At 43.3% G+C, this 57671-nt stretch carries 54 protein-coding genes and 1 pseudogene (1 of these 55 cut by a window edge); 30 read left to right on the forward strand and 25 right to left on the reverse strand.

Translation table 11 applies throughout. The features are described from left to right. A protein-coding gene (locus V7K46_RS04945) for a hypothetical protein (RefSeq protein WP_012410214.1) crosses the window boundary here: on the forward strand, positions 1-46 show its 3' end. The gene continues 674 nt to the left of window position 1, outside the view; only the last 46 of its 720 coding nucleotides appear in the window; its start codon lies off the left edge, out of view; the stop codon is at positions 44-46. Between the two features lie 147 nt (positions 47-193). Next, positions 194-1105: an alpha/beta fold hydrolase gene (locus V7K46_RS04950; RefSeq protein WP_335111508.1), complete on the forward strand. Its 912-nt coding sequence runs from the start codon at positions 194-196 to the stop codon at positions 1103-1105. Between the two features lie 252 nt (positions 1106-1357). On the opposite strand, the gene tsaD is transcribed toward V7K46_RS04950, so the two are convergent. Continuing rightward, a complete protein-coding gene (gene tsaD / locus V7K46_RS04955) occupies positions 1358-2407 on the reverse strand; it encodes a tRNA (adenosine(37)-N6)-threonylcarbamoyltransferase complex transferase subunit TsaD (protein WP_335111509.1) in 1050 nt (349 codons plus the stop codon). 282 nt (positions 2408-2689) lie between these two features. Between tsaD and V7K46_RS04960 the strand changes: the two genes are divergently transcribed. The 3 genes from V7K46_RS04960 to V7K46_RS04970 all read left to right on the forward strand — a co-directional run bounded on the left by V7K46_RS04960 (position 2690) and on the right by V7K46_RS04970 (position 4126). After that, positions 2690-3187, forward strand: a complete 498-nt coding sequence (locus V7K46_RS04960) for a Photosystem I reaction center subunit III (protein ID WP_335111510.1) — start codon at positions 2690-2692, stop codon at positions 3185-3187. A 39-nt stretch (positions 3188-3226) separates the two neighbouring features. Continuing rightward, positions 3227-3361: a Photosystem I reaction center subunit IX gene (locus V7K46_RS04965; protein ID WP_334724076.1), complete on the forward strand. Its 135-nt coding sequence runs from the start codon at positions 3227-3229 to the stop codon at positions 3359-3361. A 243-nt stretch (positions 3362-3604) separates the two neighbouring features. Further along, positions 3605-4126: a photosystem I reaction center protein subunit XI gene (locus V7K46_RS04970; protein ID WP_335111511.1), complete on the forward strand. Its 522-nt coding sequence runs from the start codon at positions 3605-3607 to the stop codon at positions 4124-4126. A gap of 59 nt (positions 4127-4185) precedes the next feature. On the opposite strand, the gene gmk is transcribed toward V7K46_RS04970, so the two are convergent. The 5 genes from gmk to tyrS form a co-directional block, all read right to left on the reverse strand. Beyond that, positions 4186-4785 carry a guanylate kinase gene (gene gmk / locus V7K46_RS04975; RefSeq protein ID WP_335111562.1) on the reverse strand — a complete coding sequence of 200 codons (600 nt, stop codon included), beginning with the start codon at positions 4783-4785 and terminating at the stop codon, positions 4186-4188. Between the two features lie 166 nt (positions 4786-4951). Continuing rightward, positions 4952-5218 (reverse strand): extracellular matrix/biofilm regulator RemA, encoded by a 267-nt coding sequence (gene remA, locus V7K46_RS04980; protein ID WP_273769630.1) that lies wholly within the window; start codon positions 5216-5218, stop codon positions 4952-4954. A gap of 430 nt (positions 5219-5648) precedes the next feature. Further along, positions 5649-6398: a hypothetical protein gene (locus tag V7K46_RS04985; RefSeq protein WP_335111512.1), complete on the reverse strand. Its 750-nt coding sequence runs from the start codon at positions 6396-6398 to the stop codon at positions 5649-5651. Next, positions 6395-7126 carry an orotidine-5'-phosphate decarboxylase gene (gene pyrF / locus V7K46_RS04990; RefSeq protein ID WP_335111513.1) on the reverse strand — a complete coding sequence of 244 codons (732 nt, stop codon included), beginning with the start codon at positions 7124-7126 and terminating at the stop codon, positions 6395-6397. The genes V7K46_RS04985 and pyrF overlap by 4 nt, the downstream gene beginning before the upstream one ends. Before the next feature lie 21 nt (positions 7127-7147). After that, a complete protein-coding gene (tyrS, locus tag V7K46_RS04995; RefSeq protein ID WP_442939802.1) occupies positions 7148-8398 on the reverse strand; it encodes a tyrosine--tRNA ligase in 1251 nt (416 codons plus the stop codon). Positions 8399-8511: 113 nt separating this feature from the next. On the opposite strand from tyrS, the gene V7K46_RS05000 reads away from it, so the two are divergent. Continuing rightward, positions 8512-10437, forward strand: coding sequence for a transglycosylase domain-containing protein (locus tag V7K46_RS05000; protein WP_335111514.1), 1926 nt, complete (start codon positions 8512-8514; stop codon positions 10435-10437). Positions 10438-10590: 153 nt separating this feature from the next. Here V7K46_RS05000 and V7K46_RS05005 read toward each other — a convergent pair whose 3' ends face one another. Together V7K46_RS05005 and V7K46_RS05010 are read right to left on the reverse strand one after the other, a co-directional pair. After that, positions 10591-10914 carry a DUF1825 family protein gene (locus V7K46_RS05005; protein ID WP_335111515.1) on the reverse strand — a complete coding sequence of 108 codons (324 nt, stop codon included), beginning with the start codon at positions 10912-10914 and terminating at the stop codon, positions 10591-10593. 126 nt (positions 10915-11040) lie between these two features. Next, positions 11041-11973 carry a J domain-containing protein gene (locus V7K46_RS05010; RefSeq protein ID WP_335111516.1) on the reverse strand — a complete coding sequence of 311 codons (933 nt, stop codon included), beginning with the start codon at positions 11971-11973 and terminating at the stop codon, positions 11041-11043. Positions 11974-12321: 348 nt separating this feature from the next. Between V7K46_RS05010 and V7K46_RS05015 the strand changes: the two genes are divergently transcribed. Next, positions 12322-12696 (forward strand): NINE protein, encoded by a 375-nt coding sequence (locus V7K46_RS05015; RefSeq protein WP_335111517.1) that lies wholly within the window; start codon positions 12322-12324, stop codon positions 12694-12696. Between the two features lie 14 nt (positions 12697-12710). Beyond that, the gene (locus V7K46_RS05020) at positions 12711-13244 is read left to right on the forward strand and encodes a ComEA family DNA-binding protein (RefSeq protein WP_335111518.1); all 534 of its coding nucleotides are present in this window, start codon (positions 12711-12713) and stop codon (positions 13242-13244) included. A 134-nt stretch (positions 13245-13378) separates the two neighbouring features. Here the strand turns inward: V7K46_RS05020 and lepB are convergent, their stop codons facing one another. Next, complete coding sequence (gene lepB, locus V7K46_RS05025; protein ID WP_335111519.1) at positions 13379-13951, reverse strand: signal peptidase I; 573 nt, start codon at positions 13949-13951, stop codon at positions 13379-13381. Between the two features lie 1727 nt (positions 13952-15678). Between lepB and V7K46_RS05030 the strand changes: the two genes are divergently transcribed. Further along, complete coding sequence (locus tag V7K46_RS05030) at positions 15679-16587, forward strand: polysaccharide deacetylase family protein (protein ID WP_335111520.1); 909 nt, start codon at positions 15679-15681, stop codon at positions 16585-16587. A 252-nt stretch (positions 16588-16839) separates the two neighbouring features. Here V7K46_RS05030 and V7K46_RS05035 read toward each other — a convergent pair whose 3' ends face one another. From V7K46_RS05035 to gltB, 3 genes are all read right to left on the reverse strand, one after another. Beyond that, positions 16840-18348: an ABC transporter permease subunit gene (locus tag V7K46_RS05035; RefSeq protein WP_335111521.1), complete on the reverse strand. Its 1509-nt coding sequence runs from the start codon at positions 18346-18348 to the stop codon at positions 16840-16842. 172 nt (positions 18349-18520) lie between these two features. Beyond that, a complete protein-coding gene (locus tag V7K46_RS05040; protein ID WP_335111522.1) occupies positions 18521-19264 on the reverse strand; it encodes a class I SAM-dependent methyltransferase in 744 nt (247 codons plus the stop codon). Between the two features lie 557 nt (positions 19265-19821). Then, positions 19822-24531 (reverse strand): glutamate synthase large subunit, encoded by a 4710-nt coding sequence (gene gltB / locus V7K46_RS05045; RefSeq protein ID WP_335111523.1) that lies wholly within the window; start codon positions 24529-24531, stop codon positions 19822-19824. A gap of 781 nt (positions 24532-25312) precedes the next feature. Between gltB and V7K46_RS05050 the strand changes: the two genes are divergently transcribed. The 9 genes from V7K46_RS05050 (at position 25313) to V7K46_RS05090 (ending at position 35113) form a co-directional block, all read left to right on the forward strand. After that, positions 25313-27376, forward strand: coding sequence for a phosphodiester glycosidase family protein (locus V7K46_RS05050; RefSeq protein WP_335111524.1), 2064 nt, complete (start codon positions 25313-25315; stop codon positions 27374-27376). Positions 27377-27627: 251 nt separating this feature from the next. Beyond that, complete coding sequence (locus V7K46_RS05055) at positions 27628-28047, forward strand: cupin domain-containing protein (RefSeq protein ID WP_273763827.1); 420 nt, start codon at positions 27628-27630, stop codon at positions 28045-28047. 244 nt (positions 28048-28291) lie between these two features. Then, complete coding sequence (locus V7K46_RS05060; protein WP_335111525.1) at positions 28292-28618, forward strand: HesB/IscA family protein; 327 nt, start codon at positions 28292-28294, stop codon at positions 28616-28618. A 300-nt stretch (positions 28619-28918) separates the two neighbouring features. Then, positions 28919-29302 (forward strand): 30S ribosomal protein S12, encoded by a 384-nt coding sequence (gene rpsL / locus V7K46_RS05065; RefSeq protein ID WP_012410236.1) that lies wholly within the window; start codon positions 28919-28921, stop codon positions 29300-29302. A gap of 554 nt (positions 29303-29856) precedes the next feature. Further along, a complete protein-coding gene (rpsG, locus tag V7K46_RS05070; RefSeq protein ID WP_334906201.1) occupies positions 29857-30327 on the forward strand; it encodes a 30S ribosomal protein S7 in 471 nt (156 codons plus the stop codon). Positions 30328-30465: 138 nt separating this feature from the next. Further along, positions 30466-32544, forward strand: a complete 2079-nt coding sequence (fusA, locus tag V7K46_RS05075; protein WP_335111526.1) for an elongation factor G — start codon at positions 30466-30468, stop codon at positions 32542-32544. Between the two features lie 23 nt (positions 32545-32567). Next, positions 32568-33797: an elongation factor Tu gene (gene tuf, locus V7K46_RS05080; protein ID WP_334970313.1), complete on the forward strand. Its 1230-nt coding sequence runs from the start codon at positions 32568-32570 to the stop codon at positions 33795-33797. A gap of 166 nt (positions 33798-33963) precedes the next feature. Continuing rightward, on the forward strand, positions 33964-34281 hold the full coding sequence (gene rpsJ, locus V7K46_RS05085) for a 30S ribosomal protein S10 (protein WP_008232935.1): 318 nt from the start codon (positions 33964-33966) through the stop codon (positions 34279-34281). A gap of 184 nt (positions 34282-34465) precedes the next feature. Beyond that, complete coding sequence (locus V7K46_RS05090; RefSeq protein WP_335111527.1) at positions 34466-35113, forward strand: LON peptidase substrate-binding domain-containing protein; 648 nt, start codon at positions 34466-34468, stop codon at positions 35111-35113. Between the two features lie 41 nt (positions 35114-35154). Here the strand turns inward: V7K46_RS05090 and pheA are convergent, their stop codons facing one another. After that, positions 35155-36027 (reverse strand): prephenate dehydratase, encoded by an 873-nt coding sequence (gene pheA / locus V7K46_RS05095; protein ID WP_335111528.1) that lies wholly within the window; start codon positions 36025-36027, stop codon positions 35155-35157. A 643-nt stretch (positions 36028-36670) separates the two neighbouring features. On the opposite strand from pheA, the gene V7K46_RS05100 reads away from it, so the two are divergent. Further along, entirely contained in the window at positions 36671-37258 is a 588-nt protein-coding gene (locus V7K46_RS05100) for a DUF1997 domain-containing protein (protein WP_335111529.1), read from the forward strand. A gap of 8 nt (positions 37259-37266) precedes the next feature. Here V7K46_RS05100 and V7K46_RS05105 read toward each other — a convergent pair whose 3' ends face one another. The 4 genes from V7K46_RS05105 to V7K46_RS05120 form a co-directional block, all read right to left on the reverse strand. Continuing rightward, on the reverse strand, positions 37267-37923 hold the full coding sequence (locus V7K46_RS05105) for a ribonuclease HII (protein WP_335111530.1): 657 nt from the start codon (positions 37921-37923) through the stop codon (positions 37267-37269). Between the two features lie 8 nt (positions 37924-37931). Further along, complete coding sequence (locus V7K46_RS05110) at positions 37932-40043, reverse strand: Rne/Rng family ribonuclease (RefSeq protein ID WP_335111531.1); 2112 nt, start codon at positions 40041-40043, stop codon at positions 37932-37934. An 850-nt stretch (positions 40044-40893) separates the two neighbouring features. After that, positions 40894-43587, reverse strand: coding sequence for a TIGR03960 family B12-binding radical SAM protein (locus V7K46_RS05115; RefSeq protein WP_335111532.1), 2694 nt, complete (start codon positions 43585-43587; stop codon positions 40894-40896). Between the two features lie 148 nt (positions 43588-43735). Next, a complete protein-coding gene (locus V7K46_RS05120) occupies positions 43736-44065 on the reverse strand; it encodes an STAS domain-containing protein (protein ID WP_298911697.1) in 330 nt (109 codons plus the stop codon). Positions 44066-44774: 709 nt separating this feature from the next. On the opposite strand from V7K46_RS05120, the gene V7K46_RS05125 reads away from it, so the two are divergent. Both V7K46_RS05125 and V7K46_RS31940 read left to right on the forward strand, forming a co-directional pair. Then, positions 44775-44978 carry a hypothetical protein gene (locus V7K46_RS05125; protein WP_335111533.1) on the forward strand — a complete coding sequence of 68 codons (204 nt, stop codon included), beginning with the start codon at positions 44775-44777 and terminating at the stop codon, positions 44976-44978. 87 nt (positions 44979-45065) lie between these two features. Next, positions 45066-45502 (forward strand): annotated as a pseudogene (locus V7K46_RS31940) (aminotransferase class I/II-fold pyridoxal phosphate-dependent enzyme); the annotation flags it as partial. A gap of 58 nt (positions 45503-45560) precedes the next feature. On the opposite strand, the gene V7K46_RS05140 reads toward V7K46_RS31940, so the two are convergent. Beyond that, the gene (locus V7K46_RS05140; RefSeq protein WP_273769628.1) at positions 45561-45905 is read right to left on the reverse strand and encodes a hypothetical protein; all 345 of its coding nucleotides are present in this window, start codon (positions 45903-45905) and stop codon (positions 45561-45563) included. 299 nt (positions 45906-46204) lie between these two features. On the opposite strand from V7K46_RS05140, the gene clpS reads away from it, so the two are divergent. From clpS to V7K46_RS05160, 4 genes are all read left to right on the forward strand, one after another. Then, complete coding sequence (clpS, locus tag V7K46_RS05145) at positions 46205-46486, forward strand: ATP-dependent Clp protease adapter ClpS (protein WP_335111536.1); 282 nt, start codon at positions 46205-46207, stop codon at positions 46484-46486. Positions 46487-46550: 64 nt separating this feature from the next. Continuing rightward, a complete protein-coding gene (locus V7K46_RS05150; protein ID WP_335111537.1) occupies positions 46551-47381 on the forward strand; it encodes a CPBP family intramembrane glutamic endopeptidase in 831 nt (276 codons plus the stop codon). 37 nt (positions 47382-47418) lie between these two features. After that, positions 47419-47595, forward strand: coding sequence for a hypothetical protein (locus V7K46_RS05155; RefSeq protein WP_335028006.1), 177 nt, complete (start codon positions 47419-47421; stop codon positions 47593-47595). A gap of 5 nt (positions 47596-47600) precedes the next feature. Continuing rightward, entirely contained in the window at positions 47601-47846 is a 246-nt protein-coding gene (locus tag V7K46_RS05160; protein WP_335111538.1) for a hypothetical protein, read from the forward strand. A 5-nt stretch (positions 47847-47851) separates the two neighbouring features. Here the strand turns inward: V7K46_RS05160 and V7K46_RS05165 are convergent, their stop codons facing one another. The 4 genes from V7K46_RS05165 to V7K46_RS05180 all read right to left on the reverse strand — a co-directional run bounded on the left by V7K46_RS05165 (position 47852) and on the right by V7K46_RS05180 (position 51837). Further along, on the reverse strand, positions 47852-48490 hold the full coding sequence (locus V7K46_RS05165; RefSeq protein WP_335111539.1) for a pentapeptide repeat-containing protein: 639 nt from the start codon (positions 48488-48490) through the stop codon (positions 47852-47854). Further along, positions 48487-49884 (reverse strand): DICT sensory domain-containing protein, encoded by a 1398-nt coding sequence (locus V7K46_RS05170; RefSeq protein WP_335111564.1) that lies wholly within the window; start codon positions 49882-49884, stop codon positions 48487-48489. Before V7K46_RS05170 ends, V7K46_RS05165 begins: the two co-directional genes overlap by 4 nt. Positions 49885-50006: 122 nt before the next feature. Then, positions 50007-51599 carry a photosystem II high light acclimation radical SAM protein gene (locus tag V7K46_RS05175; protein ID WP_335111540.1) on the reverse strand — a complete coding sequence of 531 codons (1593 nt, stop codon included), beginning with the start codon at positions 51597-51599 and terminating at the stop codon, positions 50007-50009. Next, complete coding sequence (locus tag V7K46_RS05180) at positions 51541-51837, reverse strand: hypothetical protein (protein WP_335111567.1); 297 nt, start codon at positions 51835-51837, stop codon at positions 51541-51543. The genes V7K46_RS05175 and V7K46_RS05180 overlap by 59 nt, the downstream gene beginning before the upstream one ends. Before the next feature lie 349 nt (positions 51838-52186). Here V7K46_RS05180 and V7K46_RS05185 point away from each other — a divergent pair, with 349 nt between their 5' ends. The 4 genes from V7K46_RS05185 to V7K46_RS05200 all read left to right on the forward strand — a co-directional run bounded on the left by V7K46_RS05185 (position 52187) and on the right by V7K46_RS05200 (position 54881). After that, positions 52187-52582 (forward strand): DUF1830 domain-containing protein, encoded by a 396-nt coding sequence (locus V7K46_RS05185; RefSeq protein ID WP_335111541.1) that lies wholly within the window; start codon positions 52187-52189, stop codon positions 52580-52582. A gap of 137 nt (positions 52583-52719) precedes the next feature. Further along, positions 52720-53181 carry a DUF4079 domain-containing protein gene (locus V7K46_RS05190; RefSeq protein WP_335111542.1) on the forward strand — a complete coding sequence of 154 codons (462 nt, stop codon included), beginning with the start codon at positions 52720-52722 and terminating at the stop codon, positions 53179-53181. 201 nt (positions 53182-53382) lie between these two features. Beyond that, positions 53383-53949, forward strand: coding sequence for a hypothetical protein (locus V7K46_RS05195; protein ID WP_335111543.1), 567 nt, complete (start codon positions 53383-53385; stop codon positions 53947-53949). Between the two features lie 158 nt (positions 53950-54107). Beyond that, a complete protein-coding gene (locus V7K46_RS05200) occupies positions 54108-54881 on the forward strand; it encodes an ABC transporter ATP-binding protein (protein ID WP_335111544.1) in 774 nt (257 codons plus the stop codon). 86 nt (positions 54882-54967) lie between these two features. Here the strand turns inward: V7K46_RS05200 and V7K46_RS05205 are convergent, their stop codons facing one another. Then, positions 54968-55741 (reverse strand): response regulator transcription factor, encoded by a 774-nt coding sequence (locus V7K46_RS05205; RefSeq protein WP_335111545.1) that lies wholly within the window; start codon positions 55739-55741, stop codon positions 54968-54970. Positions 55742-56325: 584 nt separating this feature from the next. Here V7K46_RS05205 and V7K46_RS05210 point away from each other — a divergent pair. Further along, positions 56326-56574 (forward strand): DUF6761 family protein, encoded by a 249-nt coding sequence (locus V7K46_RS05210; RefSeq protein ID WP_335111546.1) that lies wholly within the window; start codon positions 56326-56328, stop codon positions 56572-56574. A 351-nt stretch (positions 56575-56925) separates the two neighbouring features. Here the strand turns inward: V7K46_RS05210 and grxD are convergent, their stop codons facing one another. Both grxD and V7K46_RS05220 read right to left on the reverse strand, forming a co-directional pair. Beyond that, complete coding sequence (gene grxD / locus V7K46_RS05215) at positions 56926-57249, reverse strand: Grx4 family monothiol glutaredoxin (protein ID WP_298918833.1); 324 nt, start codon at positions 57247-57249, stop codon at positions 56926-56928. Positions 57250-57338: 89 nt separating this feature from the next. Continuing rightward, positions 57339-57596: a BolA family protein gene (locus V7K46_RS05220; RefSeq protein ID WP_335111547.1), complete on the reverse strand. Its 258-nt coding sequence runs from the start codon at positions 57594-57596 to the stop codon at positions 57339-57341. Positions 57597-57671: the final 75 nt, after the last annotated feature.

A 57671-nucleotide genomic window follows, 5' to 3' on the forward strand; every position in this document is an offset into this window, starting at 1 on the left:
TCACAAAATTGCTGAAGGGGTGCGACAGAGGTTGCTGGGTAAATGAAAAAAGTTATGAATTATGAGTTATGAGTTAAAAATTAACAACTCCTCACTCTTAACCGGAGGCGGAGCGTCTCCGGCTCCGCTCTTAACTCCTAACTCTTCGCATTCCGTATTTAGTCGCACCCGCCCTTAGGGGTACGATATAAGTATGGCAACTATCGAAATCTTGGGCGTTCCACACGCATACGAGCTAACGGCTCCCACTTCCTGCCCCCATGCTTTAGTATTTATCCACGGTTGGCTCAATAGCCGTGGGTATTGGCAACCTGTGATTTCCCGCCTATCAGATGATTTGCAGTGCCTGTCCTATGATTTGCGGGGTTTCGGTGAATCCCAGTCCCAGGTAAAAACCGATTTTAGTCGGGCACAAACGTCTCTGAGCCTGATGCCCATCTCCAGTAGTGCGGTTGGCTCACCAATCGATTCTCTTTACACTCCTGTTGCCTATGCTCAGGATTTAGCAATTCTCTTGAAACAGCTGAATATTACCAGTGCTTGGCTAATTGGTCACTCCTTGGGAGGCACGATCGCTCTCTGGGGAGCAGATCAAATACCTGAATGTGTTAAGGGAGTCATCTGTATCAACGCTGGTGGTGGTATTTACCTCAAAGAATCCTTTGAGCAGTTTCGGTCGGCTGGTCAGAAATTTTTGCAAGTCCGCCCGCGCTGGCTGTCCCAAGTGCCTTTGATTGATTTGCTCTTTACCAGAGCCAGTGTGGCTCGTCCTTTGGAGCGCTATTGGGCACGTCAGCGGCTGATTGATTTCGTCGTGGCTGACCCCGAAGCATCTCTGGGAAGTCTGTTAGACTCCACAACTGAGGAAGAAATCAATCGTTTACCTGAGCTAGTATCCCAATTGAAGCAGCCAGTTTATTTTTTGGCTGGTGCCGAAGACAAGGTTATGGAACCCAAGTATGTGCGCCATTTAGCTAGCTTTCACAGACTGTTCCAATATTGTGGTGACAATGTTTTGGAAATTCCTGATTGCGGACACCTGGCTATGTTGGAACAGCCGGATGCAGTGGCTGATCACATCCGGTCGATTGTCAGTAGTCAATAGGTATTGGGTATTGGGCAATTCAATTTTGGATAATGGAATTGATGATAGCGCAGCTCTCTTCTCTACGAGAGGCTGCGCCAACGAGTCCGCGTACCCCTTATCCTTCTCCTGACGGAGAGGCTAGCGCGAACGGGGATCTTGCTAGCAAGAGCGTCTCGTAGAGAGCGTCTTTTGGATTAAATTTCAATTCTTTAATCCAAAATCTAAAATCTAAAATCTAAAATTCTTGCTCCCCCTCTGCCCCTCTGCCCCTTATGACTTCGGATGATACAACTTCATCACTTGGGTAAGCGCTAACCTAGACTCAACGCTTAGTGTGAAGGGAGATGTATGACCACAGGATAGATGATCAGCGGCGGCACAGCCGATCATGGCGGCGTTATCGGTACAGAATTTCAAAGGTGGAAATAGGACGCGTAGGTTATGTTCAACGGCGGCGGCTTGGAGATTTTTTCTCAACCCGCTATTAGCTGCTACACCGCCACCAACAGCAATTGTGTCTAGACCATAGTCCAGGGCACAGGCGATCGCTCTTTTAGTTAGCGATCGCGCTACGGTTTCCTGAAAACTAGCCGCTACATCTGCCACTGGTACTTGTCCACCATCTTTCTCTAACTGCTGCACTAAACGCAATACAGCCGTTTTTAACCCACTAAAACTCGTATCGTAACGATGAAATCCCCCACCAGGTAAAGAAACTTTTCCTTCTGGTAGGCTAAAGCCTTGGGAATTCCCCTGTTGTGCCAACTTGTCAATCACTGGACCACCCGGATAACCCAGCTTTAACAATCGTGCCACCTTATCAAAGGCTTCACCCGCAGCATCATCACGGGTTTGTCCCAGTGTCTCGTATATACCACAACCTTTGACATAAATCAAGCTTGTATGTCCACCAGAAACTAATAAACTCAAGAAAGGGGGATTTAAACTTGATTCGCTCAAATAAGTTGCGTAAATGTGACCTTCGAGGTGATGAACTCCCAAAAATGGTTTGTTGTGTACCATCGCCAGGGTTTTGGCAGCAGTTAACCCCACCAACAGCGCTCCTACCAGTCCTGGGGCACAAGTGGCGGCAATTGCGTCAATTTTCTCCCAGTCTAGTTGGGCTTGCTCTAGGGCTTGTGCGATCGCAACATTTATCGTTTCCAAGTGCTGGCGAGATGCTACTTCCGGTACTACCCCGCCATACTGCTGATGGACTAGAATTTGCGAGGCTACAATACTACTGCAAACTATACGATTGTTAACAATTGCGACGGCAGTTTCATCACAGCTGGTTTCTATTGCTAAAACGGTTGCCATTGAGAGTGTTGAGTCTTGAGTGCTAAGTGCTGAGTCTTGAGTAGTAGAGACAAAATCTTGCTTCTTTACTACCCTACAACAACAATTCTTATCCTTGGCACTCGTGACTCAGCACTCAGCACTCCATTTTGGTTGAGAAGCTTTAACTTTTATTTACTTAAACTTTACTCGGTTACCACCCAAGAGTATGATGACTTCCTAGTTATGCAAATAAACTAACTGTACAAGCCGCTTCGTTTTGTACAAATAACTTCTTGTTTTGTAATAAAAGGAAACAACTCCATGCGACGATTGTTTGCTTTGATTTTAGCGATTTGTCTTTGGTTCAATTTTGCCTCCCCAGCAAAAGCTTTAGGGGCTAATTTGACACCGTGCAGGGACAATCCCGCTTTTCAACAGCTAGCAGCTAATGCCCGTAATACCACAGGTGACCCGGAATCAGGGATAAAGCGATTTGAGCGTTATTCTCAAGAACTGTGTGGTCCTGAGGGTTACCCCCACTTGATTGTTGATGGTAGTCTAAATCATGCTGGTGACTTCCTGATCCCCAGCATTCTCTTTCTATATATTGCTGGTTGGATTGGTTGGGTAGGTCGTGCCTACCTACAAGCGATCAAGAAAGAAGGCAACAACGTGGAATTGAAAGAAGTAATCATTGAAGTGCCTTTGGCACTGCCAATTATGCTCTCAGGCTTTACTTGGCCTATAGCAGCCGTAAAAGAATTTCTGTCTGGCGAATTAGTAGCTAAAGATACAGAAATTCCCATTTCGCCACGCTAACCCTTCCTGCAACTTTTGATTTATTTGGGAGAATGATTCATGCAACAGAATTATTTCGTGAAATATCTATCCTTGGGGCCAGTCTTGCTTTTTGTGAATTTGATTTTTACAGCTGTTTTGTTGATTTTATTTAACAACTGGTTTCCTGACCTACTTTTCCACCCATTACCATAAGTTGAAGACAGAATTAAAAAATTTTGTTAGCTGTTAGTTGAAATTAACTAATAACTAGTAACTACTAACTACTAACAAAATAGTTCTATGAAACTCGTAAGCTGATCCCAGCATCACGAGTTTCATACTTTTGAAAGTAGCTAAATTAATTTTTCTAAACTTCCCTATCAAAAAGCATCTTTAGCCTCAATTATTATTAATATAAAAATGCCACCATTTTAATTTAGAGGCGAACATAAAAATATGGCACAAGCAATAGATGCATCAAAGAATCTTCCCAGCGATCCCAGAAATCGGGAAGTTGTTTTTCCCGCATTGGGCGATCCACAGCTAGGCAACCTAGAAACCCCGGTTAATGCTTCTCCCTTGAGCAAGTGGTTCATTAATAACTTACCTGCCTATCGTCAAGGTATTAGCCCTGGTAGACGTGCAGTAGAAGTTGGCATGGCTCATGGTTACTGGATATTTGGCCCCTTTGCCAAATTGGGCCCACTGCGGGACACAGCTGATGCTAACTTAGCTGGATTATTAGCAGCCATAGGCTTAGTTGTTGTCCTCACCGGCTCTCTATCCCTATATGCCAATAGCAATCCGCCCAAAGCACTTCCTAGTGTTACCGTACCCAAACCTCCGGCAGATGCTTTTAACTCCAAAGAAAGCTGGAACGACTTCGCCTTTTCTTTCTTGATTGGTGGTATTGGTGGTGCAGTAGTTGCTTACTTTTTGACTAGCAATATAGCATCAATTCAAGGTTTGTTTGGTTAATTCCTGGGAGTTAAGAGTTAGGAGTTAGGAGTTTAAATTCCTAACTCTTAACTCTTATCTTATTTAAACAAAACCGCTTCAATATCATTTAAAGCAGTTTCAAAATCGTCATTAACGATTTGAATATCAAATTCGTCTACGGCTTGAATTTCTACTTGGGCGCGGAGTAGACGACGGGCGATCGCTTCTTCAGAATCTTGGGCGCGATCGCGTATTCGTTTCTCCAATTCATCAAAGGAAGGCGGTAAAATAAAAATGCTGAAGGCACTGGGGAAGGAAGCACGAATTTGTCTTGCCCCTTCTAACTCAATTTCCAGCACCACTAACTTGCCGGAATGAATTTGGTTAAGCACAGCTTCGCGCAAAGTACCGTAATAGTTACCAGCAAATTCTGCCCATTCCAAAAATTCCCCTTCCGCCACCAATTGTTCAAACTGACTACGGCTGATAAAGTAATAATTTTTGCCATCGATTTCCCCTGGACGGGGAGAACGAGTCGTCACCGATACAGAATAATACAGTTCTGGATGACGTTGCAGGAGCGATCGCATTAAAGTACCTTTACCGACCCCACTGGGGCCAGTTAAAACAATCAACCTGCCTAAATGTAAGCATTCTTCGGTAGTAGCATTACTGTGGATGGGTAAAACTGGCATCATCCCTTCAACCTGTGAATCAATCAATAGATATTATTCATTAGTCTTGTGTTCCTGGCCAAGTCCACTATTGACTAAAGAATTTCTAGCATGAGTGAGAGAAAACTTATATAATTCACATGGTACTGCCGATATGATGCAAAGAAAAGTGGGAATAACCCACTGCTAATTAATTATCTACAGTCTGATGATCGCGGGAAATCACAAAGCGATTCGCTACCGTTTCCGGCTGAATCGCTGACAGAATTATGTGGCTGGAATCGGTGATAATTACAGCTCTAGTCCGACGACCGTAAGTTGCATCAATCAGTTGACCTCTGTCCCGTGCATCGGTAATAATCCGCTTAATTGGAGCAGACTCTGGACTGACAATGGCAACTACTCGGTTGGCAGACACGATGTTACCAAAGCCGATGTTAATTAACTGAATCTCCATAAAAAAACTGACGCTAAACGCGGTGTGAGAAGCATGAAATAAACTTATTTCCATGTTATCGCCAAAAAACGGGAGTCACAACGCTTAAATTCAAGCCAGTCTTCGTTTTTAAATAATGTCTGCTTTTTTTCGCTGTTTATCAGCTATATTTCCTGAAAATCTTCCCAAAGATATAGGCGTAATTCCACTGATATAAGCTAGTTGGGTGATGTAAATTTATTTTGTTTTAAATAAGTATCTGACTCAGAAATTGATGCAGGGTAAAATCGATTGGAATCGCCTTGCTCTAACCGTGCTGGCTCAGTACAATTTTGCTTTTTTGGCGTCGCAGCCAAATGAACACGATTACTTGTTAGAAACTCTACCCTACGTTACTGAGAGGTTATATAGCAAATATCTTCAAAGCGAAGCATTTTCCTTCGAGTCATAGCTATTTTGATTTGATATTAACGTGAGTTCGACGAGGTTCAATTTTGTCTCCCATATTCACAGTATGCATCCGTCGTACACTTCCAGCTTGACAATCGCGTAACCAAGTATTAACCGCTTGGGCAACAGTGCCGTTACTACTATCGCGTGGCGGAGACAGTGGCTGCTGTGCTGAATGGGAACCAATTTGAGAAAACATCATCACTAGACGCCAACCAGTTTTAGTTTTAGTCAACAACAGCCAGTGGAATTCCTGCAATTCTACCGCTTTCTTTCCTATGTACTGTCGCTCTAAGGTAGTAAAAAAAACTTGCTCAACTCCTGATGCAGCAGTTTTTGCATTTGCACTATATTCTTCAAGGTTAAGGGGCAGAGGAGTAAACTCAGGTCTTCCTGCCACTAACATATAACTGTAAACATCACTGCTTCTACTGAGGCGGCGGGCACGTTGACTAACGCGATTGGTATAACTAGGTAAATCTTCCAGTAGCTGTATAGTAAATGTTTCTAAATTTTGCTCAGAACACAAAGACCTTGCCCCACCGTTGACATTTTCCCTTTCTGCTAGCACAGAGGGTTTAGGGGTGAGGTTTATCGATAACGCTGGGTAAGCAAGGCTATTTGATCCTAAAACCCAGAAGCCACAAGCTAAAAGCCAATTATAATTTTTCTTCCTGAGCGAAGAGGTAAGATTGTTCTCCCCTACACCCTGCACCCTATCCCCCGGTTTTTCACTGACTTTTAGCTTCATGCCACCGTGGTTAACTCCTCAGAAATCCTCTTCCAGGCTAACTCCGGCTCAGTAGCAGTAGTAATAGGACGCCCAATCACTAGATAATCTGCACCGGCAATGATTGCTTGTGCTGGGGTGAGCGATCGCTTTTGATCATCTTTATCTGCCCACGTTGGTCTAACCCCCGGACAAACTAGCAAAAAGTCATCTCCACAAGTTTGCCGTAGTTGTGCCACTTCTTGGGGCGAACAAACTGCCCCATCCAATCCTGCCTCTTGAGCCAGCAATGCCATTTCTAGGGCGTATTCTGGTAATTCTAAAGGAATCTTTAAATCAAACGCCAGCTGTCTTGCAGAAATGCTCGTTAACAAAGTAATAGCGATTAATTTAGGCGGTTTTACCCCTGCTTGGGCTGCCCCTTCTTGTGCCGCTTCTCTTGCAGCTTTAAGAGCCTGAATACCACATGTAGCATGAATTGTCAACAAATCCACGCCATAACTAGCTGCACTACGACTTGCACCAGCGACTGTGTTAGGGATATCGTGAAACTTTAAATCCAGGAAGATGCGTTTTTGCCGAGACTTTAGCACTTTTAGAATTTTCGGGCCAGTACTGGTAAACAACTCTAAGCCTACCTTCCACCAAACCACTTGCGGGAGTTGATCCACAAGAGCGATCGCACTTTCTTCATCTGGCACATCCAAGGGCACAATAATTCTTCGTTCTGCCTGTTCACCATTCTCCATTCCCTACTCCCCACTCCCCATTTAAGGCACTAAACGCACAAACTTATTTTTCCCAACTTGTAAAACCTTACCTTGTAACTCAGCAGGATCAGCAAAAGTAGTATCAACATCAGTAATGCGATCGCCATCTAAGCGCACGCCACCTTCTTGAATTTTTCGCTTTCCTTCACCTGTACTTTTGCATAAGCCAGTGACATTGAGAATATACGCTAACTTAGTAGGAAACTGCTGCACGTCAACTAGAGAAAATTCTGGAACGACACCTTCCTTTCCGCCGCTTTGGGCTGCTTCTTTTGCCTCTTGGGCTGCTGTTTCGCCGTGGTACTGTTTGACAACTTCCCATGCTAGAAGTGTTTGGCGATCGCGGGGATTTTCTGGCAGATTATCCAAAGGTAAATCCGTCAACAGTTCAAAATACTGCTCCAGCAGATGATCTGGGACTCCTTGTAACTTCTGATACTTTTGTGCCGGATGTTCCGACAACCCAATATAATTACCTAAAGACTTGGACATTTTTTGCACCCCATCCGTGCCAATCAAAATTGGCAGCAGCATCCCAAACTGGGGCTTTTGACCAAAATGGCGCTGCAAATCTCTGCCCACAGCAATGTTAAATTTCTGATCAGTCCCTCCCAATTCCACATCTGCCTCAACGGCAACGGAATCAAAACCTTGCATTAACGGGTATAGGAACTCATGGATAAAAATCGGATTCTCTTTTTTATAGCGATCGGCAAATCCTTCCTTAGCCAACATCTGCCCCACCGTCATCGTCGAGAGTAACTCCAAAATTTTCTCTAAGTTTAGCCCAGAGAGCCATTCGGAGTTATAACGCACCTCTAACCTTCCTGGTGTGTCAAAATCCAAGATAGGACGTACTTGGTCAAGATAAGTCTGAGCATTGCGGGCTACATCTGCTTCTGTAAGCTGACGGCGGACTTCAGATTTCCCAGTCGGATCACCAATGCGTGCTGTAAAATCTCCAATAATCAGAACTGCTATATGACCTGCATCTTGAAACGCTCGCAGTTTTCGTACTGGTATGCTATGACCGAGATGAATATCAGTACCCGTAGGGTCAATCCCCAATTTGATTCTCAAAGGTTGGTTTGTAGTTACCAAGCGCTTGTCTAGACTTTCACTGTTAGCATCAACTGGTTGTGGGAAAACTTCTACTACACCACGACGCAGCCAAGCCAAATCTTGCGTCATACTAGAAAATTCACTATTAGCTATGTTTTGCACACTAGAAGTTAAGTTGGTTATATTCACAGGCAATTTATCCGCTTTCTCGTCTGCCAAACTACTATAATTGCAAAAAATTAACCGCCTTGCTTCGTCCAATCAATTACAGTTAACTTTACAAGTGAGGAAGTGAAATCGCCGTGTCGTCTTCTAGGACTTTTGAAGATAAACAGCCACAACGTCGGGCTTCATCAGGTTTCGAGTTTTTGAAAGGAGTCGGTCAGGTAACTGGCGGTACTCTCCTCTCAATCACCATGCTGGCAAGTTCCATTGTAGCCGGAGGACTGGTTGGTTTAGCCATTAGTTTCCGTAATTTGCCAGATGTGAGACAGCTACGTAACTTCTTTCCCTCAGAAACAACTTACATCTATGACCTTAAGGGTAAACTTTTAACGAGTATCCACGGGGAAGCCAACCGGGAAGTCGTACCCCTGGATAGAATTTCCCCGAATTTAAAACGGGCGGTATTAGCAAGTGAAGATAGCCACTTCTACGATCACCACGGTATTAACCCGACTGGTGTTGGCCGGGCTGTAGTAGTTAACGCTGTAGCGGGTGGAGTCCGAGAAGGTGGCTCTACTATTACTATGCAATTGGTAAAAAACCTATTTTTGTCTCACAAGCGTGCCTTTACTCGGAAGCTAGCGGAGGGGGTGCTGGCAATCCGGTTAGAGCAAATTCTCACCAAAGACCAAATTTTAGAAATGTACCTCAATCAAGTTTATTGGGGTCATAACAATTATGGTGTACAAACGGCAGCCCGCAGTTACTTTAATAAGTCAGCAGAATATTTAACCTTGGGTGAGTCAGCAATGATGGCGGGTTTGATCCAAGCACCAGAAGAATTCAGCCCGTTTGTGAGCATGAAGCTGGCTAAACAGAAACAAAAAGAAGTGCTAGGACGGATGCTGGAATTAAACTGGATCAACCAGTCAGAGTACGACAATGCGCTCAAGCAAGAAATCAAACTTGGTAAAATCAAATCCTTTCAAGGTAGTGCCCTACCTTATGTAACCAATACCGTAGCGCAGGAATTGGCTAAAAAGTTTGGGCGTGAGACACTACTCAAAGGCGGGATGCGGGTGCAAACTACGGTTGACGCCAACTTCCAAGTGATGGCAGAGGAAACCGTCACCAAATGGCATAAAACACTTTTAGAGCAGGGATTATCTAAGAATCAAATGGCTCTGGTGGCAATTGATCCGCGCACACATTTTATCAAAGCCCTGGTGGGCGGTATAGATCCTAAGACCAGTGAATTCAATCGTGCAACTCAAGCTCAACGCCAGCCCGGATCTTCTTTTAAACCGTTTGTATATTATACTGCTTTCGCTACTGGTAAGTATGGGCCAGACTCAACGGTGGTAGATGCTCCAGTCAGCTATCGAGATGGTAACGGCTGGTACTTTCCTAGAAATTATGATGGCAGTTTTAGGGGAGCGATGCCAATCCGCACAGCTATAGCTCAGTCACGCAACATTCCTGTAATCAAGGTTGGTAAGGCTGTGGGGATGAATAGAGTGATCGAAACTTGCCGTACCTTGGGCATTATGAGTCCGATGGAACCTGTTAGCTCCCTGCCTCTTGGTGCAATTGGTGTCACACCTTTGGAAATGGCTAGTGCCTATGCTACCTTTGCTAATTATGGCTGGCAGTCACCACCAACTGTAATTGCCCGTGTCACCGATAGTAGTGGTAACGTCTTGCTAGACAATACTCCCAAGCCTCAGCTAGTTCTCGATCCTTGGGCATCAGCAGCAATTATCGATGTGATGCGATCGGTAATTACTGAAGGTACTGGTAAAGGTGCTGCTATAGGCCGCCCAGCCGCAGGCAAGACGGGAACAACATCATCAGAAAAAGATATTTGGTTTGTTGGTACTGTGCCACAGTTAACAACTGCTGTCTGGGTAGGAAGAGACGATAACAAACAATTAGCTGACCATGCAACAGGTGGTGTTATGGTCGCTCCGATCTGGAAAGATTTTATGCAGAAGGCACTAAAGAATGTACCAGTAGAAAACTTTAAGTCAACTTCCCAGTTTTCTCGCCCCAAGTCACAATAATTTTATATTTTAGGTCGCACCTTTGGTGCGCTGACAGCGCAACTTAGATTTTGGTGAAGCAGCGCGTTCTTGGGGGTTTCCCCCATGAGCGACTGCTGAACCCGAAGGGATTGGCAATTAATCCAAAATCTAAAATCTAAAATCTAAAATTGACTAGACCTGTTTTTCTAGCTCGGCTTTCATCCGTTCTAAAGTGAGGTGCATTTGGTCAAACATTTGTTGCGGAGTGACACCAAACTGACCTAATTGGGTTTTAAGTTGCTCTACTGTCATTTGTGCCATAAAATCTTCTGATAGCTCGAAGCGCTTCATAAAGATGCGATACCGATCCATCATGGCTTCCATTTGCTCAATAAACACCTTTTTGCCCTCGCGGTCAAATTTGCCGTAGCCGTTACCAAGCTTGATCAGCGCTTGATAATTGTCAAACAGCTCTTTTGCTTCTTGTTGAACTATCTCGGAATCGAAGAATCCCATATTGCTTATATTAAACTGAGCGCCCAGACCCAGTAGCTTAATAGTCTTACTTCTATTTATTATCTTAGTCTAGAGGAGTAATTTAATAACAAAGCTTCGGTTTTAGCACGGTTTTTTACCGAAATTTCAACACTTGACTTGAGAAGCTTTCCCCTGTGTAAACCGACTTAATAAAGCCGCAATACTCATAGCTTTAGCTATTGATTTAGGATTGGTGTTTTCACCCGGTTGAATTTTCAGTCCAGGAGCGTATTTCAAAGCTAGTGAATTTTGCGGGTTCAGTTTTAATGCTTGACGGATGTAAACCCTAGCCATCCCTAGAAATTTCTGTTGGATATGTACCAAACCTAATAAGGCATAAAAGTCGCTGTTATTTGGCTCTAACTTGATGGCATCACGCAGTTCTTGTACAGCTAACGTCCAGTTGGTTAGTCTGACGTACTCAATAGCTCGCTGGTAATGACGTTGAGCGTAGTCTGTCAAAACTGGTTTGACATTAGGTTTTTCATCCAATGTCAATTGAACTGGCTTGACTTCGACCTCAGGGATGATGGGAACAGCTTTTTGCGGTAGTGATAGGTCTGGTTTATGCAACCGTAAGTAAACTAAATTCAGTATACTAATCTGTTGCGTCACCTGATAAAACTCATGTAGTGATTTGTATTGAGCTTCTGCATAGCAGGCGATCGCTTCTTCGTAAAACAATTCTGCTTGGGGTGGAGACATTTCCATAATTTCCTCAGCTATGGCACTTTGAGAAGACAAAGCTTGCTGCTGTAAGGCTCTTGCGTCTGATCGCAGCATGGCTATGGCAATCAAGCGCTTGTGCCGATGTTTCAGGTGTTCATAAGCTGGATTAATTAAACGGCTAAATATTGCCGTTGCTAATTCTTGGTCGGGATTGCTGCTTTTGGTATAGTGATCGGGATGGAGAAACTTCGCTAAAGTGTGATAGCGTTTGCAAACCTGACGATCATCAGCACTCACAGAAATTCCTAGCACAGCGTAAGGATCACAAAGCTGTTCAAGCCATTTTGGCGGTAGAAAGGTCTGTGACATCGTAGTAATCTGATCCGTTAAAAACTTAAAATTAGCATCAAAGCTCAATGCATAGTCATGTGAAACTTACTCAAATTTATTCAAATACTAAATTGTGCGTGGGACTGAAGGGCAAGGCACGGTAGTTGACTAAAATGAATTTATATGATCACTGGTAAGTAAAAATTTGGCAATATAGCCAGGATGATTATTATCAGAGTTGTATTTCTTCTCTTCTCTACGAAAGGCTGCGCCCTAAGCGTAGGTATGCCGCAGCCTTTACGAAACGCTACGCAAACATTTTGAATTTTAAATGGCTTATGGCTATCTTGTTGTAGAAACTGTGATACTGGTAGATTTATTATAAATATGTTGACTAAGCGCAAAAGCCGAAGCGTTGCCGCTGTTTTAGCTTTTTCTGGCACGCTGACAATTTCAGGATTGCATAAATTTTATTTGGGACAGCCTCTGTGGGGTGTTTTGTATGTTTTGCTTTCCTGGACGCCTATCCCCAAGGTAGCTAGTGCCATTGAGGGAGTTTGGTATTTAGCCCAAGACGAAGAAGCTTTTGATCGTAATTTTAATCTAGGTAAGTCAGCAGCAAGGAACTTACAGGGGGTGAGTAATCAAGTAGGAGCGATCGCTGAGGCTATGCGTGAATTAGATGCTCTGCGCCAGGATGGACTGATTTCAGAGTATGAGTTTGAGCAAAAGCGCCGCCAATTGCTAGACCAGATTTCTTGAGGTAAGCGACAATCATGAATAACTGGCTACCTTTAAACTCAAGGTTGCAAAAACTCAAAGCCAAGCTCCTCAACGATCCTTACTATCGCTTACAATCTGGGGAAGAAATTCAGATAGCGGCAAAATTAGGTATTCGGATTGATGCTAATCAAGCGACTGTAGATGATTGGTTACGTTTACCAGGTTTGTCAATTCACCAAGCGCGATCGCTTGTAGAACTTTCGCGTTCGGGTGTTAAATTTTACTGTATTGAAGACATCGCTGCGGCTTTGGCTATACCAGCGCCGCGGCTAGAGCCATTAAAGCCTCTGCTGAATTTTATTTATTATGACCAGGAATCTCTAGAAAATCCGACCCATTTAGTCAATCCGAATACAGCAACAGTTGAAAAGTTAGCACAAATTCCATTTATAGATTTGTCTTTAGCACAAGCAGTAGTACAAAATCGGCAATCAGTTGGGTCTTACCGTAACCTGGCTGATTTCCAGCGGCGGTTGGAGTTACCTGGTGATGCGATCGCTCAGATGATGTATTATTTAAGGTTTTAAATTAAAAGTTAGAAGTTTTAAAATAACTCCTAACTCTGCCAATTTTAGATTTTGGGTCGCACTTTTGGTGCGTTGACGGCGCAACTTGGATTTTGGATTGAAGGAAAAATCTAAAATCTAAAATCCAAAATTGATTAAATGAACCCAATGCGGTCGAGAGGCCAAAAGCGAAATGTTGCTCGACCGATGATATTTTTTCTGGGTAAAAAGCCCCAATAGCGAGAGTCATTACTATCGTTGCGGTTATCGCCCATAACAAAAAACTCATCTTCTGGAACTTTCACTGGTCGATATGGTTGATTTGGTGGTTCAGCGATGTAGTCTTCTGCCAAGGCTTGACCGTTGAGATAGACTTTGCCAGAAGCAACACTAATTACCTCACCAGACTTGCCAATAACCCGCTTAATGAAGGCTTGGTCTTTGGGATATCCTCGACGTTGTAGTTCTGCAGGTGGCTGAAAAACAATAATATCCCCAGTTATGGGAGGGTGAAAATGGTAAGAGATTTTTTCAACTACCAAGCGATCGCCAGTATGTAAGGTAGGCAACATCGAATCAGAAGGTATAAAGCGGGGTTCGGCGATAAAAGTCCGGATCAGGAATGCCAAACACAATGCGATCGCAATTAAAATCAGATTTTCTTGCCAACTACGCCATACTTTTAACGACGCACGCTCTTGTTTTGCATCACTTTCGTGAGGAATCATAAAAGTTTCTAGCCAGTTTCAGAAGTGGGACAAATACCTTGATTATTTTGACTCAAAAGGTATACTGATAAACAAGCTGGGTACTGCATAAACCTATACAGATATTAAATAATACAGTTATCGCATCTACTAAAGACGAGCAAAAGCACTGTAAATAAACTATGACCTGTCTAAGGCAATATAAGCTAATGATTAGGATTGCTAAATAGATAATTAAAAATTCTAATTCTAATTGCTGCAATTATAAGGCAAGTTATTAGATAATTTTCAGTTTTGCTTTCTCCTGCTAAAAAAGTTAGTTACCGATTGGTAAAGCGATACAGCCAGTCGGTTTTTTCTTTGAGCAGAAAATTGGTCGTTACATGGCAAAATAGTATACTACATGTCTGACAATATCTGCTTTACTTTTCCAAAAAAGGCAGAGGGCAGTCTTACTGAAGGCTGAGTTTAAAGAAAATATATTTTGATATGTATTCTTAAGTTTTATTACATAAATTTCGAAGTATTAATGTATTTTTAAATACAAAAATTTAGGCTCATTAAGTGTTATAAGTAAAAAATATCACATTTAATATAGAATTTAATGGTTCAATAGATAGATGCCATACTATTAACGTAAGTTGCTAGTTAGTGCCTCGAATGGTATTATGATCCGATAAAATATTAATTTTTAGTATTATTGAATACTTATTTTTTAACTATGTACTTAAAAATAGGCGTTTTTTGATAACTAGCAACTTGGGTTGTTACGATTTTAACAACTTGCCTATTATATATGAAATTATTTTCCGTAATTACACGGTGATAGTGCATATAAAATTGTACTATATAATTAAGATATAAATTTTCTTAATTATCTAGAAAAACATTAACAGACAAAAAGCCACTAGCAATTTAGACTAAAGTATGAGTATCAAAAATAGAACGAAACTACCGATAAAATTATTTTTGCTGAATGAGTCAAAAGTATCTAAATTAACGAATAAGTGCCCCTTGGCAATGAGAAACTATATTCAATCAATTTTCGTCAGTCTATTTCAGAGAAAGTACAAGGTAACATTCTGTCAGTTGGAAATTTAACTTTTTCTTAAAAAGGAAGCAATCACAGCAGGCAGTAGAATACATCTTATCAAGAATATAACTAATAGTTTAGTAGACTCTTGTTTGAAAGATACCTCGCCCCTTGTAAGTAGTTTTGGATGTTAATCAAATAATTTACTAAGTTGTAAATTATACAACTTCACTGGCAAAAAGTCTGACATAAAACTTCAGCCTGCAAAAAGTAAGTGCAAATTGTCGGTGCGAAAGTTTAGCTCATCTTATTTGTAAAGCTATAAAACTTGAAAGGATAATCCTGCCTTACCAGTGAAGTGAAAGGTAGTAACTGATTCAGAACTCTATCAAGAGGATTTTGTGGTGTGATTAATTGTCTAATTGTGCTCCTTCTTAGAGCTAACGGTAAAAATGTGGAAGTGCAGACCTTGCCTTTGATGAATGGGTTGATATTAGATAGTACCAAGTATTGTATAAGCGTTTGTCCAAATCTAGAGCATCTAGATTTCAGTTAAAGGTGTATAGTCTGTCTTTTCGATTCTAAATTTCCGTTAGTCCCAATTCCAATTTTCAGGATTACCAGAAAGTAACTGGTATCTAAATATCTAAAAAAATATGCTATAACGTACCGTCATAACCGAGGTTGATGGTTCGATCTTTGAAGGAGCTATGAGGTGGAAAACAATAAATCGTTTCTGTGGCCAGAAGGAATATTAATTGCGTTGCTTGCCTTAGGTGGTGTTTTTAGCGTTGCTTTCATGATGCTTCTAAGGCCAAATACTTCGGAGGCTCAGAGTAGACAAGGTATAAATTTAAAGGATGTAGCTGCAAACATAGGAACTCAGCAGCGCATTGAGAAATTAAAGGCGGCGATGCTTACAAGTTGGCAGCAAGAAGCACAAACAAAAGGACTATCCTACGCTATACCACCACGTTTTCAAGGGGCAATAATTGCAGCCGCAAAACTCACTCAGGGTGAAAAAGTGATTGCTCTCACCTTTGATGATGGCCCTTGGCCTCAAAGCACAGAGCAAGTGCTAAATATTCTGAAATCAAATAATATCAAAGGGACGTTTTTTGTCGTCGGGCAGAACCTAAAAAATTATCCAGAAATAGGAAAGCAAGTTGTCGCTCAAGGTCACGTCATTGCCAACCATACTTGGCATCACTGGTATCACTTCTTTAATCAACAAGCAGCAGCTTATGAAATTGATCGCACAACAGACTTAATTTATCAAGTTACAGGTGCTAAAACAAATCTGTTCCGACCGCCTGGTGGCAACCTGCATAACGGATTAGCTGCTTATGCTAAAGGGCAGAAATATAGTGTAGTTATGTGGTCAGCTGACTCCACAGACTACAAATTACCAGCTGTACCAAAGTTGATCAATAACGTGATTAAAGATTCCAAACCTGGTGGTATTGTGCTAATGCATGATGGTGGTGGTAACCGTTCCAGAACTGTACAAGCTTTACCAGAAATTATTAGCTACTTTAGAAAGCAAGGTTATCACTTTGTTACTATTCCAGAACTTTTACAAATAGAAGATACAGACCAAAAGTTGCTCGTTAACAAAAAGTAATAATTATTAATTATCGGTAATTGGCTAAAAACTGAAATTATGTTTTTTGGTTAAGATGCATTATTTGTGACTGGAGTTTAGACTAGTTACCAATGCAAACCTAAAGAACAAATAAACTTAAAAGTTGATGAATAATCTTGGTTATTTAGATGATAGTTTAACCCAGCGATGGAGAGGCATGAATAATAAAGTCAGCTTCTCTATAGCAGTTCTAGATGAGTTGTAAAACACCTCTTTGATGTATATCCTTTTTCACTTACTCTGTTTTTTAATAGGATTGAGCGATCGCTCCCAGCGACTAAACGCTTGGGAAAAAAGCAGCGTCAGAAATAAATAAACCAAGGCAACAGTGGCGTAAACCTCAAACGAGCGATAGCTTTCTGCTACAATCAGCTGCCCCTTGCGGAACAACTCTTCAAAGCCGATGACAGCAACTAAACTAGTGTCTTTGAGCAGGCTAATGAACTGATTGCCAAGGGGTGGCAGCATCCGCCGCAGGGCTTGAGGAAAGATCACATAGCGCATCGTTTGCACTGAACTCAAGCCCAGTGATTGAGAGGCTTCTGCTTGCCCCGGCTCAATTGATTGGATACCTGCGCGGACAATTTCCGCAATGTAAGCAGCGCTATTAAGACTTAATGCAATCACCGCTGCCACTAGACGATTTAAATTCAAGGTGAAACCAAAAGTTTGGGCTAAAGCAGGCAACCCAAAGTAAATCATAAAAATCTGCACCAGCAACGGCGTTCCTCGGAAAAAATCCACATATGCTCCGGCACAAAAACGCAAAGGCAAAGCAGGAGAAAGGCGAACAATCCCAATCAGTGAACCACCGAGTATTCCCAGCAATACTGAAAGTGTTGTGAGTTCAAGAGTCACCAAAGCCCCACCCAGCAGGACGGGTAGTGACTTGAAAATAATACTTAGTGAAGTAAATAGCTCAGATACGCCTTTTTTGCTAGTCTGGTTTTCAATAGGCGATTTTTCTGGGAGTTGTGGCGGTTGAATACCAAACCACTTTTGGTAAATTTGGGCGTAAGTGCCATTTTTCAGCACCGTTGCCAGACCTTGATTAATCAGGTCTAGGTTAGGCGATCCTTTGGGTGTGGGAAAGCCATAAAATTCTTCTGTAAGCAGACTGCTGACTACTTTGAGTCGGTTCAGGTTGCCACTCTTTATGCTGTATAAGATAACGACTTGATCGTTAAGAACGGCATCGACATTACCGTTGATTAATGCCTGAAGAGTTAAGGGTGAATCATTAAAAGTGCGAATTTCAGATCCTGGAAGATTTTTAGCCTTGAGTGCGCCGGTGGTTCCAATTTGCACACCAATAATCTTGTTTTTAAGACTGTCGAAATTGGTAACATTTTGATTGTCTGTGCGGGTAGCGATCGCTAAACCAGATTTAAAGTAAGGACGCGAAAAGGAAATTATCTTCGCTCTTGGGGCAGTAATCGTCATCGCTGCAACTGCCGCATCTACAGTTTGCGTCTGCAATGCGGGAATCATACCAGCAAAGGGCATATTTTGGTACTTAACTTGAAAGCCAGCAGATTGCGCGATCGCATTCATCAAGTCAACGTCAAAACCCTGCAACTCACTAGTTGCAGATTGAAACTCGAAAGGGGGAAACGTAGGTTCTACTGCCACCGTAAGTGTTTTACCAGCAGTGGAACCGTTCGTAAAACTACAACCTGAAAGCAGAAATAAACAGCTTAAGCCAAGAATTAGCCAACGGATAACAGTCAATCGAGCCATATTTTTTAGATTTTTCTCATCTCTCCATTTCATTCAAAGGATAATTGCTCATTCCTTCAGGTGATGAATTTCGAGACAACAAATCCTATACAAAAAACTAGATTAAAGAAACCGAGTTTTTGACTAGTTAAGCATAATTCCTGCGATCGCAGTCAAATTCCATCAACTATTTTTAACCTGTCACACATGAGGGAGAGGCAATAAATGTCCAACTTGCCATATATGTTCCCGCGAACTTACTTGAATAATCAGTTGAGCTATCCTGAACAAACCAGTCAGGAATCACTTTTTGCTGTGCAATTTTTTCTTCCAAGCCAATCTGTAGGCAGAGATTTTCGTAAACAATGTTTGCCTTCGCAGTTTTCAGCATTTTTTCTACTAACTTGTATAACCATTCCGCTCGAACAAACAGATTATGATCTGGATGGTTGCCATAATTAAGTCCCACAATTATCACTACATATCCTTTGTGGCTTATTATCTTGTCCAGACAAAATTGAATAATTTCCTGCTCATCCTTGTGTTGTTGGCTTTCCTTATCAACGGTATGATATATCATTCCGCATAGCACCACTGCATCAAACTTTTTCTTTTCTGTAGCAAGTTGACGCAGAAATACCCATAAGTCTTCGCGCACAAAGGTTTTGTTAGGGTATAGGTTTGAACAGTATTTAATAGCATATTCACTATGATCTACGCCAACATAGTCGCATTGAGAAGGTAGATATTTGAGCAAAGCCCCATTCCCACAGCCCAGATCCAATAAAGAGAATGACCTTCCTTTAAAAACATTTTCTAAAAAATCAATGAAGAGTGTATAGCGGGTAGCATTTTCCGGCTGTTCAAAGTAGGAAAAATAGTCTGATTGAAAACGTTCTTCTTCAGACATTTTGCGCTCAGGGTAATTATCTTCCATATTGTATGGATGTCAAATGAATGGTGTGAAGAGCAGAAACTTGTAAACTACCTTCTCGCTAAGGTTCTAGTGGTGGGTAAATTTCTCGCCTGCTTGACTATTTTACAAGTAATTCTACTTATTTAGCGGTTGGGCACATCGGATTTTTGGCATTTTTGGCGGCATTAACAGCTACTTAACGCACTCAATGCCAACTAGAGGCGCATAGTCAAGGAAATTCTACCAAAACTCTTGACCGTCCAAAGTCCAGTTGTGAATCAGTTAGTGAATATTCTCCCTAAAAAAGGGAGAATATTTTTTTCTTTCTACACTCTTTTTAAAGACAGGACTTACGCATAGGTAACGGAAAAACGAACCGCAAAGGACACATTTGCGCAGCGTCTCGTAGAGAAGGACACGAAGGAAAGAGGCTTTTAGAGAGATTTTGCGTAAGTCCGAAAAGAGTAAATTCAGGCAACTACTTTGGGCATCCAAAGGGGTTTTCGCAGAGTACCTGTTTATGCAGCTTCTCCGACGGGAGAATGGCTTAAGGCAGAGGATGAGAACGGTAACAGCTACTAATGACTGCTTACTAAACTGAACTCAGTTGTTTTTTCAGGATCAGCTTCTAGACTATCAGCTTCAGAAGGTGGAACCAACTGCCAGAATTTCGGTAAGAATTCTTGCCAGTTTTGCAGAATTTTCTTCGCCTTCGGTGAACCAGTGCGTTCGGCATGAGTTTGGATTAACTCTTGCAGTTGTTTTGCACCTGCTTCTGTAATCACTTGCTGGATTTTGACAATTTCCGGGTTGACTAACTCACGAAATGAGTCGTCTTCATCTAAGAAGTATGCCAGTCCACCAGTCATTCCAGCTGCGACGTTACGTCCTACTTTACCGAGGACGACAATCACACCACCAGTCATATATTCACAGCAGTGATCCCCAGCGCCTTCAATCACTGCTATGCCTTTGGAGTTTCTCACAGCAAAGCGCTCTCCTGCTAGACCGTTGGCAAATAACATGCCACCAGTAGCACCATAGAGGCAAGTATTGCCAACTATCACGTTTTGTGATGCGTTATAGGTAGCATCAGTTGGAGGTTTGATGATGATTTCACCACCATGCATCCCTTTACCTACGTAGTCGTTTGCTTCTCCTTCTAAGCTGAGAATTATGCCTGGGAGGTTGAAAGCACCAAAGCTTTGCCCAACACTACCTGTAAAGTTGAGATTAATTTGTCCTTCAAAGCCGCTGTCACCGTATTGAGAAGCGATCGCTCCCGCTAATCTTGTGCCTACTGTTCTGTCAGTATTGACAATAGGGTAAGTCTTGGTGACAGTAGACTGGTTGCGAATGGCAGCTTGAATGTCAGGATCAGCAAGCAAGTCGTCATCCAAAACCACGCCGTTGCTGTGGACTTCTTCATGCACCAACCAACTACGATTTTCTGTAGTATCTGGTAACTGAAGTAAACAGTCCAGGTTCAGTGATTGCGTTTTGCTGAGTTTTGCCTCTTGGCGCAGTTTCAACAAATCTGCACGTCCAATGATTTCTGACAAAGAACGGTAACCTAGTCGTGCTAGCAAACTACGTACTTCTTCGGCGATGAAGTAGAAGAAGTTGACAACCTGTTCAGGTATTCCCGTAAACCGCTTGCGGAGTTCTTCTTTCTGAGTAGTAACACCCACAGGGCAGGTGTTCAAGTGGCAAATTCTTGCCATAATACAGCCTTCGGCAATCATGGCGATAGAGCCAAAACCGAATTCTTCACCGCCCATCAATGCACCTATTACCACATCCCAGCCACTCTTAAGACCGCCATCTACGCGCAAAATCACGCGATCGCGCAGGCCATTTTCCATCAAGACGCGATGCACTTCACTTAAACCCAATTCCCACGGAGAACCAGCGTGTTTAATCGAACTTAGTGGTGATGCGCCTGTACCACCATCATGGCCAGAAATCTGGATGATATCAGCGTTTGCCTTGGCTACACCAGCAGCGATCGTGCCAATGCCAACTTCTGCAACTAGCTTCACCGATACCTTTGCTTTCGGATTAATTTGGTGCAGATCAAAAATCAGTTGTGCTAGGTCTTCAATGGAATATATATCATGGTGCGGTGGCGGTGAAATCAGCGTCACACCTGGCTTGGAGCGTCTTAACATCGCAATGTATTCGCTCACCTTGGGGCCTGGCAGCTGTCCGCCTTCCCCAGGCTTGGCACCTTGGGCGATTTTGATTTCAATTTGTTTGGCGCTGCTTAAATACGCTGGCGTGACACCAAAGCGTCCTGATGCGACTTGCTTAATAGCACTAGAGGCGGTGTCGCCATTCTGCAATCCTTTCAAATGCGGTAGGGTTGGCGAGTGACCATCGCTTACATCATCTAGAACTGTATAACGTACAGGGTCTTCGCCGCCTTCCCCAGAGTTTGATTTACCACCAATGCGGTTCATGGCGATCGCTAAAGTTTCATGAGCTTCTCTTGACAAAGCGCCTAAAGACATGCCACCGGTGCAGAAGCGCTTGACAATTTCAGATACCGACTCCACTTCTTCTATGGGAATCGGTGTGCGATCGCCTTGGAAGTCTAGCAAGTCCCGCAAGGCTGTTACTGGTCTGCCTTGGAGGTGCTTTTTGTAAACTTCGTAGTGGTCATAGTTTTTATCATCTACAGCTTTATGCAGTGCCTTAACCATTTCTGGACTATTCATGTGATACTCGCCGCCAGGACGGTACTGCACAAAGCCGAGGTTTTCTAACTTCTTGGTCGTCAGTTCCGGGAAAGCCTTACTGTGGAAGGAAAGTACTTCATCAGCAAGTTCGCTAACACTCAAACCACCAATGCGGGAAGTCGTACCTTGAAATCCTAGTTCTATTAAATCCCCACCGATGCCAATAGCTTCAAAGATTTGGGCTGCTTGATAGCTGGACAGTAGAGAAATTCCCATTTTGGAGAGAATTTTTAGCAAGCCAGACTCTATCGCTTTGCGATAGTTTCCTAAAGCTTGCTCTACGGTGAGGGTAGGAACTTTCTTCACAGCCATCAACTTTTGGGTTTTGGGATCAATGCACCAATCACGCACCGTGTCCAAAGCCATATACGGGCAAACTGCACCAGCTCCGTAGCCAATCAGACAAGCAAAGTGATGAGTACTCCAGCATTGGGCAGTATTGACAATCAGGGATGTTTTCATTCGCAACCCTTCACGAATCAGGTGATGATGTACAGCACCCACTGCTAACAGAGGAGGAATGTAGGTATATTCTGTGCTGATTCCCCCATTATTAAGAGAGCTTGAGGGGATCTGGTCACTTAATATTAAAATCTTTGCACCTGCCCGCACTGATTCAGCTGCTTGTGCTTGTAAAGACTGGACTGCGGCTTTCAATCCTTCGGGGCCAGGGGCGATCGCAAATAGGGTTGACAACTCGGCTGTGGCAAATCCTGACAGCTTAATCGCCTCTAGTTCAGCATCCGTTAACACTGGGGATTCTAGCTTCAATCTCCGAGCATATTCTGGCTTAGGTTCTAATAAGTTACCCCGTTCACCCAGTTCGACTTTCAAAGACATCACTAGCTTTTCCCGTAGCGGATCGATCGCTGGGTTCGTCACTTGAGCAAAGCGCTGTTTGAAATAGTCATAAAGCAGGTGGGGCTTTTGTGACAGCACTGCTAAAGGAATATCATCCCCCATACAGAAAGTCGGCTCTGAACCGGCGATCGCCATCGCGTGAATCACCATTTCGACATCTTCTGTGGTGTAGCCAAAGGCAGTTTGACGCTGAAGCAAGGTTTGCTTGTCAATTTGCTCAGTAGTACTATGCCCGTTACCATTTTCAGCAGCTAGATGTCCATTTCCATTCACATCTGACGACTGACTACTGACAATTTTTTTGAGTTCTTGACGGTGCTGTTGCAGCCATTCTCCATATGGGTGCTGCTTGGCGATGCGCTGCTTAATCTCCCAATTCTTCAGCACTTCATGGTTTACTAAATCTACGGCAATCATTTGGCCTGGGCCGAGTCTACCTTTCTCGATAATGTTGGCTTCTGGAAAGTCCACTACACCAGCTTCGGAAGCTACAACAATATAGTCATCCTTGGTGATCACGTAGCGAGCTGGTCTTAAGCCATTACGATCTAGTGTTGCACCAACTTTTTTGCCATCGCTGAATACTAAAAGTGCTGGCCCATCCCACGCTTCTTGCAGACCACTGTAATATTCGTAGAAATCGACAATTTCTGGAGAGTCACGTAAAGAAGGCTGATTTTGGTAAGCCTCAGGAACCATAATCATTAAAGCTTCCAAGGGGCTGCGTCCAGAACACACCAGCAATTCCAGTACGTTGTCTAGGGTAGCTGAGTCGCTGTTATCAATATGAACTAATGGCTTGAGTTCATCGATGCGATCGCCCCATACAGGATGATTTAGGCTAGCTTCTCGTGCCATCATCCAGTTGATGTTACCCAACAAAGTATTGATTTCGCCATTGTGACCCAAAAGTCGCATTGGTTGAGCTAGGGGCCACTTGGGCATCGTGTTGGTACTAAAGCGGCGGTGATAGACAGCAAAGGCGCTTTTGTAAACCGGATTTTTTAAATCTTGATAAAATTCTCCCAATACAGCAGAACGCACCATGCCTTTGTAAACAATTGTGCGATTTGACAAGGAGCAGATATAAAATTCTTCTGAGATGTTGTTTGCTGCTTTACTAATTCGGCGGCGGCTAATATACAACTGTCGTTCCAATTCATCGCCACTTTTCTCAACAGAAGCTAGCAAAACTTGTTCAATCTGGGGTTGATTTTCTCTTGCTTGTACACCGAGTAAATCAGGTTGCACTGGCACTACTCGCCAACCTAGTACAATCAATTTTTCTTCAGCAGCTACTTGCTCAACTGTCGTCCTCGCTTTTTGTGCTGCTTCTTGGTCTTGTGGTAGAAAGATCATCCCCACAGCTATATTATTAGTGGATGAAAATTCCTTCCCTATTTGGGCAAAGTCTTGTTGGAACAACTCCCAAGGGATAGCTGTCAATACTCCTGCACCATCACCAGAGTCTCGATCAGCGCTACAACCTCCCCGGTGCTCTAAGCAGGTTAAAGCAGCTAAGGCTTTTTCGACAATTTCATGGCTGGTATGATTCTGACGATGAGCAATAAAACCGACACCACAGGCATCTCGTTCCTCTACTAACCACTTTTGCCCCTGATAGGTATCTCTTGAGATTATATCCGCTGTGATTTTCTGGTCTTGATTCATCGGTTTATTATTCATACCCTGTTCCTGAAGTATTGAGTTACCAATTTTGCCACTACATTATTGGGAAAAATTTCTAAATTCAGCGATGGAGAAATATATAAGCACAGAAATTTAGGGAAAAAAAATTTTAACTTCGGTTTTACTTTCTTAGTTCACCCGTGTTAAAATAGTTGCGTATTATTTATGTATTTATGCGGTGTTAGACAAGCAACCTCCGCCAAGACATGATTTTTGCCCTGACAGTTTCTTTTTTATATTGTGAAACTAAGTATTTTCTCAATTCTCTTTTTCCAGATGCACGGTAGCTAGTCACAGAGCCTATTTCAGCTCACCTGAAACAAAAATTAAAACTGAACGCTGTTTTATGTTTTAAAGCCAAACTCATCCTGATCCGGCAATAAAATCAGCGTATTACAATATATACCCATTTGACAATTCCCAAATATTTCTGTTGTCTGGAGTTTTGCTGCTTACCAGTTGCCACATGTCTTACTATTTACTTTACCTTACTGAACTAGCAACACTAGCAATGTTCAGCGAGAATTGAATATCATAATCCAGTTTTGATAAGCAAGACTACCGTGTATAGTGTGGTTATAATTAATGCTAGTTAAAACACTTGATTGCAGTGGCTTTGGCGTCTAAATTGTTTTTTGTCTAAAAGAGATAACTAGCCAATATATAGAATATCATTTTTTTAAAAAATAAAGTCATGTTTTTTTTATAGTTCCAAATAATTAGTTAGTTTATACCTTGGGTGATAGTTTTCAAAAGTACTTAGTAAATTATGGTAAAAATGCCGAATTGTTGGCAATCAGGGATTAGCGAACGCAGATTTTTCCAGGTTACTGTCTTACCAATACTTTTAACAGTACTGTGCTTAACTACTACCTGTGCTACCAACGCCCAGGAGTCCCCGAAAACCATCAAATTAATCAGCAGGTTAATCTCACAGTCACCTGCACCCCCTTTAACAGGTGTAGCATCCTCTGGTAATCAAATTTCCCTCAATGGTCGTACTTTACCAGGAACTTGGTTGCAGCGACCTGGAAAATCTGGTCAGATCACAACTCATCTGAGTGACGGGGCATTTAGACAATTAATTGGAGTTAATTTCTTAAGCAGTAATAATTCAGGTAGGCAACCAGTACAGTGGTTTTCGTCGGTGACAACGCCACTGATTTTAGCCACCAGACTACTAGGAGCATATCGCTATCTGGATATTACTAATTTTGCTCAAACATCTGGATGGCAAATCCAAGCTAATAGCAACATTTTGGTGATTGCTACTCCAAAGGCGCAAGTGACAAATATTGTTCAGAGTCAGCAATCTTCAGACACGAGTGTAAAGCCTTTGCAACAAGTTCGCATTCTTGTCGATTTAGATCGTCCAACTCCCTGGCAAGTTACACAAGGGTCAACTGTTAAAAAAATTCAACCTCCATCTTCTGATTTAGACACATTAATCCCCAAATCCACTGTACCGCCAAATCGAGAGTGGACAGTTACCCTGGATGGAATAGCCGATCCCGTTTTGATAGAACGCTATACCCCGCAGCCACCAGCACCAACAGCAGCACCAGCAATATTACTGCCAAACCTGCTCAAACAATTATCACCAGATACACCAACACAACCAATACTACCAGCACCAGCACCAGCCCCTGAACCACTGATTCAACAAGTGGAGGTGGTGAAAAACCAAACCATTATTTCTCTGAGTGTTCCCTTTGGTTTATCGCCTCAAGTTAGTACTGTCGGTAGCCCCAATCGCCTGATTATCGATATTCGACCCGATCCTTTAGAAGAACGAGATATTACTTGGGTTCCAGGATTGCGCTGGCGACAGCATTATGTCAACTTAGGCACAGAACGCTTTCCGGTGGTCTGGTTAGAAGTCAATCCTCGTAAATTTGGGCTAACACTGAAACCTATGTGGGCTAGTCTTGATGGGCTTGCGGGTACTGCTCCCTTAATTCAAACAGCACAACGTTACTTAGCAGTAGCTGGAATTAACGGTGGTTATTTTAACCGCAAGAATAGATTGCCCTTGGGTGCAATTCGTCGGGATAATCAGTGGTTATCAGGCCCCATTCTTAACCGAGGTGCGATCGCTTGGAATGATTCAGGCCAATTTTACTTCGGTCGTCTCACCTTGGAAGAAACTTTAATTACGGCAAATGACCAGCGCTTACCAATTCTGTTTCTCAACAGCGGCTACGTCCAGAGCGGCATTGCTCGTTACACCCCAGCTTGGGGATTAACTTACACGCCCTTGACGGATAACGAAATTATCCTAGTGGTACAGAAAGACCAAATTATTCAACAGTTACCAGGCGGCAAAGTTGGTGAGACGGCGGTTCCGATTCCTCAGGATGGCTACCTACTAATCTTACGCGCCAACGCTGCTACTGCTGCCTCCCAGTTACCTATTGGAACCGGAGTAACTATTTCCAGCGCCACTACTCCCACTGATTTTAGTCGTTATCCCCACATTATCGGAGCCGGACCGCTATTAGTCCAAAATCGTCAGATTGTCCTTGATGCCAAAGCCGAAAAATTCAGCAATGCCTTTATTGCCGAAAAGGCTATTCGTAGCGGTATTTGCACAACGGCAACAGGCACACTGATGATTACTGCCGTGCATAATCGTGCAGGCGGTTATGGCCCTAATTTGGCAGAACATGCCCAACTGATGCAACTGATGGGCTGTGTCGATGCCCTAAATTTAGACGGTGGTAGTTCAACCAGCCTTTACTTAGGAGGGCAACTACTCGACCGATCGCCTAGTACCGCTGCTCGTGTTCATAATGGAATTGGTATTTTCCTGAAACCACGATCATCAGGCAGTAGGGAATAGGGAAGTGAAGTCTCTTAATCACCAATGTCCCATCCTTTTTTAAAGTTTAGAACAAGCTATCATTTTGCTTGATGAAGACTTGGTGTAGATACAAGAGTTTTAGTAGTGATGATTTACACCATTACGTCTGACTTTGCTATGTTTATCAAAGTGCGACATAATTGCTGATTTCCAACGTTGCAAGATAGCGCCAGATTTTTATCAATAGTTAAGAGTACCGACGGTTTGTTATGTCTTCAAATGAGGTAACTATGGCTCGATATCAAGAAACTACACAGACTGACACTCTACACCTACCTTCAACTATCACTTCCAGAGGCGTTGCTGCAACTGAGTTACGTCCTTGGGGTGCTTTTACAGTTTTAGAAGAAGGGCGCGGATACAAAATCAAGCGCATCGAAGTTAAACCCGGACACCGCCTCAGTCTACAAATGCACCACCACCGCAGCGAACACTGGATTGTCGTATCTGGTACAGCTAGGGTAACTTGTGGTGAGCTAGAAGTACTACTGAGCAATAATGAGTCAACTTATGTACCCCAATGTACATCTCATCGTTTAGAGAATCCTGGCGTCATCCCCTTGGTGTTGATTGAAGTGCAAAATGGCGAATATTTGGGAGAAGATGATATTATTCGCTACCAAGATGACTATGCCCGTACTAAGGATTAAAACCAAAAGAATGTTATTAAAGCTCTAATTCCAAAACTGAATAGATTTTTGGGCAAACCGTCTTTGGTAACTACTACACCCCAGATGTCCCTACCTAGTTAAGGTGGGGACTAAAGCATGTTGTGCTATAAATGTAGTAATAGCGATCACGCTCATGCCTTTGGAAATTTGGAATTTTACAGAAGGCAGGGCCAACCCATCTGTAAAGTAAAGATGGGATATTCTATTGCAAAAAACGAGTTCCATGATTCATCTGAGTCAAGCAGCCGCGAGTGAGATTGGGCGAATAAAGTCCAAGCAGCAGCCAAATGTCTTGTTTCGATTGGCAGTAAAACCAGGTGGTTGTTCCGGGTTTTTTTATGATATGTCCTTCGATGAAGCAATAAAAGTTGGCGACCAGGTTTTCGACTTGGATGAGATTCAAGTGGTCATAGACAAAGCAAGCTTAAATTACCTCAACGGTTTGAGGGTGGATTATTCAGAAGACTTAATGGGTGGTGGTTTTCGCTTCCACAACCCCCAGGCGATCGCTACCTGTGGCTGTGGGAATTCCTTCTCCATAACTAGTTAACAAATAATTACTAATTCGTAATTTGTAATGACCCTCTCTAGAAAACCTCTTGCGTTCGCGGACTCGCTAACGTAATTAAAAAACGGGTCAGAGTCTGAGACTTGGATCGAAGGTTGAGAAAGTTATGATTGGGGTCTAAATCCCTATCCATAACGTAATCACGAATTGTTCATAGTCGTTAATTAGTGATCATTTGCCAATAACAAAAGAAAAATCACAATTGACACAATGCCCTAAAAAACGATATAATTAGGATTTGTTAAAACTTAGACATATAAGCAGCTTTACGCGCTGTAACTCATGCCAACAATACAGCAGCTAATACGTAATGAGCGCGAACAAGCGCGTCAGAAAACCAAGTCCCCGGCTCTGAAGCAATGTCCCCAACGTCGGGGAGTTTGTACCAGAGTATACACGACTACACCAAAAAAGCCTAACTCAGCTCTACGCAAAGTAGCAAGAGTAAGACTTACCTCTGGATTTGAAGTTACAGCTTACATTCCAGGCATTGGTCACAACTTACAAGAACACTCAGTTGTGATGATTCGTGGCGGTCGGGTTAAGGACTTACCAGGCGTGAGATACCACATTATCCGTGGCACCCTAGATACAGCCGGAGTCAAAGACCGCAAGCAAGGCCGTTCCAAGTATGGAACCAAGCGTCCCAAAGAAGCGAAAAAATAAAATTAGGCGATTAATCGCATCCAACACGATTAATCGTCTAGCTAAGAAGCGCTGAAGGACAAAAAAAGTATCAGGGTCTGTGTTCTAACAGCAGTTATGAAGGCTGGTAAAGTCTGTTTTAAAAAATCAAGCAAGCTACACCTACACTAAGCGAGCAAGTGTAGAAGTTCTGAGGAGAAGGCTGTAACTGACAGCAGAATTCTCATCTGGACATTAAGATTTACAATCTTGTCGCCTTGAGTATTTAGTTGCAGGTAGCAGGTCAAACAATTTTAGATTTGCGATTTGCGATTTTGGATTGGTCGAACCCACAAAGGGATAAGGCTTACAGACTGTTGATTTTTGATTTTTTCCGACCCTTGGGATCGGAACATATACCGAAAACTTTTAATCCAAAATCAAAAATCAAAAATCAAAAATTGGCAGTAGAGAGGTCAACCTCGCTGCAACTGTCGAAAAAAATGAGGAAGTCTGAGGGTTGGGTTGCACCGCTTTTAGTTTCCGGTGTCTGATAGCATATAATTTCGTTGCCAATTCCGAATTAAAGGTGAAGTATGTCACGTCGTGGTGTTATTCAAAGGCGCCCAGTTCCGTCTGACTCCGTATATAATAGTCGCCTTGTGAGCATGATTATCAGGCGGATCATGCGTCATGGCAAGAAATCACTTGCCGCACGGATTGTTTATGAAGCATTGAAAACTATTGAGGAACGCACTGGTAGCGCTGCCTTGGAAACCTTTGAAAGAGCAGTGCGAAATGCCACGCCTTTAGTAGAAGTAAAAGCTCGGCGAGTTGGTGGAGCAACCTACCAAGTACCAATGGAAGTGCGTACAGAACGGGGCACTACCCTAGCACTGCGTTGGTTAGTGCAATATTCCCGGTCTAGACCAGGCCGGACAATGGCAAGCAAACTGGCAAATGAGTTAATGGATGCTGCCAACGAAACTGGAAATGCGATTCGGAAACGGGAAGAAACGCACCGGATGGCGGAAGCTAACAAGGCATTTGCACATTATCGTTACTAAGTAGAAAAACGATATATCGCCTTACCGAAGCGTTATATCGTAGATTTACAAAAAAAAGACGGTTTTCCCTAAAAGTATAGAATCTTAACAAAGAGTAATATACAAGATATCATGAGGCAAAAACTATAGGAGGTAGCTGTGGCACGCACGATCCCGCTAGATAAAGTACGCAACATTGGTATTGCGGCGCATATAGATGCGGGCAAAACAACAACAACAGAGAGAATATTATTTTACTCTGGGATAATTCATAAAATTGGCGAAGTTCATGAAGGAACTGCCGTCACAGACTGGATGGAGCAGGAGCGGGAGCGGGGAATTACCATTACTGCGGCTGCTATCAGTACCAGTTGGAAAGATCATCAAATTAACATTATCGATACTCCGGGTCACGTAGACTTCACAATTGAAGTTGAGCGTTCCATGCGCGTGTTGGATGGTGTAATCGCAGTATTTTGTTCTGTGGGCGGCGTGCAACCGCAGTCCGAGACAGTGTGGCGTCAAGCAGAACGCTACAAAGTTCCTCGGATAGCCTTTATCAACAAGATGGATCGGACTGGAGCGAACTTTTATAAAGTTCACGATCAAATCCGCGATCGCCTGCGGGCGAATGCGATCGCCATTCAACTACCAATCGGTAGTGAAAACGACTTCCAAGGTATCGTTGACCTAGTACGGCAACGTGCGTATATTTACGCAAATGACCAAGGAACCGATATCCAGGAAACCGATATCCCAGAAGAATTGCAAGCGCAGGTAGAAGAATACCGCACCAAGCTAATAGAAGCGGCGGCAGAAACCGATGATGCTCTGATGACTAAGTACTTCGATGGCGAAGAACTTACAGAACAGGAAGTTCGGACTGCCCTGCGTAAAGGAACAATTGCCGGGACAATTGTGCCAGTACTTTGCGGTTCAGCATTCAAAAACAAAGGCGTGCAGTTGATGCTGGATGCTGTTGTAGATTACCTGCCAGCACCAAGTGAAGTGCCTCCAATTCAAGGCTTACTAGCGAATGGCGATACTGTTGAGCGGCGGGCTGATGACAGCGAACCCTTAGCGGCTCTGGCATTCAAGATTATGGCTGACCCTTACGGTCGCCTCACATTTGTTCGTGTTTATTCTGGTGTTCTGAAAAAGGGCAGCTACGTCCTCAACGCTAGTAAGAATAAAAAAGAACGAATTTCCCGCTTAGTTCTAATGAAGGCAGATGATCGGCAAGATGTCGATGAACTGCGAGCGGGTGATTTGGGAGCAGCTCTTGGATTGAAAGACACCTTGACAGGTGACACAATCTGTGACGAAGGATCGCCAGTAATTCTGGAATCCTTATTCATTCCTGAGCCTGTAATCTCGGTGGCGGTTGAACCCAAAACCAAGAACGATATGGACAAACTGTCCAAGGCTCTGCAATCTCTCTCAGAAGAAGACCCCACCTTCCGTGTCCACGTCGATCCGGAAACAAACCAAACCGTGATCGCAGGGATGGGAGAACTCCACCTAGAAATTCTAGTAGACCGGATGTTACGAGAATTCAAAGTGGAAGCGAATGTCGGTGCGCCACAAGTAGCTTACCGCGAAACGATTCGGAAACGTGTCTCCAAAGTGGAAGGCAAGTTCATCCGTCAAAGTGGTGGTAAAGGTCAATACGGTCACGTTGTGATCGATTTGGAACCAGGAGAACCCGGTACTGGCTTTGAATTCGTCTCCAAAATTGTTGGTGGTACAGTACCTAAAGAGTATATTGGCCCCGCAGAACAAGGAATGAAAGAAAGCTGCGAATCTGGTGTCCTGGCTGGATATCCGTTAATTGACGTCAAAGCGACGCTAACTGATGGGTCATACCACGATGTAGACTCTTCGGAAATGGCTTTCAAAATCGCTGGCTCAATGGCGATGAAAGAGGCTGTGCTGAAAGCTTCACCCGTCCTGTTAGAGCCTATGATGAAAGTTGAGGTTGAAGTTCCTGAAGACTATATCGGGAACGTGATTGGCGACTTGATCTCCCGCCGAGGGCAGATTGAAAGCCAAAGCACTGAACAGGGACTTGCTAAGGTCGCATCCAAAGTTCCACTGGCGACCATGTTTGGCTACGCCACTGATATCCGGTCGAAGACGCAAGGTCGGGGTATCTTCACGATGGAGTTCAGCCACTACGAAGAGGTGCCTCGCAGCGTAGCTGAAACTATCATTGCTAAAAGCAAAGGGAACGCTTAGTTAAAATAAGGAAATGAGCATTCATGGCACGCGCAAAGTTTGAAAGGAATAAACCCCACATCAATATCGGTACCATTGGCCACGTTGACCACGGTAAAACCACGTTAACAGCAGCCATCACTATGACGTTGGCGGCTATGGGTCAAGCTATAGCTAAAGGCTACGATCAAATCGATAACGCGCCAGAAGAAAAGGCACGGGGTATTACCATCAATACCGCTCACGTTGAGTATGAAACTGCTAGTCGGCACTATGCTCACGTAGACTGCCCTGGACACGCTGACTATGTGAAGAACATGATCACCGGCGCTGCTCAGATGGATGGTGGCATCCTCGTAGTTGCTGCTACCGATGGGCCTATGCCCCAAACCCGCGAACACATCCTGTTGGCAAAACAGGTAGGCGTTCCCAGTCTGGTTGTCTTCTTGAACAAGGAAGACTTGATGGATGACCCAGAACTCTTAGAACTAGTGGAACTAGAACTGAGAGAATTGCTTACCAGCTACGATTTCCCTGGCGATGATATCCCCATTATTAAGGGATCTGGTCTGCAAGCCCTGGAAGCAATGACTAAGAATCCCAAGACCCAACGGGGTGAAAATGAATGGGTAGACAAAATCTACGAATTGATGGATGCTGTAGATTCTTTCATCCCCACCCCTGAGCGAGATGTGGATAAACCCTTCCTGATGGCTGTAGAAGATGTATTCTCCATCACAGGTCGTGGTACTGTCGCCACCGGTCGGATTGAGCGGGGTATAGTCAAAGTTGGCGATAACGTTGAACTAGTGGGTATCAGAGATACTCGCGCCACTACCGTAACTGGTATTGAAATGTTCAAGAAGAGTCTTGACCAAGGTATGGCTGGGGATAACGCAGGCGTACTACTCCGGGGTATCCAAAAGGCTGATATTGAACGAGGTATGGTCATTGCCAAACCAGGTTCAATTAAACCTCACCTTCAATTTGAAGGTGAAGTGTACGTCCTAACCGAAAAAGAAGGTGGTCGCAAAACTCCATTTTTTGCTGGCTACCGTCCCCAGTTCTACGTGCGGACAACGGATGTAACCGGCACGATTAGAGCCTTCACTGCTGATGATGGCACTGAGGTGGAAATGGTGATGCCAGGCGATCGCATCAAAGTGACAGTAGAATTGATCAACGCGATCGCTATTGAACAAGGAATGCGCTTCGCTATCCGCGAAGGTGGGCGCACCATTGGTGCTGGTGTCGTCTCAAAAATTCTGAAGTAGCACCTTTTCGCTCATAACAAAGGAGCAGAGATGGTATAATGCCTCTCTGCTCCTTTCTCTTCCCTCTATAAATAAGGTAACAGGTTACAGAGGACTGGTGATAGTTTTCTGTAACCTTTACCCTGCAACTACATCCCCTAATTACGCAGAACCTGGACAATTAAAGATGGCAACTCTACAGCAGCAGAAGATTAGAATTCGCTTACAGGCTTTTGACCGACGCTTATTGGATACATCTTGCGAGAAGATTGTAGACACAGCTAACCGTACCAATGCTACAGCCATAGGCCCAATTCCTTTACCAACAAAACGCCGGATCTATTGTGTGCTGCGATCGCCTCACGTAGATAAAGATTCACGAGAACACTTTGAAACCCGTACTCATCGCCGGATTATTGACATTTACCAGCCCTCTTCTAAGACTATTGATGCCCTGATGAAATTGGATCTACCATCGGGTGTAGATATCGAAGTCAAACTTTAATTAGTCATTAGTACTCAGGCAAAGGACAAAAGACTAATAATATTAGTATGAATTTTTACATAGCCCTGAAGAAATATATCTCAGGGCTTTTATTTAGCTAGGAAACAAATGATAGAATGTAGACAAAGAACGGGAAAAGCAGAGAAAAATAAATTTTAAAGATTAAGTTTATACTAAGGTAATAATGACATCATCTTCTAAAATTGCAGTTCGTGAACTACCTCTGTTCCCGTTACCTGAACTAGTTCTGTTTCCTACCAGACCATTGCCTCTGCACATCTTTGAATTTCGCTACCGAATCATGATAAACACGATTTTGGAAAGCGATCGCAGGTTCGGTGTTTTAATGGTTGATCCAGTCAAAGGTACAATTGCAAACACTGGTTGCTGTGCGGAAATCGTTCATCATCAACGGCTACCAGATGACCGAATCAAGATGTTGACTTTAGGGCAGCAAAGATTTCGTGTATTAGAGTATGTTCGTGAAAAGCCATACCGCGTTGGCTTAGTTGAATGGATTGAAGACCAACCACCAACTAAAGATTTGCGTCCTTTGTCAACTGAAGTAGAACAACTACTGCGAGATGTTGTGCGTTTATCAGCCAAATTAACCGAACAAAATATCGAACTACCAGAAGATTTGCCCGACCTACCAACAGAGTTATCTTATTGGGTAGCCAGTAACCTTTATGGTGTCGCCCCAGAGCAGCAGTTATTGTTAGAAATGCAAGATACTGCAACTCGTCTAGAGCGGGAAGCAGAAATTTTAACTTCTACTCGGAATCACTTGGCAGCTCGTGCTGTTCTCAAAGACACATTTAATGAAAAGTGATGAGTAGTCCTCAGTCAAAACTTGTGGCAAATGACGAATGATTAAAGAGCGCTGATCGGCAAAACATTGTAAGCGCCAAGAATTTTTAAAATCTCTGTGTGGATAGTTAATTCTGCTAAAGCAGATTGCATTTGTGCTTCCTTGGCATCCGCTTCTAGATCCATGAAAAACAAGTATTCGCCTAGCGATCGCTTCGTCGGACGAGATTCAATCCGGCTGAGGTTAATCCCTAACTGAGCAAATATTTGCAAAGGTTTGACCAATGCTCCAGGTGTGTTGGCAGGCATACTAAAAGCCAGCGATGTGTGACTGGCAGGTGTTGTTGATGCCTGATATCCAGCCTCCGCTTCACCCTGACTTACTACCCAAAAACGAGTAAAGTTTTCTGGATAGTCGTTGATGTTACTGGCAAGTATGGGCAGGTTGTAGAGTTGAGCTGCTCTACTAGAGGCGATCGCTGCCGTTGTTATCTCTTGCTCCAATCCCTGTAGCGCTTCGCTTGTGGAATTGCTGGGAATAATTTGTACAGTCGGAAGAAACCGCTCTAACCATCCCTGGCATTGTGCTAAAGCTTGTGGATGAGAGTAAACAGTTTTAATCCTATCTAAGCTAGACGCGCAAGAAATTAACATATGGGCAATGGGTAATACCAAAGCCAACTGAATTTGCAAACTGTCCAAGTGCCATAGTGTATCCAGTGTTGTGGTAACACTCCCTTCAATAGAATTTTCCACTGGCACAACAGCCAACTGGGCTTGACCATCAGCAACGGCGTGCAGTGACTGCGAGATGGTGGGATAGGGACATAACATAGCTTCAATTCCCGTACTTTTGCTCAACCAGTTGACATAAAGAACAGATGCTTGTTCTGCGTAAGTGCCGGGAGGCCCTAAATGTGCGATCAATAAAGTCATGTCTTTAGCCTTGAGTTGTGAGTTTAATGTGTAAACAGAGATTATGATATTTTAGGTTTGGCAAATATATCCAACATTTACTCTTAGTGAACACTCTTATCTCTAAAATTTACGCACTGACGAATAGACCTAAATATGTATCCAGGAAAACAAGTTATGGAAATCAGCCTTCTAGCAGATAGATTTCCTGGGAGTTTTTTGCTAGATTCCTCTGAAGATTTAAGAGCAATTATATTGGTTTCTGACCAAATAGCAATGCATATTATTGATTTTGTGTCAATCGTTAAATCCTAATATTAGCCCTTTCAAGCTGAGTAAAAATTTGGGTTAAAAAAATTCCTCTTTAATCTCTTAACTCTGTGTCCTCTGCGTGTTAAGGGTTAAATAAATTACTTTTAACCCGCTATTGACACAGAGATATCAGATAAAAAAAAATAGATTTTAGGAGTCAGCTTGAAAAGGCTAATCCTAATCTATATTTCTTGAACTAAAGATAGTAATGAGCGTAGCAACTTTTTGCTAATAATGTATAGCTGATAAGCAACAATCATTTTTATGCTCAATAAATTTTGTATTTTTCTAATAATTAGAACTAATTTATTAAAAAATATTAAAATTAAGAAACAGATCTTTTTATCCGCTCATGGCTACCCGGTTTACTGCCTCTCAATCGGTTGAAATCGCTGTTCCAGAGCAGCCTATTCCCATTCAGCACTACTTGCGTCAGCCTCAACGTTTAGTTAAGGCTTTGGCTGACAACACCCGCATTGAGCAGCTTTCTGAGGAAATATTTCGCTTGAAAATGCGTCCGGTAACTTTTATGTCATTAAGTATTCAACCTACTGTAGACATGAGAGTCTGGGCAGAATCAAATGGAATAATTTATTTGCGATCGCTAGGCTGTGAAATCCTGGGTTTCGAGTATATTAACCAGCGCTTTACTCTCAATTTAAAAGGGTATTTATCTCCCAAAGAGTTTAGCACTGGTACTCGCCTGCAAGGAAGGGCTGATTTAGAAGTGCTGGTGGATTTGCCACCGCCATTTTCCTTCACTCCTAAGCCGATTTTAGAAGCTACTGGCAATGGTTTGCTCAAAAGCGTGCTGTTGTCGGTCAAGCAACGGTTATTAAATCAACTTTTGGCGGATTATCGCTACTGGGTGATATCACAAATTAAAGATAGAGGACTTGACGGTGACACTACTGAATTGCCAATCCTGAATGCTGAGTAATGATTTAATCACTCAACACTCGGTACTTTGATTTGGCAAGGACGAAAAGACTGACGATGTAGGGGCGAGGGCCCGTATTGTTGCAAAGCCAGCAAATGCCGCTGGCTACCATAACCCTTGTTACGCTCCAGGTTGTACATAGGGTATTTTAATGCTAGACGCATTACCAGGTCGTCACGCCAAACCTTGGCAACAATACTAGCAGAGGCAATAACGAGCGATCGCTCGTCTCCTTTAACTATTGTTTGTTGCGGCAATAGCAAGTCTTTGATTGACTGATTGCCATCAACCAGGCAGAGTGCAGGCTGTACCTTTAACTTCAGCACAGCCCGCTTCATTGCTAACAGTGTCGCTTGCAAAATATTTATCTTGTCAATTTCAGCAGTAGAAGCAAACCCAATTTTCCAGTCTATAGCCAGCCCACAAATTTGCTGTGCTAGCTGAGTTCTCCGAGAACTAGACAACTTTTTACTGTCTTTAATTTTAGCTGCCATCAGTATTGGCAAAGCATGAACTGGTAGGATCACTGCTGCCGCCACCACAGGGCCAAATAGAGCACCTCGCCCGACTTCATCCACACCTGCAACCAACCCTGGAATCCCTGACAAAGTAGAAAACTCTAGCCAACTGGATTGTTCCAAGGGCGTTGGCGACGTTTCTACCATAAAGCAAATTAATTATCCTCGATCGCTGAGGAACGACGGCGGCGGCGACGGCTGGCAGTGGCGGCGCTGTTCGCATCACTTTCATCTGCAATCTCGTTGGCAACGGAGGCTTTCGCAGACAAGCGTTCCGTTGGGTTCGCAGTCAACTCCGATGGTTCAGTTGTCTCTTCTATCAAAGATTTTTGTTCTGGCTCAATAACTTTTGGTGTCGGTATCTTGCTTGTGGTTACTTCAGGTGTCGCTTTTTGGGCAATAGTTGATTCTGAGGTTGATTCAGTTGGGGTCGTTGGCAGTTGACCAGGCTGAATCACATTAATGATCACAGATTTGGTATTTTTAACTTCTTGCTCTAACTTCACCAAAGGAGAGATTCCCATCAAGGCAAACATATCTTGTTCTTGGAGGCTCATTTCTACAGTTCTAATCTCCGGTGGTTCTACCACTGGTTTAACTGGTTCTGCCTTGATAATTTTAGTGCGCTCTACTCTTTCACTCCAACCGGGTTTACCAAGGGTGGGTAAGGGGATCTCTGGTGCAATTCCTAGTTCTGGTTCCACATCAAGGTCTAAGTCTGGCTCGTTGACAAAAGCCAGTGGATTGGCAATAACCCGAGCTTCATCTTTCCCGTTTAACCCATTGATGCCAATTCGACTGCGGCGAGTGCGGGTACGCCGCTTATTATCATTAAGTTCTTGATAACTAGGATGATTGATCAGATTTAGGTTACTTAATTCCGAGTCACCCTCAAATGCTTCCCCAAATCCATCATAGGTTTCTCGTGGTTCTGGGATGCGGGCAGATGGCTGACGTGGTTCTCTGTGAGGCAGGGATACAAAACGTTCACGCTCTGGTGTTTCTACTGGTATTGGCAATCGGTTTTCGATTTCTCCAGGCAGACGCACAGTATGTCCTAAACCGCCGCAGGTGGGGCAAGTTTCACCAAACAATTCGTAAATATTTTGACCCTGACGCTTGCGGGTCAATTCTACCAAACCCAGTTCGGTGAGTTGGGCAATCTGGGGACGAGCTTTGTCTGCTTTGAGTGCTTTATTAAAGTGTTCGAGAACTTGCAGTTGATCACGTCGCGATTCCATATCAATAAAATCAACAACGATCACCCCAGCGATATTCCGCAGACGCAACTGGCGAGCAATTTCTGTTGCAGCTTCGCAGTTTGTCCACAAAACTGTTTCTCTAGCTGTTGCCGATCGCGTAAAGGAACCTGAGTTAACATCGATTACGGTTAATGCCTCCGTCGGCTCGATGACGACGTAACCTCCAGAAGGTAGGTCTACTCTTGGTTTGAGGGCTTCTCTAATCGCAGCACTGATGCGGAAGTACTCTAAAATTGGGGAGCGATCGCGATGATGGTCAATCAACAATCCTTGCGGTGTTTGACCTCCACTCCAGTTCTGCAAGTACTGCTTTACACGCTTTAAACCAGTACTAGAATCTACAACAATCCGATTTACATCCGCGCCGTACATATCCCGCAATACGCGCTGGATAAAGTCATCGTCCCGATTGAGCAGTGCTGGAGGCCGGGTGGAATGCGCTTCCTGCTGGATAGCCTCCCATTGCTTTTGCAGCACCTCCAAATCTTCCATAATTGCTTCTTCTGGTTTGCCTTCGGCTTCTGTACGCACGAGCAAACCCATTCCCGCCGGTTTGACCAAAATTGCCAGTGCCCGCAAGCGGTTGCGTTCACTTTCACTTTTTATCCGTCGGGATAAATTTACGCCCCTACCATAGGGCATTAATACTACATAGCGTCCAGGTAAGGTGATATTACCCGTCAGCCTGGGCCCTTTTGTCCCTGTTGGCTCTTTCATTACTTGCACCAAAACTTTCTGCTGTGGTGTAAGTAGTTCTGTAATTGCCGCAGCAGTACGCTTTAGCTTCAATGGTCCTAAGTCGGTGACGTGAATAAAACCGTTGCGCTCTGGATCACCAATATTGACAAAAGCCGCATCTATCCCAGGCAATACGTTTTCTACTACTCCTAAGTAGATATCACCTATTTGGTGATGACCGGTAGCAACAACGAGTTCCTGTATTTGATCTTCAGAAAAGACAGCAGCAATTTGGTGCTGCTCCGCGATGATAATTTGTTTTGGCATTCAATTTCCTCAAAAATTGGCAGCACCAATAGGTCTGGGGGTTTGTTATACCTTTGTTGCCCCTGCAACCCTCAAAAGGCGCTACTGGTAATAAAAATCGTAACCCGATGTTCTAAGTTAAATAGCTATTGGCGCTCTTAAGAGCGTTTTCACGGCGGATTATTCCAGAACGGGTGCATGTTTAAGCAATTAAATCAACTGTCCGTGGTTGATTTGTGATGCAATACCCTCAAGAAAGAGAGTTCTGAGTTGAAAGTTCTGAATCCTGAGTGAGTTTTTAACTCAGGAAGCTTCATTTGAGAGTAACCTACTGAAGTCGTTAAGAAAAAGAAACTATTTCTATTTTCCATTCCCCGGATTTATCCTTAGGGTTATACTTAGCAACGCCAGCTGCTACCCTACCTTAAGCCGTGCTTTGCGCGTCTCGTGAACGTCTGCAAATCCGCATAACTGACGGCAGTTGCTTACCCTACGGGAACGGCCAAGGGCGAACAACTCTAGAAGAGTAACCACTGGCTCTTGGGCACTACTGTGGATTAGACATTCAGTAGTTGTTTAAAAAGCATGGATTTAGAGAAGCTAACCGAGCCTGCTGTTAGTTACTGATTCACAAGGTAGCTGTAGAAAGAGTGTGTATTCTTTAATCTGCCTCAGTTTGTCTGGGATAAAATCCTAGAAGTTGCACTCTAATATCTTTGCTTTCGCCCCCTGAACACCAGGGTAGTGAACCAGCTAATTCAATGCAGCGCCAGAAAATTTCTCTTCACCCCATTCTAACGCAACCTTACTAAAAATCAATTCCGACGATCTGCCATGTGAGGACAACTACTAGCAAGCTGCCCTACAGGGATTATACCCTTAAAATTAGCCGATTGCGGTGGATGTGCAGGAGTTGAAATTCTCCACTAGCCACTATGCCTAGCATAAACAGGATTTGTTCAGGACGCAATAGAAAACCATCTTGGCGATAGCTACCTAGATAACGGATAACAGATATAGATTCTGCAATGCAATTGTAGTTTTCTACTAATTCCAGTTCAAATAAGCGATCGCGCAGATTTATTAACTGGCTCTTGCCTGACTTAGTTGTATGCTCGTACCAGAGCGCGTCTTTTGCTTTGATGGTATCAATCCATTCTTGCCATTGTATAGGTGTTGTTTCTTCAAGTGCTGCTACGGTAATTAAATATTCTGCGGTCTCTAGCAGTTGGGTAGCTGCCGGAGTTTTTAAATCTATCTGCGCCACATTATATATAGGTATGTCTGTGGGCATTTCCCGAACTAACTTTTCTCGAAAACTATCAACTGCCACTGGCACAGTTAACTCAAAATCCGCAATTTCACCACTACTAGTAGCCCCTAGAGCCAAAGCAGTTGCTAGAGAAATTCGCGGCATTGGATGAAACCCACCAGTGAAAGCAATTGGTAAGCCTGCTCGCCGCACAACTCGGTCAAACAAACGGATTAAATCCAGGTGGCTTACCAAAGCCATATTACCCTGTTTCCCAAACCAAACTCGCAGTCGTTGTGACTTAATTGTGTTGGGGACAAACTCGCCAGTGAATTTCGGGATAGCAGGTGGTTTAATCACGACGTTATGCCCAAAGTCGGTGCCACAGACGCCACAATGAGAACAACCTTCAAAAGAGCAGTCGGGTACAATTGCAGCTTCTAAGGCGCGTTGCAAGTCTTCTTTGAGCCACTTTTTGTCAATCCCGGTATCAATATGATCCCAAGGCAGGGGAGTATCGAGGGAGTTAGGAGAGACGCGATTAATCGCGTCTGTACAAGAGTTAGGAGTTAGGAATTGGGTATTTTCCGCATCTTTTGATCTCTTCTGCTCTTGTATATGAAACAAATTCCATTCGCCATTTTCTACTTGGCGGTATTTCCAATCTAGACCGGCTTGGGCGATCGCATCTCCCCAAGCACTAAAAGCCTGATCTAAATTTTCATACCAGGAATCCATCCCTGCACCCAATTCCCAGGCACGGCGCACTACTTTGCCCAAACTGCGATCGCCTCGTCCCACAAAATCTTCCATTGCGGAAATGCGGACATCGGTAAAATTTACCTTCACTCCTTTTATCCGCCGGAATTCTTGCCGCAGCAGGTTTTGTTTACGCTTAAATTCAGTGGTAGAAACTGAGTGCCATTGGAATGGTGTATGGGGCTTGGGCGTAAAGTTAGAAATCGTCAGGTTAAAGTTTAGAGGTTTTCTGCCCTTGCCCCGACATTCTCGCTGTAGCCAGCTTACTGTTTCCGCAATGCCCAAAACGTCAGCATCCGTCTCACCCGGTAAGCCAATCATAAAATACAACTTGATTTTATCCCAGCCTTGCTCCCAAGCCGTTTTCACCCCCCGCAATAGTTCTTCATTTGTCAAACCCTTATTCACAATGTCTCGCATCCGCTGAGTTCCAGCTTCTGGAGCAAAAGTCAGTCCACCTTGCCGCGTACCTCCAAGGATGTTGGCGATATTCTCATCAAATCTGTCTACCCGTTGGCTTGGTAGAGTCAGAGAAATGTTTTCATTTTTTAAGCGATTTTTGATTTCCATCCCCACTGCTGGTAGGGACAAATAATCAGAACAACTTAGAGATAATAGGGAAAACTCATTGTAACCAGTTGCCCGCATCCCTTGTTCAATCGCTTCTACCACCTTATCGGGTTCTACATCCCGTGCTGGTCGAGTCAGCATTCCTGGTTGACAGAAGCGACAGCCACGAGTGCAACCACGCCGAATCTCAATGGTCAATCGGTCATGCACCGTTTCTACGTAGGGAACTAACCCAATGGAATATGCTGGTATGGGAGTTGCAACCCGTCGCAAAATTCGTTTTGGCACGTCCGGGCGACGAGGATGAACCGAGCCATCCTCTGCCATGTCATAAAACTGAGGGACATATACGCCTGGTATCTGTGCCAAACCCAGTAACAGATGTTCCCGACTCAATCCTGCTTGTTTGCCTTCTTCTAACACCAAACCAATTTCTGGCAGCAGTTCTTCTCCATCTCCAAGGGCGAAAAAGTCGAAGAAGTCAGCGTAAGGCTCAGGATTTGATGTCGCTGTTTGCCCACCAGCAAAAATCAACGGAAATGGAGACTGGAGATTAGTAAATTCTCCCTTGCCCCCCTGCCTCTCTCGCCACGTCAAGGGAATTCCAGCCAAATCCAACATTTCTAAGATATTAGTTGCACCCAGTTCGTAACTGAGGCTAAAGCCTAAAATGTCGAATTCTGTGAGCGATCGCTTTGACTCTACCGCAAACAATGGCGTATTAGTTTCGCGTAGTTTGGCTGCCAGGTCTTGTCCTGGGAGGTAAGCGCGATCGCACAATTGACGCGGTTGGGCATTCAAGATGTTATATAGGATAATGTGCCCTAAATTGGATGCACCGACTTCATAGACTTCTGGGTAGGTTAAAACCCAGCGTATTGCTGTCGTATCCCAAGCTTTGTGTACCGCTAAACGCTCATTACCCAGGTACCGCCCAGGTTTTAAAATATCCGATGTTATTAATTTTTCAACTGCAACAGCCACTGTGCTATCTTCTAGCTACCTTAATTACAGCTACTCAACCCCAACCTTAGCATTTAATTAGCTCTTATGACATAGTTTATCGTTGCAACTTATAACTCCTTTACATAAAGTCCAGACCTTACGCAAACTTTTCTGCTTTTAGATAAAGTTATCTTGCAGCCAACTCGGCTTCACCGTCCAATATTTCAAACACCCTATCGAGTTGCGTTAGTTCAAAAATAATTTTAATTGACGGAGCAACAGTACAAAGTCGGAAACTCCGTCCTAAACTAAGAGCCAGCTTGTGTGTAGATAACAATGCCATCAACCCCGCACTGTCTAACGATTCTACTGCTGCTAGGTCTACCACCAAGATGGAAATACCATTTTGTGCCAACGCTGTGGTCATATCTCGTTCAAATTCCAAGGCGTTTGCAGCATTCAAACAGCCTTGGGGACTAATAACTGCGACCTTGGGATAGTGAAGCACTGCCTGCATAGTTACATCCTATTGAGAGTTATCAAAGCGTCAAGCTGAGAATTATTTGAACATAAACTTTTTTTTATTGCATCGACCATACGTCTTAGGTCTCTTTGCTGAATCTTTATTGCTTTAGTATCTCTGTTTAAAGATTGTCATAATTCCAGTTTGAAATGTGTTTATATATACTTTTTTTTTATCCCAGTTCAAAAACAATCAACATAGACAGCCTTAGAACAGAGAAATACATCCGTAACTATGCTGAGAAAACTTACTTAGTCTATAGGACTCATATTTGATTTTGAAATTTACGTAGGGGAGCCAGCGCTCAGAGGGGTTTCCCCAAGTGAAGCAACTGGCGTTATGTTAGCAAAGCGTAAGGCACTTCTTGAAGGTTTTAGTGCCGTACTCAAGGGCGATAATACAACGCCAGTCCGCTCAAGTCGGGAAACCCACCCAGACGGCTGGCTTCTTTACATCTACTTAAATTTTTTCAAAAATCAAATTGTATTGATATATAACTCAAGCTAATTTAGCCAAGTTTTAACGGTAAGTTAAATCTTCCGCTTTAGCGTTGCTGATGGTATACGCCATAGTCATAGCGAATTATCATCTATCTAACTAATTAAATTGTCATCTAAATTACTAATAAAGTAGTATTTGGATTACTCTTTATACTGAGATGTCTTTGAAATAATTAGTATCATATACAGTTGGATTATTACTTATGAGAACTAAGTACGCTATTCGTAAATTGGTAGAAAAAGCTCTTGACATTAAAAAACTAACTCCTGAGATAGAAAATGAAATCAACTCAGAACTGACGGAACTGGGTTACGTTTCTGATGTTGATTACGAAGCTCTAGAATTATTAATGGCAGAGATGGATGCTGGGAGAATTCAGTTGGTTCCTAGCTTCGGATATTCCTAATTGCTTAGGCATAGAGGTTTCTTGCCTTTATCAAGTGAATTTGATTGAGACTGAAGCAATAAAACTTTAAAATAGATGAAACAAGTTTTGGCAGGCTGGCGAGTTAGTTGTGTTGTTGGTATTAAAGGCTTGGCACAGGTAAAAACTAACGTTGATTCTGGGGTATTTAAGGTAATTCAAGCATGTGCGATCGCAGCTTATTCTCCTACCACTGAAGTAGAATTCTAAGCCATAATGTTGGTTTCCCAAAATCGCCGTGATATGATTGTTAATGGACTGCAATCTCTAGGTTGGCCGATTCAGCCTCTGAAAACTACCCTTTACGTCTGACACCTGTTCCCCCAGGATATTCCTTAGCAGAATTTGTAACCTTGCTACTTGACAAATGTGGTATTATTGTGTGTTCAGGTAGTGGTTACGGTGCATCTGGAGAGGGCTTTTTCCGAATTGCTTTAACTATTAGTGATGAGCGGTTGCAAGAAGGAATTCAACGGATGAAATATGCTGGCATCCGTTACGCCTGATGGAGACAAGGGGGACAAGAAAGGATAACTAATACCTAATGCCCTGTTTGACCAATACCTATTGATATGCTTGCCAAAGTTGGTGAATAAATTGATTGAGTTGTTGCTTGGCACCTAAATCAGGTTCAGTTTTTGGTTCTTTTGCTAAAACTTGGCTCAAGAAGGTAATTACTTCTGTGTCTAGTGCTGGGCGAAATAAATTGGCAGGCCAAAGTAGGTCAGACGCATCTCGCAAATCGGTAATTAGCGGCGATTCTTGAATCAAAGTAACCATTAATAAAGGACGCACCCAGCACAACTGGCGGGAAACTATAAATTGGATGACTTCTGCATACAGATTCCTGTCGCCATGCTCTAAAGACACAATTTGTCCTGGTTGAAGAAAATCTAGGCTAATGTCCATCATTACGCAGTTTGGGCAGGGGCAAGGATTATTTTGCAACTTCCTTAATTTTAAAAGTGAAAATGCGCTACGTTTAAGGAAGCTTATGTAACATTAGGTTAGCACTGTCACGGCAACGATGTCTAAGACATCTGCTTCACAAGTGGCTACGCAAAGCTAATACGACCAATCCTTGGCAGTAAAGGGTTTTCCTAGCATAGTATCTGAACAGAAATACTATAGAATAGGTAAATAAGTGTTAAGCGATCGCTACACAGACACTTCGTAGTGGTGAATCAACAAGAAAAGAGCAAAGAGCCGTGTCAGTTGAAACTATTGAAAAACCTTCCACAATCCGTAAGCTAGCGCCTCGGTATCGCGTTTTGCTCCATAACGACGACTACAATTCTATGGAGCATGTTGTGCAGTCACTAATAGCCACTGTGCCAAGCCTTACCCAACCCCAGGCTGTTAGCATCATGATGGAAGCCCATACTAACGGGCTAGCTTTAGTTATTACTTGCGCTCTGGAACACGCTGAGTTCTATAGCGAAACATTGAAAAGTCACGGTTTAAGTAGCACGATTGAACCTGACGAATAGTCATTGGTCAATAATCAAGAGTCATAATCTGGAGTATTTACTGCTGATTATTGACCTATTTAGTATGAAAAAAAACCTTGTCCGTCTAGCTGAACGCCCTGCCCCCATTAGGCTGGGTTCTTTTATTGTGACTTTATTGCTGCTATGGTTACCCTTAGCTGCACCAATATACTTACTAGTGCATGATTCAAACTTAGAAAGTATATTGACATTGATATTGTTATATGCGGTATTTATTTTTCTCCTGAAACTATGGGGTAAGTATGTCTACCAGCAGCCCCAAATTCTACGGCATTATGGCTTAGAATTCACGCGACAAAACGGTGTGGATTTACTGCGGGGCTTGGCTATGGGCATAATTAATATTCTGATACTTTTTGGGGTAGAAGGTTTGTTGGGTTGGTTGGTGTGGCAACAACCGAAAGTTTTTTTACTGAAAGTAATTTTAGAAGGTTTACTTGTTGGCTTAGGTGTTGGATTTGCTGAGGAATTGTTATTCCGAGGTTGGTTGCTAGATGAATTACAACGAGATTACAGTCCACGTGTGGCACTGTGGACAGATGCAACTGCATTTGCTACATTGCATTTTATTAAACCCTTGGAGGCAATTATTCATACACTGCCGCAATTTCCAGCTTTAGTACTGCTGGGGTTAACGCAAGTATGGGGAAAGCGTTGGCGGAGGGGACGCTTGGGTTTTCCAATTGGTTTGCATGGTGGTTTAGTTTGGGGTTACTACATTATTAATGTGGGTAAATTAGTAAAATATTCTGCTCAAGTTCCTGATTGGGTAACTGGTGTGAATAATAATCCCCTGCAAGGAGTGATGGGGGTGTTGTTAATGAGTGTACTAGCTTTGTGGATACGAGGGCGAACTGAGCGATCGCCCCTCTGATAAGATGAGCGTTGGCTTATATACACACTCATTACTTATGGAACCCACAGAAGAGCAATACTTGGTAATAAATGCCTTAGAAACTCTAAATTTACTTGTTTGGAGATTATATGATGAAGACACAGGGTATTGGCACATTCAAACTCCTAGCACTGTTTTACCCTTGGCAACGATACTACAAAACGGCGAAGTAGTGACCTTTGGATGGGAATAAAAACGATGATCCAATCTGACACCATTAAACAGCAGCAAGCACAAAGAATATTAGAACTATTTGCGATCGCACGTCAGCGATATTTAGATGCAGGAGGAAATCCTCGACGCACCCCTAGAGGACTCAAGAAAGATGATTATATGACAGATGAAGAAAGGCAAGAAGCGTTGCTATTAGGAAGACAAATTTTTTCACAAGAATATATTGATAATACAGCACGTAGCATCAAATATCCTCCCGTGGAAAGCTAGCCTATTCAAAACGCAGCCTCCACAACTGTACCCACCAAACACGCTTTATCCAAATTAACGCCGCTCAAATTTGCACCTTCTAACTCTGCACAGAGTAAATTCGCCCCCGTTAAATTCGCCCCTGCCAAATTCGCCCCCCGCAAGTCAGCTTCTTCTAGGTTTGCTTCACTCAACAACGTCCCTTGCAAATCGGCGCGACTCAAATCTGCACCCTTGAGATTTGCTCCAGTTAGGTTTGCACCCCGCAAGTCAGCACCCCGCAAGTCAACGCCTTGTAAGTTCACATTCATCAAATTGGCACCACTCAAGAAAGCACCCGCCAATGATACATCACTGAGTCTTGCTCCCATCAAGTTAGCGCCGCGCAAGTTACTACCCCGCAAGTCAGCACCTGTTAAATCTGCTTGCATCAGATTTGCTCCCATCAAACTCGCTCGCAAGTCAGTTTCTTGGAGGTTTGCTCCCATCAAATTTGCCCCCTCCAAATGCCCACCTTCGAGTTTGGAAGCCGCGAAATTAGTGCCGACAAGGGTAGCACCAGCAAGATTAATCCGGCTTAAATCCAGTCGAGAGAGTTCCTCGTCTTCTAAATTTGCCCCTGGAAGTTGTTTGAGTTTTCCTAATCTAATGGCTTCAATATTCATGTAAAGTAACTACCAATCTCCTCACTTATCTTGCTGTGGCTATCCCATTGGGAATCAAGTATCCAGATGCCGGCGCTAACTTTGGGTGTGATTACAGGTAAGTCTAGTCCCTGTTGTAAACCCATAACTAACAAAGCTAGGGTATCTACAAGTTTAGGGTCAAAGCGGGTAGATTGTTGCTGTCTGCACTCATCTAAAGCTTGAGAAAATATCTGTTCCTGGCTTTGATTTGACAATTTTCGCTGATTGACTCGCCACTGAAAGTCTGCCAATAATGCCAAAATTCTCGACTCTAGGGGTATTTCGTCTCCAGCTAAACCTGCTGGTTCCCCTGTGCCATTCCACCACTCGGTTTGGTGAGTGATAATTTGGGCAACTGCTCGTAGTCGTGGCATGGTTCGCAATACTTGCGCCCCCGGTACTAAGGGACAAGTTAAGGGAGAACTGGGGGCATCTTCTTGGTAACGTGTGGATATACCGCCAGTGAGAACGCTTTCTGCTTTCTGTAATGGATCTATGCGATGCAACAAACTTGCCAGGCGCAACCGTTTAATTTGCCATGCAGGAAGATCCAAAAGCTGGGCGATCGCTTCAGCAAGAACTACTACTTCCGCAGCTGCCATTGGATTGTTGACATCTGCCATATCCATCAGTTGCGCCATTCGCAAAAAGGCTTGGATTTCGTTAGAAATCAAGTTGCGATCTAGCGTTTGTTGGCGAAGTGCTATTGGTATGGATAAATTATCTTGCTCAGTCTGGAGGTAATCTACTACACGGGAGACAACTGCACCTAAATTTTGGGATCTGGCAATTGACGGTACAATTTGTTGTTTATCAACTGTGAGTTTATCCGCCAGTTCTGGGTTGTATTTTCTGATGTGAGCGATCGCTATTTCTGCTGTCTCTTGCACTAACTCTGGCTCAAATGTCCACAAGCCATAGAATTTACGCTCTAAGTCTGATGTCGGGACTCCAGCGCTGCCATAATCAGCCTCTGATAATTCTTGACAAATCACCATCGCTGTGTATTTAGGCGATAAAATAATTAAGTGCCACTCCTGCGCTACTGGATCAATTGGATCTAATGCTACTAAGTCTACATTGGCTAGCTGGCTGGTAGGATGTTCAGCAAAGCCGGATTCAGCAGCAGCCATGATGGCAATTTGGCGGCTGCGCTGTGCGATGTCTGCATATCGCCCAGCTTCTTGTAGATACCATTTACCCTGTTGGAAGGCTGTGATAACTAGGGGTGTACCGTCGTCGGTTAAGATATGGTCTTCTAGAGCGTGGCACAGGGCAACAAGGGTATTTTTGTAGTAAACACCGAATCGAATTGGCCTGGTGGTATGGCGATGGGATGTTTCTAACTGTTGTAAAATTGAACCTTCTAACATGGGATTTGGTAAAAATAACCGCAGAGGCACAGATAAGCCAGTGCGTTGGGCGGGTTTCCCGACTTAAAGCAACTGGCGCGACGCAGAGGAAGAGAGGGGGAGAAATTCAGAATTCGTATTTTCTAGGATACACCCGCTAACTGTTTTTCTTTCGTTTCTAATGGTGCAGAAAGTGCTGCTTCTAAGTCGGCACAACCCAGCTTTTCTTCTAAGATTTTCATGACTTCACGTCCGAAATCGTTGGGGTTTTGTTGCCAAGCTTGCAAGCAGACTTCTCCGAAGAATGAACCAAGGGGTTCGGGATTCCAGAGGAGTTTTTTGGCTGTCCACGGCATCAAACTCATTGGATCATACCCTGGTTTGAGGATGCCCTCTTTGAAAGCATATTCTTCTAAATGGGTATGGGGTTGCAGTCCAATAAAGAAGATGGCTGGTTCGACTTTATCAGCACCAAAAATCCGTTCTAGTTCGCGGTGGTAAGCGATGGTTTGGCGAATGGTTTCGGGACGTTCATCAATGACGTTAAAGGAGTAGTTGACGGAAACTAAGTCGTTGAAACCAGCTGCTTTTAAATCACGGCAGTTTTGCAAGACGTTTCGCAGGTTATACCCCATCCGCATTTTCCGCACGAGTTCTTGAGAACCACTGGTAATCCCAATTTCAAAGTAGTTCATCCCGGTTTTCGCCATCAAGTCGCACAACTGGGGTGTCAAATTGTCAGCTCTAATATATGCTGCCCAGTGGATGTCTGTCATACCAGAATCGACGATTTTTTGCAAGAGTTCTATGGCATCGTCGATAAATTTTTTCGCTGGGATGAATTGGGCATCGGTAAACCAGAAGTTGCGAATGCCGCGATCATATAATTGGCGCATCTCCGCAACTACTTCATCTGCTGGGTTGATGCGTACTTGTTTGCCTTCGACAACAGTGTAAACGCAATAACAACAGTTGTGAGGACAACCACGCTTAGTTTGTACACCTATATAAAAATCTTGCTCTTGCAGATAATAGTTAAATTCCGGCCAAATACTTTCGATATAGTCGTAGTTACAGGCTGTTTTTTCTAGTGGGGTGGGTTGTTCATGAATTAGTCGTTTGCGTGGTTGAGTTTCTCCTGCAATGTAACAGCGTTCATCTCGAAAATCTCTGCCACTTAAAAGTTTTTCCAGCAGGGTTTCCCCTTCACCCACAGAAATAATTGTCCCTTGGGGTAAGCTTTTACCCAACTGTTGATAAAATACACTGACTGCACCACCACCTACAACTACACGAGCATTAGAATTATATTTTTGGGCACGCTTTAAACCGCGTTTGATTAAACCCTGATTACGCCATAACTCAACATAATAAGCGATGAAGATTCGTAAACCGCCCAATCCGCCGCGTAGTTTCAAAAGAGGATTTTTAGCATAGTAAAATTCAAAAGCGTTTTGCAGTGGGTTGCCACCACGTCCACCAACCGGAGCATAAATTTGAATATCCCGCCAAGAAAATACTAGCAGTGTCGGTTTAAATTCATCGATACAGCGATCCAAGGCAAAAGTGTAATCTAAAGGTGGCACTGTTCCCAAATCAAAAATGCGCTGTTCGATATTAGGAAACTGTTTGTGGACGTGATCGCTCAGGTAGACAACCCCAATGGGAAAGATAGGGTTACAAGGAAGGCGAACGTAAAGAATTCGATTTTCCATCATGGGTGTTTTGACTTCCATCTTGCCAATCTTTGGGGAAAGCGAAATAAATTCCAGTTTTAAGGCGTGTTTTTGTTTTGGCTACTCTTAATATCTTAAATTTTGCTTGACATTTAAGCCAATTATTGATATACAAAAAACTTTGGTTCACAGATGCAGGAATCAATAAAATTGCTTTGTATACCAAATGCAGGGGATCAAGAGAGGCTTTATGAAGACATTTTTCATATAGCTTTACGATAACATTGAGTTCATTCATTAAGCGATGATCCCAGGCTTTTGATCCTGGGATATATGAAACACAAAAATACACTCCTGAACTAGGCTCAAGTTAAGGGAATCTTCACCATACCTACCCTGTAATTATCTGCCCTAAAGAAGTTAAAACTTTTTTGCCAGAGATTAAAAACTCAAAGATGTTCACATAGTGTAAAATTGCAAATGAAGCATAAATACTTACAAGATTTTTAGAACCTACGATATATCTTTAGGTAGAAATTATCTATAAAGAGTTAAGTTGGTAGTCGGAGCTACAACAACTGGGGATCAGGCAATGCTAGGCTTGGCAAGTGTAATGTAAAATTGTGGCGTAAAGCTCCTCAGCAGTTATGGCTCAAATATTAGATCCTCTACCACCTAAGCAATCGGGAAAAATTCTCTGCTGCTACATTAATGCCACGAGCAAAATACAGATAGCTCGCATCTCCAATATTCCTAACTGGTACTTTGAAAGGGTTGTTTTCCCTGGACAACGTTTAGTGTTTGAAGCTCCGCGAAAAGGTCAATTGGAGATTCATACAGGGATGATGGCAAGTGCAATTTTATCTGATAAGATTCCGTGCGATCGCCTGATGCTCGAAGAACCTAGTGCTTATGAGTTTGATACAGACTCATCAGATGGAAAAGACCCTATTAATACCAAACTAATGGTGCAGCAAATTAATACAAAAATTGGAGATACTACAAAACCCTTGCAAATCCTTGGTTTAGCATCGGTTGATTAAAAAAACAATTTTACTTAATTTGAGGGTTGCTAATTTAGCAGCCCTTTTTATTTATTATTTATTGGGCATTGGGGCAGAGGAGAAATACTTACTACAACTTCCCCTCTGCTCCCCAACTCTCAACTACAATCAATCTTATGAATCTGCCTTCATTTCTTTGGTTGTGGAAAATAGCCGCCTGGTCGATGGGGTTGTCCCTGCTGGCATATCTGATGTTAGCAGTCACCGGCGTTTGGATGTTTCGGGCGAGAACTTCGCAGCAATTCCCTTTTATTACCCCATTTATGGGTGGAAATAGAGAGGTGCGATCGCTCCACTATACAATGGGCATCAGCATGGTAAGTTTAGTGCTGCTACTTCTGTTAATTGGTATTGTTGGCACTTGGGGACACTTTGGTTCTTTAGGGCACTCGTCACACTTAGTTGCTGGATTGATAGTGGTAGCATTAGTTTTACTGTCTGCTTTCAGTGCCACGCAAATTAGTGCCAGACGGCCTTGGGCTAGACCCCTACACATCGGCGTAAATATTATCCTATTTGTCGGATTTGCTTGGGTGTCCCTGACTGGTTGGATTGTAGTGCAAAAGTATTTACCCTAAACCGATTTTAAATTTTAGATTAAGAAGTGGCTTGCATGACAATCTATTGAACCATCAGGGCAATTTAAAGAAAGTGTTTCTCTGCAAGCTCTACTGGCATGGAGAAAATAAAAGTATCAACAAGTATTCGTGTTTGTCTGCCTGAATGCTTGCCAGGTTTCCAGTTAGTATGAATTTAAAGCCAATAATCGTGATTGAGCCGTGACAGCAAACTCAGCCAATACCTTAGCTTCTGTTTTTCGTCTGTCTCCTTTGATTCGGATAACGCTACTGAGTCTATATATAGCACTCACAGTTCCATTACCCTTCTTATCGCAGGTAACAGCTGCACCCGTACCCCCAGGATTATTGTGGATAGGGATTAGCATCGGCTTAGTTGCCTTGTATGCTGTAATGACTGAACAAGTAATGGTAGATGACCAGGGAATTCAGGTTACTTACCCCGCTTGGGTGCCTCGCTTTTTTCGTAAAGGCTGGTTTTTACCTTGGTCAGAGGTGAAAGAGTTAAAACCCCGCACCACTGGTCAAGGAGGGCTAGTTTATTACTTCCTCAGCCAGGATGGGAAAGCTTATTTACTACCAATGCGTATAGCCGGATTTGCCCGTTTCGTCCAAATTGTCCAAGCAAAGACAGGCATTGACACCACAGATGTTCGCCCTTTAGCACAGCCGTGGATGTACTTGATTTTACTGGGATTCACACTGCTGCTACTATTGGTCGATGGCTGGGCGATCGCTACAGCCTTAACTACTGCACAATTAACTTAAAATAGGGTATTGGGCATGGGGCACTTGTACTGAGCTTGTCCTGAGCATAGCCGTAAAGCCTGCGGCATAGCTACACTTAGGGCGCAGCCTAAGAAGAGAAGTATTGATTATTTCTCCCTCATCTTCCCCATATCCCCACTCCCTACTCCCCACTCCCCTTGAATACAGCAAAAGCCACACTCAGGCTAGAGCAAGTTAATCTGTTTACAAAGCTGAAAACCCAACTTCCCGGTAATCAGCAGGGATACCCTATATTGCAGGATATATCCTTAGAAGTATTCCAGGGCGATCGCATTGCGATTGTAGGCCCAGTTGGTGCTGGTAAAACTTCGTTACTGCACCTCCTCAACCGCCTAATTGAACCCACGAATGGTAAACTGTATCTAGAAAATCAAGAATATCGCCAAATTCCTGTCATTCAGCTACGCCAGATGCTTGTACTTGTATTGCAAGAATCCAAGCTGTTGGGGATGACAGTTGGGCAAGCTTTGGCTTATCCTTTAGTTTTGCGTGGTTTGCCCAAACAGACAATTCAGCAACGAGTTAATCACTGCATAGAACAATTGCACATTCCCAGTGAATGGTTAGGGCGAACAGAGGTACAACTTTCTGCTGGACAACGACAACTAATAGCGATCGCTCGTGCCTTAGTCATCCAGCCTAAAATATTATTATTAGACGAGCCAACCTCTGCCCTAGATGCTGGTACAGCTTCTCATATAATGCAAGTCTTAACTCAGTTGAGTCAAACTCATCAAACCACGATTCTGATGGTAAATCACCAACTGGAACTAGCCCAAATGTTTTGCACTCGGTTATTACACCTGCAACAAGGTCATTTATTCGCAAATCAAAGAGTCTCTGAGATAAACTGGGTTGAATTGCGAGAAAGCTTAATTAAAGCAAAAGCTCAAGACGATTTTGGATTTTAAATTTTGGATGAGTTAAGAAACAGGAATCAGGAGTCGTTTTCTTGCTTTCCCTCACCCAAATGCCCTGTTTGCCCTGTTTGGCCCATTTACACTTGACTACTACTAAGTGTTGAACGTTGATTACTAAATCTCTCTCTAACTAACTTTGTTGTTTGTGACTGTGAAATATTGATATTCAAAATTTCCATGTTAAAACGGTATCCTACATTGCGGATAGTTTGAATCAAGTTGGGTTGCCGGGGATCAAGTTCAACCTTTTTCCGCAGCGATAAAACGTGAGTATCAATGGTCCGAGGGTTATCGATAGCGTCAGGCCAAGCACGACGCAGCAATTCTGACCTACTCAGAGGCACTCCCCCAGCTTGTGCCAAAACGTACAGCAAACTGAATTCTTGGGGCGTTAAGTCGATGAACTCCCCCTGGAAGCGGACGCGGCGCTGAACTAAATCGATTTGCAAAGTGCCATAATCCAAATAAGCTGGTGCAGTAGGTGTGCGCTTCCGGCGAATCAGTGCCTCTACCCGTGCCAAAAACTCTTGCATCCCAAAAGGTTTGCTCAGATAATCATCTGCACCCGCCTTTAAACCTGCGACGATATCACCTTCAGTATTACGGGCAGATAGCATTAAAATAAGAGGTTGCTGCTGACGATGCAACCAACGACAAAACTCAATGCCGTCACCATCAGGGAGGTCTGCATCCAAGACTACCAGTGTTGGTTGATGGCTTAGAAATACTTCCCTTGCTTGATAAATACTGGCAGCTTGATGCACACGGTATTCCAGTTGTTGCAAGTGCCAACCCAATAACGACCTCAGATGGGGATTCCCCTCAATGATTTCTATACAAACCGAACCCACGGTGGCAAGATTCCTTAGCGTCGATGCCTTTCAAAGTAACAAGCCCATCTCTAAGGTTTTGTAGCCTTTGTTACTTCAATTGCTATTAGCTTTACATTTCCTCATAAAAAGCGTGGCAATATCTTTAATTTATGCCTTGTCAAAAGGCAATTAGAAATATTATTAAATTTTTATTAAGTTTATCAAAAGTGTTATTAAATTTATTAAAAGTTCTTTTAGCTTAATATTCAGCTTTCAGGTGGGTGTAGTGTGGTAAATATCTATAACCCAACTAGCTAGCCGTTACTACAACAGCTTTTTAACTTGATGGTGAAAGGAGATTTTTTCGCAAAAATTTAGTACCCACATCCACGAACATAACACCAATATAATTGGGCTGTTAAGTATGAAAATTAGAAAAATAACTTAGCAGATAACCAGAATCGATGTTTTCTGGAATAGGATTAAAGTAGCTTGTAGCTGCTATGAGGGTACTGCCCAAAGTAGATGTGTTGACTTTGAGTTGATGCCAAAGTGAAATTACAGTTCACATTTGAGCGTGAATCATTTACAATTCTCATTCCAAAGAGATTAATACAGCAGTTATGCTCCAAGACACACAAACCATCCGCTATTACCAAAGACTCACCGACGCCTTCGTCGAGTTATGGAATCGCGGTTATCGCACGGATGATATGCGGATGTATTTGGATGGATATCTAGCCGCACTGCGACATGGCAACATCATTGAACCTTTTCTGATTCATCGCTTAGAAGAGGAAGCCAGCCGCTACTTGTACGATGGCTCAAATTTTGCAGTGCCGCAACCACTGCCACAACGCGATTACTACTAAGTACCATTTACCTGGCCATTGAGAGTAACCGTTAATTACCGCAGATAATTATAGCATATTATCTGTATTCGTCAATGGGCTGCCGTGGTGTGAGATTTTGGAGATATTGTATTGAGAAAACGCATCCCCTCAGCCCTAAACTTGGTCTTGCCAATTCGACTGAGGGGATTTTTGACTAGCCCTAAAATCAATTCCAAGATAGGTCAAGTATTTTTGTGAAAAACCTATTAAAAAACCCTTGAAAGGGGAGAGAAATAGTATCTCCCCTTTCAAGGACATTAAAAACGGCACATTGCCTTGATTGCGAAGCGCAAATTCAGCAGCATACCCTCTGGTTTGCGTAAAGAGATATTACGAGGCTAGTGCTACTTCTACCTTTTCCTGCAATTCCCCTTTTTGGTACAGTTCAATCAAGATGTCAGAACCGCCAAGGAATTCACCATTGATATACACTTGGGGAATTGTCGGCCAGTTAGAGTATTCTTTAATTCCTTGACGGATTTCAGAGTCTGATAGAACATCAACTGTCTCGAAGGGAACTCCCAAGGTATTGAGAATCTGCACAACGTTGTTGGAGAAACCACATTGGGGCATTAACTTGTTTCCCTTCATGAAAACTAAAATCTTGTTCTGTTGTAGCAAGTTATCAATTTTCTCTTTGAGTTCTGGCGTCATGGTATTTGTGTTTCCTATGTTGCATTCAACGATGACGAGTGAGAAGTTAAAAATTCATAACTCCTAACTCCTAATTCCTAACTCTATGTTTACGAAGCTGGTGTTGCTTGCCAAGCTTCGGGAGTGTATGTTTTTACTGCCAAGGCATGAATCGCTTCAGTTGACATAGCTTGCCCCAAAGCACCGTAAACTAACTGGTGCTGTTGCACGAGTCCCTTACCTGCAAAGTGCGATGAAACTACTGTTACCTGATAGTGGTCACCGCCACCAGTCAAGTCTTGCACCTGAACCTGGGCGTCTGCCAGTTCCGCCTTGATCATTGCCTCAACCTGCTGCGGACTAATCATCGCTATTCCTGAAAAAACTTACTTTTCTATTATTAACAGATATAGAGCAAATGCCTGTGCCAAGTTCAGGTTTTG

This window comes from Nostoc sp. (assembly GCF_036917395.1).
Classification (GTDB): Bacteria; Cyanobacteriota; Cyanobacteriia; order Cyanobacteriales; family Nostocaceae; genus Nostoc.

Excerpts from the sequence above, each read along its gene's own strand:
- V7K46_RS04950 (WP_335111508.1), top strand. The coding sequence starts at position 194 with ATGGCAACTATCGAAATCTTGGGCGTTCCACACGCATACGAGCTAACG.
- tsaD (WP_335111509.1), bottom strand. The coding sequence starts at position 2,407 with ATGGCAACCGTTTTAGCAATAGAAACCAGCTGTGATGAAACTGCCGTC.
- V7K46_RS04960 (WP_335111510.1), top strand. The coding sequence starts at position 2,690 with ATGCGACGATTGTTTGCTTTGATTTTAGCGATTTGTCTTTGGTTCAAT.
- V7K46_RS04965 (WP_334724076.1), top strand. The coding sequence starts at position 3,227 with ATGCAACAGAATTATTTCGTGAAATATCTATCCTTGGGGCCAGTCTTG.
- V7K46_RS04970 (WP_335111511.1), top strand. The coding sequence starts at position 3,605 with ATGGCACAAGCAATAGATGCATCAAAGAATCTTCCCAGCGATCCCAGA.
- gmk (WP_335111562.1), bottom strand. The coding sequence starts at position 4,785 with ATGATGCCAGTTTTACCCATCCACAGTAATGCTACTACCGAAGAATGC.
- remA (WP_273769630.1), bottom strand. The coding sequence starts at position 5,218 with ATGGAGATTCAGTTAATTAACATCGGCTTTGGTAACATCGTGTCTGCC.
- V7K46_RS04985 (WP_335111512.1), bottom strand. The coding sequence starts at position 6,398 with ATGAAGCTAAAAGTCAGTGAAAAACCGGGGGATAGGGTGCAGGGTGTA.
- pyrF (WP_335111513.1), bottom strand. The coding sequence starts at position 7,126 with ATGGAGAATGGTGAACAGGCAGAACGAAGAATTATTGTGCCCTTGGAT.
- V7K46_RS05005 (WP_335111515.1), bottom strand. The coding sequence starts at position 10,914 with ATGGGATTCTTCGATTCCGAGATAGTTCAACAAGAAGCAAAAGAGCTG.
- V7K46_RS05010 (WP_335111516.1), bottom strand. The coding sequence starts at position 11,973 with ATGTCACAGACCTTTCTACCGCCAAAATGGCTTGAACAGCTTTGTGAT.
- V7K46_RS05015 (WP_335111517.1), top strand. The coding sequence starts at position 12,322 with ATGTTGACTAAGCGCAAAAGCCGAAGCGTTGCCGCTGTTTTAGCTTTT.
- V7K46_RS05020 (WP_335111518.1), top strand. The coding sequence starts at position 12,711 with ATGAATAACTGGCTACCTTTAAACTCAAGGTTGCAAAAACTCAAAGCC.
- lepB (WP_335111519.1), bottom strand. The coding sequence starts at position 13,951 with ATGATTCCTCACGAAAGTGATGCAAAACAAGAGCGTGCGTCGTTAAAA.
- V7K46_RS05035 (WP_335111521.1), bottom strand. The coding sequence starts at position 18,348 with ATGGCTCGATTGACTGTTATCCGTTGGCTAATTCTTGGCTTAAGCTGT.
- V7K46_RS05040 (WP_335111522.1), bottom strand. The coding sequence starts at position 19,264 with ATGGAAGATAATTACCCTGAGCGCAAAATGTCTGAAGAAGAACGTTTT.
- gltB (WP_335111523.1), bottom strand. The coding sequence starts at position 24,531 with ATGAATAATAAACCGATGAATCAAGACCAGAAAATCACAGCGGATATA.
- V7K46_RS05050 (WP_335111524.1), top strand. The coding sequence starts at position 25,313 with ATGCCGAATTGTTGGCAATCAGGGATTAGCGAACGCAGATTTTTCCAG.
- V7K46_RS05055 (WP_273763827.1), top strand. The coding sequence starts at position 27,628 with ATGGCTCGATATCAAGAAACTACACAGACTGACACTCTACACCTACCT.
- V7K46_RS05060 (WP_335111525.1), top strand. The coding sequence starts at position 28,292 with ATGATTCATCTGAGTCAAGCAGCCGCGAGTGAGATTGGGCGAATAAAG.
- rpsL (WP_012410236.1), top strand. The coding sequence starts at position 28,919 with ATGCCAACAATACAGCAGCTAATACGTAATGAGCGCGAACAAGCGCGT.
- rpsG (WP_334906201.1), top strand. The coding sequence starts at position 29,857 with ATGTCACGTCGTGGTGTTATTCAAAGGCGCCCAGTTCCGTCTGACTCC.
- tuf (WP_334970313.1), top strand. The coding sequence starts at position 32,568 with ATGGCACGCGCAAAGTTTGAAAGGAATAAACCCCACATCAATATCGGT.
- rpsJ (WP_008232935.1), top strand. The coding sequence starts at position 33,964 with ATGGCAACTCTACAGCAGCAGAAGATTAGAATTCGCTTACAGGCTTTT.
- V7K46_RS05090 (WP_335111527.1), top strand. The coding sequence starts at position 34,466 with ATGACATCATCTTCTAAAATTGCAGTTCGTGAACTACCTCTGTTCCCG.
- pheA (WP_335111528.1), bottom strand. The coding sequence starts at position 36,027 with ATGACTTTATTGATCGCACATTTAGGGCCTCCCGGCACTTACGCAGAA.
- V7K46_RS05100 (WP_335111529.1), top strand. The coding sequence starts at position 36,671 with ATGGCTACCCGGTTTACTGCCTCTCAATCGGTTGAAATCGCTGTTCCA.
- V7K46_RS05105 (WP_335111530.1), bottom strand. The coding sequence starts at position 37,923 with ATGGTAGAAACGTCGCCAACGCCCTTGGAACAATCCAGTTGGCTAGAG.
- V7K46_RS05110 (WP_335111531.1), bottom strand. The coding sequence starts at position 40,043 with ATGCCAAAACAAATTATCATCGCGGAGCAGCACCAAATTGCTGCTGTC.
- V7K46_RS05120 (WP_298911697.1), bottom strand. The coding sequence starts at position 44,065 with ATGCAGGCAGTGCTTCACTATCCCAAGGTCGCAGTTATTAGTCCCCAA.
- V7K46_RS05125 (WP_335111533.1), top strand. The coding sequence starts at position 44,775 with ATGAGAACTAAGTACGCTATTCGTAAATTGGTAGAAAAAGCTCTTGAC.
- V7K46_RS05140 (WP_273769628.1), bottom strand. The coding sequence starts at position 45,905 with ATGGACATTAGCCTAGATTTTCTTCAACCAGGACAAATTGTGTCTTTA.
- V7K46_RS05150 (WP_335111537.1), top strand. The coding sequence starts at position 46,551 with ATGAAAAAAAACCTTGTCCGTCTAGCTGAACGCCCTGCCCCCATTAGG.
- V7K46_RS05155 (WP_335028006.1), top strand. The coding sequence starts at position 47,419 with ATGGAACCCACAGAAGAGCAATACTTGGTAATAAATGCCTTAGAAACT.
- V7K46_RS05160 (WP_335111538.1), top strand. The coding sequence starts at position 47,601 with ATGATCCAATCTGACACCATTAAACAGCAGCAAGCACAAAGAATATTA.
- V7K46_RS05165 (WP_335111539.1), bottom strand. The coding sequence starts at position 48,490 with ATGAATATTGAAGCCATTAGATTAGGAAAACTCAAACAACTTCCAGGG.
- V7K46_RS05170 (WP_335111564.1), bottom strand. The coding sequence starts at position 49,884 with ATGTTAGAAGGTTCAATTTTACAACAGTTAGAAACATCCCATCGCCAT.
- V7K46_RS05175 (WP_335111540.1), bottom strand. The coding sequence starts at position 51,599 with ATGGAAGTCAAAACACCCATGATGGAAAATCGAATTCTTTACGTTCGC.
- V7K46_RS05180 (WP_335111567.1), bottom strand. The coding sequence starts at position 51,837 with ATGAATGAACTCAATGTTATCGTAAAGCTATATGAAAAATGTCTTCAT.
- V7K46_RS05185 (WP_335111541.1), top strand. The coding sequence starts at position 52,187 with ATGGCTCAAATATTAGATCCTCTACCACCTAAGCAATCGGGAAAAATT.
- V7K46_RS05190 (WP_335111542.1), top strand. The coding sequence starts at position 52,720 with ATGAATCTGCCTTCATTTCTTTGGTTGTGGAAAATAGCCGCCTGGTCG.
- V7K46_RS05210 (WP_335111546.1), top strand. The coding sequence starts at position 56,326 with ATGCTCCAAGACACACAAACCATCCGCTATTACCAAAGACTCACCGAC.
- grxD (WP_298918833.1), bottom strand. The coding sequence starts at position 57,249 with ATGACGCCAGAACTCAAAGAGAAAATTGATAACTTGCTACAACAGAAC.
- V7K46_RS05220 (WP_335111547.1), bottom strand. The coding sequence starts at position 57,596 with ATGATTAGTCCGCAGCAGGTTGAGGCAATGATCAAGGCGGAACTGGCA.